This is a genomic window from Reyranella sp., assembly GCF_044224635.1.
Lineage (GTDB): Bacteria > Pseudomonadota > Alphaproteobacteria > Reyranellales > Reyranellaceae > Reyranella.
In genome coordinates this window covers 1-56370 of record NZ_JBGAKA010000056.1, presented here as the reverse complement: position 1 = coordinate 56370, position 56370 = coordinate 1, and the positions used below count along the sequence as shown (strand labels likewise).

Genomic DNA, 56370 nt, shown 5'->3' with positions numbered 1-56370 from the left:
CGAGACTGCAAGAGCTCACGGCAGATCTGCTTGAACCAACTCTGCAGATTGCGCGCATACTATATGCGCGCCGGGACTCGGGCGCCGTGGAAGCCCTGCTCAATGTTCTGAAGGTCGATCTTCAGAATCAGGAGGCGCTGAGGCGCCTCACCCGACTGTTGGAGCGGCGAGAGGCTTCTGGGACACGGGCGCTCGCGCTTTGGGACAAGCTTGCGGGACTGCAACGAGGCTCGGTTCCGGCGATCCTGATCCGGGCTCGGTTGCTGGAGCTGACTGGTCGGTTTGCCGATGCTGAAATCGAGTATCGACGGGCGCTGGCCCTGGATGGGCGGCATCCGGGCGCGCTGAGCCACTTCGCGACATTGCTGAGTGGACAACAGCGCTGGGAGCAAGCGATCGAGGTACATCGTGAGCGTCTTCTGATCGAACCAGGCCGCGCTGACATACTGCTCGACATAGGCCAAGGGTACAGCCAGCTCGATCGCCTTCAAGATGCCCAGGCGTGCTACGATCGGGCGCTGGCCCTGGAGCCTTCCAATATCAGCGCTCTCAGCCATCGCGGGCGATTGTTGCGAAGTCTCGGGCAGGTCGACGCATCGATCGCAGATATGCGCAAGCTGTGTGCACTCGATCCCGGCAACACACAGGCCTGGCGAGAATTAATATTCTTTCTTGCCAGTGCGGAGCGCGAAGCTGAGGCGCTTGCAGCGCTCAATGATGCCGAGGCAGCCCTTGGCAGGACAGCGCAGACATGGATGGCGCTCGGCAGCGCAGCTGCCGCCGCTTTGTTCGAGGAACGCGCGATCACGTACTACGAGCGTGCAATCGCTGCCGAGCCGGGAAATCCGGCGTGTCATGCGCAGCTCGGTCTGCACTATCTGCGCCAGGGCGTACCGGATGGCGCTTTTCATCACCTGCTCGACAGTCGCGACCTCGATCCCGACAACGTCGAGGTGGCAAAGGGCCTGTTCGACACGACCCGGCTTCTGTGCGAGTTGGGCGTCGATCACATGGCATTGCGGCGGCGAACGCGGACGATTGGAGAAATCCTCGTCCCCGAGCGGCTTTTCGCGCATGTCCGGCGCGTCGCAGAGACCAAGGTCGCGCCCTACGAACCGGTGGCGAACCGCATCGTCGCCATCAGCGCTTCCCTGGCACCGGGTGGTGCCGAGCGCCAGCTGGTGAACATGTTGCGCGGGTTGAGCAATCCCGCCCTCGGCCTCGATCTTGCGCTCTTCTGCATATCGCTCTCGTCACGGTGGAGGCGAGATTTCTTCCTGCCTCTGCTCGACAATACCGGCGTCGAGATCGTGGTGCCCGATCCGCGCGCCACCGAAGACTACCTGTGGAATCCCGAGGTCGCTCCCTTTGCCGGCGTGATTCGGCATTTCCCGACTGACATGGTGGGGCCGATCGCCTTCTGGTTGCTGGAGTTCCGCCGGCGCCGGCCGCAGGTGGTCCATGCCTGGCAGGATTCGACCAACCTGACTGCCGTGGTCGCGGCCTTGCTGGCCGGCGTGCCGAGGATCGTCCTGTGTTGCCGTAGCGTTCGCCCCGATAATCGGTGGCGCCGGCTCCGGCGCTTCATGGGGGAAGCATACCGGGCGGTGCTCGATCATCCTGCGGTCGTGCTGAGCAACAACAGCCGTGCTGGCGCCAATGACTATGCGCAGTGGCTCGAGCTCGAACCTGAGCGCGTCGAGGTCGTCTACAACGGCATCGACTTCGATCGGCTCGACAGCGCAGTCGATCCCGAGGAGACGGCCCGGGCGCGGCAGGAGCTGGGCATCGCGCCTGGCGCACCCGTGCTCGGCGGCGTCTATCGCATGAGCGAGGAGAAGCGGCCGCTCCTGTGGCTCGATGTCGCCGCGGCGGTGGCGCGGCAGAACGACACCGTGCATTTCGTCGTCTGCGGCGACGGCCCGATGCGCGACGAGATGCGCAGCCATGCGACGACACTCGGCATCGCCGACCGCGTGCACCTGCCGGGCGCCCGATCGAATATTGGCTCGTGGTACAAGATGATGGACGTCGTGCTGCTGACGTCACGACACGAGGGATTGCCAAACGTGCTCCTGGAGGCGCAATCTCTGGGTGTACCCGTGGTGGCTCCCAATGTCGGCGGCATGAGCGAAGTGATCGAGCAAGGGATCACGGGTTGGACTATCCGCAATGCCGATGCGGCAAGCTTGGCGGAACGCGTCTTGCATTGCCTGACAGATCTCGATTGGCGACAGAATGCGGCCGAGCGCGCGCCGCGATTCGTACGGGACCGTTTTGGCGTTGCGACCATGTTGCGGCGCAATCTTGAAGTCTATGGGATGGCACACGAAGCTCGGTAGACCTATCGGGAGCGGATGCTGAAAATGAGTCTGTCGACGGCTGACCTCGCCGAAATCCTCAAGAAGCGGCAAATCAAGGCGGTGTACTATTTCCACACCGACCACTTCGAGCCGTGGTCGCTTGGCATCAATGAGAGAACCGCCCGAGGCGTGGAGCGAATGCGCGAGATGTCGGCCGCATCGCCCTTCGCGCGCAAGATGAGTCTCTTCTATTGCCCGTTCGTTCCCTACAACATCGATCTCAGCGAGACCAAACGCGCAGCCGGGTATCGGGTCGATGGAGACGCGGTCGTTTTTGGACCGCGCACGGCCGACCAGGAAAGGTTGGCCCGCGATGTCATCCGGCCGCTGGTCACCGAGGACCGGCACGAGATGCACCTTCACGTCCATCACGAGTTCTGGACGCGCAACGACTCGAATTTCGACGCTGCCGTGTCGCGCTGGGTGAACGCGAACAGCACCGCCGAGCTGGACGAGAAGCGGCTGGACCTCGGCTTCCGCGTGTTCAAGGAAGTGGTCAGCAAGGAGACCGGTGAGCCTTTCGATCGTTGGGCCTTCATTCATGGTAACTGGGCGCTCGCCGGCTCGGACCCGATGATCTGCAAGATCGAGAGCGAGTTCCGCATAATCATGCGGCACGGCGGGTTTGGCGATTTTTCGTTTCCAGCGGGCCGCGGCCACTGCGATCCCAGGTTGATGGCCCCGTTCACATGTCTGCCGATCGACGTGAAGCGGGCCTATGACGACCCGGCCGCGGAGCCACGTCCGATCGGGCACGGCGCACTTGAACCCGGCCGATTCTTCATCTGGAACTCACCGATCAAGGCTAACTACTCGTCGCTCGACTATTATTCGGCGTCGAACTGCGAGTTGTTCAAGGATCCTTCGCGGATGGTGTCGGAATGGCTCTCCGGCTCGGTCAGTCTCGGTGGCGATCTCTTCATCAAGACCCATGCCCATTCCATGAAGTGGGAGTACGAGATTTTTCAGCCCCATTCCCTGATCCCACATTGCCATCCCGACGTCGCCGCAATCTTCGAGGAGCTTTCGAGGGTATGCGACAGAGCCGGCGTTGAGTTTCGTCCGGTCACCGTCAACGAGATCATGCAATCGATGCTGTCGCACGATGTAGCAGACGCGCCGAACGATTCGGTAGTGGCGGCCTCCGAAGATTCGTTTCGCGTCGGCCCTTCAGCTCAAGTCCACTCCACACTCGAGGCGAAGGATCAACTCCCAAAGGGCACTAATGGAAATGCAATGACGGCTTTCGACAGGATCGCTCCCCTAGAGAGGGAGTTAGCATCTACGTTGAGCAAATGGGTGCATAACGACCCCCATGGGACTGAGAGTGCGGGTAGCTTCTATCTCGACCTGATCGATCGTGATCACATCCTGCAGGACTACGAGCGTGCTGTTTTCGATTACATCACCCTCAACTTCGCGCTCGATAGGACCCGAATCGTCGAGGTGGGCGTTGGATATGGCATCCTCAGCACCCTGCTCGCGGCGGCAGGCTACGAAGTCGTTGCATTCGAGGGCAACCCTCTGCGAATGGCAGGGTTCGAATTTCTTGCCAACTCGATCGCTGATCGCGTCCCTGGGCTTCGCGACAGGCTGCGGCCGATATCCGGCTGGTTCCCTGATGCACTTGGCCGCGCCGCCTTGGGGTCCGATCGGCGAAACGTGCTTCTGACGACGAACGTTGTCTCCTCTGCCACCGACGAGAGGAAGGAGCTCATTCTTTCCATTGCCGGTCGTTTCGACGATCTGCTAATTGATACAACTCGTTTCGGTGTACAGCGCTACGGCTCCGACGAGCAGAAATTCCGGACGTCGATTGCCAACCTTTGGAAGCCTGTATCGTCGGTATTGCGCAAGCCGCCGAACGAGATCTGGCATTTCCAACCGACTGATGCTGCCCGAAAGAACGCCAACGGCGTGGCGAGCGCGCCCAGTGGAAGAGGGTCCTTTCTGAATGACACGGCGGTGAAGGACTTTGACTCCTTCAGCACTGAGCTGTTGGCGCTTCAGCACCAATGGATGTCGGGGGAGGGGGCCGCGTACCTGCCCGATGATCTGTATGCCTCCAAGGTGAAGCGCAGCGTCACGCTCGAATCATACGAGCTGGCCATCGCGGAAGCGATTGCCCAACGGTTTGAACGCGATACGACGATCATCGAGATCGGCAGTGGGTATGGCGCTTTTGTACTTCTGCTGGCTCAGGCAGGCTTTGTGGTGCATGGCTTCGACGGCGACCGTAGGCGCTCCGTCGCCTGCACCTGGCATCTCCGACAGTATCTGGAGCGCTATCCTCACTTGGCGAGCAAGGTCAGCTTCACCGCTCGCTTCTTCCCCGATGCGCTACCCTCAGGGTTCGGTCAGAAGGTCGGAAAGCGGATCGGTGTCGCCACGAACGTTACCAACACATATACGGCGATCCATCAGGAAGCGCTGCTTTATGCAGCAAGAGACTTCGACGAGTTCATTCTGGACCTGAGCCGCTTCGGCAAGGTGCGTGATGCGCAGCCTGAGCGCGATTCTTTGCGTGATGTTATGGCGAAGTCGCACTTCGAGCCGATCGAGCGCCTATATTTCGCTCAGCCGTACGAGTACTGGCGGTTCCGTATTAGGCCAGCGTCCAGGATCTCGATTGTTGCCACAGCCCCTTCAGCGACCCAACTGATCGCTCGGGCGACGGCACCGCTCTCTCCAAGCTCGCCGTCTCCCGTGGTCGTTCTCGAAAGATAGGTGCAGCGATGTGCGGCTTGGCAGGTGCCCTTCTAAAGAACTCGCAAAGCGCCAACATCGAGGAGTTGCGCCGACGGGCCAAAGCCATGGCAGTGATTCTGCACCATCGCGGCCCGGACGGTCATGGCGCATGGGCCGACTCCAACGTCGCGTTGGCGCATACCCGCCTCGCGATCATTGACACGAGTACTGCGGCCGCACAGCCGATGCACGACGCGACGGATACGGTGCACATAGTGTTTAATGGCGAGATCTACAACTTTCTGGACTTGCGCGCGGAGCTGCTAGCTGAAGGCTATCAGTTCCAGAACCGCAGCGACACTGAGGTTCTCGTCAACGGCTATCGCAGGTGGGGTACCGAGCTATTCTCGAAGCTTGTTGGGATGTTCGCGCTCGCTATCTGGGACTCACGACAGAAGCGCTTGGTCCTGGCGCGCGATCGGTTCGGCGAGAAGCCTCTCTATTACGCCGACCGACCCGATGCTTTTGTCTTCGGTTCGGAGATCAAGGCCTTGTTGACTTGGCCGAACATGCCACGCCGTCCAAATATGGCGGCCCTGCATGACTACCTGACCTTTGGCTTCACGCTCGGCCCGGGAACCGCATTCGCGGGTATCGACAGGCTGCAGCCCGCTCATTTCATGGTCTGCGATGCCGGCAAGTGTCCGGAGATCCGTCGCTATTGGCAGCTGCCAATGCCGGGGAGTGGCCCAGCACCGGGTACGACCGCTTCACTTCAACATGAGCTGATTGAGCGGTTGCGTAATGCTGTCAGCAGCTGCCTCGTCTCTGATGTACCGCTTGGCGCATTCTTATCGGGTGGCGTTGACTCCAGTGCCGTCGTGGCGATGATGTCGTCATCGCACGGTGCGGGTATCAAGACCTTCTCGTCTGGCTTTGGCTTCGGTGACTACGATGAGACCCGTTATGCGACACGGGTCGCGGAACGCTACAATACCGACCACAATGTCTTCATTTTCGACAGTGGGCTGCTAAGCACCCTGGGGGACCTTGCCTGGCATTATGGCGAGCCGTTTTCGGATTCCTCGGCGCTCGTCACCTATGCGCTGTCACGCGAGACGCGTCGCTCCGTGACAGTGGCACTGACCGGTGACGGCGCGGATGAGACTCTGCTGGGCTATGCGCGGTATTTTGCCTATGGCGACATGCGCCGCAGCATTCCGCCCCGTGGGGCGCGCCGTATCGAGGGCTTGTACGTGTCGCCTCCGGGTAGCAACGAGGCCGGCCGAACCGCCGCTGATGGCTACGGCTACCTGCTCGAGCGCTTCCGAGAGGGACACAAGCTGGCCGGCAGCGGCCTAGCCATGCTGCCGTATCTGGGCAACTGTTCCTACGAGCGGCTGATCCCTTACTACTCTGGCGACATGATGCCCGAGGAGATGGCAGCGCGCTTTGATCAAGCTACGTACCTTCCCGATGATTTGCTAGTTAAGGTCGACGTTGCCGCGATGGCGCATGGCCTCGAGACCCGCGCGCCATTCCTCAATCACCAGCTGGCCGAGTGGGTGGCCTCTCTCCCGCCGGACCGCAAGATCTGGGGTCGCGAGGGAAAGGCTCTCCTCAAGAAGGCGCTTGAGCCCTATGTACCGCATGAATGCATGTACCGTACGAAGGTCGGGTTCCGCGTTCCGGTCGCCAAGTTCATGAGGGAGGAGATCCGAATCCAGACGGACGCGATGCTGCTCGGCGAACGCTTCCTCGATCGCGGCATCATGCGCAAGGAGTTCATTAGGCAGATGCTTGTCGAGCATCGGGCGGGACAGGTGGAACACGGCACTCGTCTTTGGTCGCTCGTCTGCCTTGAGATGTGGTACCGGACATGGATCGACAGCGACAGTAACCACCGCCTCGCCGAAGTCGACGATCCATTTGTCGGTCTTTCCAGGACCGAGCAAGACCGCCGGATATCCAACGACGGTCCGAGGGCAGTGGCCGAGCTGGAGGCCAAGTGATGCAGGCACCGGCCGAACTGTCCCTAGCTATGTCTTTAGGCAGGTCGCAGCACTACTGGACGTCTAACAACGGCAAGAGAATGCAGGGTCGCTTACCATGATAGTCTATGTTGTCGGGACGCATGGCGTCGGGAAGACCACTTTCAGTTGCAAGCTGGGGCCGGAGGCGGAAGTATGCTTTCGGGCTCCAGCCGCGGTGGAGCGGGTTTACGAAGAAGTACCGGATCTACCTTGGGTGACTGTTCGCGTACGCGAAGGTCAAACAGTTCAGCCTGAAATACGGTTCGGCACGGCGCACGGCCTATTGCGGCATGACTTCGGTGAGCGCGATTTGTATAGACGTTTGGCTGACATTCCGCACAATGCGAGCGTGGTAAGAGTCTCCGCCGACGCCTTGCATGGCGCTCTGTTGAACGGGCTGTCGAAGAACGAGAGCGCCGAAGCGATGCAGGCGTTCAACGATCGCCTCGAGAGCCGATTTGATGTGGTCGTTCACGAAACATATCCAAAGTTTCCACCGAGAGAGCAAGATCGGGTCGTCGCATTGGCAGTGCCGCTGAGCGAGGTTCGCCGCAGGCAGATCACACAACAATGGAACGGGCGAATCGACCTTGGCCGCGCACATTACATCGAAGCTGCCCGGATGTCGGCGCAACCGCAGCATCCCTATTGCTATGGTACCAAATCGTTTTCGCGGCTTTGGTGGTCGAGTGAGAAGTGGCGCCCGGTGGAGGAAGTGGTTGCCGACCAGATGAAGTTGCTTGGCAACTGGTATCATCCACACGTGTTAGCGGGTGTCTATTCCCCGGATGCTGCAGTCAACTCTTATGACGGTCGATGGCGCGCCTTAGGTGCGCTCTTCGACGACGACCTTAGCGGCACGAGGTTACTGGATATCGGCGCAAATAGTGGCTTCAACGCGTTGCGCTTTGCTCAACGCGGTGCAACCGTTGTTGCAGTTGAACCTGCCGCGCGCGTCATTGAACAGTTTCGCCTTGTTGCCGAGATGGGTTCATTCCCAATAAGCGTGTCGGATCGGGTCCAATACAAGAATTGTGCTGTAGAGACCTTCGACGTAGGTGAACTTGGCCGCTTTGACACCGTCGTTATGTCGGCGTGCCACTATTATATCAATAGAAGCTTGAATGAGCCGTTCAAGTACCCCGACAAGCCGATCGCTGTTCGTGGATTGCGAACTACGCTCTGGTCAGTACTGGATTCTATCCGCCGCTGCAGCAACCGATTGCTGATCCCTACCAATCGTGCCCATGCTGATCGGGAGAAAGACCCCTATCCCGACGCAGAACCGGAATGGATCAAGCTGGCACTGGAGTCCGTTGGATATCACAGTGTCACAATTCGCGCTGGCTATGCGCATACGCCGATCGTTGAAGCGTTCACCACTAAGCCCGCCTTTGAGACACCCGCTGAGCAATGTGCGATCCAGCCAGAAACGGTCTGAGACTAACGACGATGGTCACACGAAAACAAAGCGGGCAAGATGCGAACCAAGCGAGACATGCGGCAGGCGCTCAGCCCAGCGTGCCGTTGCTGCTATGCGGTCGAATAGAGCAACTCGATCGCTTTCTTGCTCGCGTATTGAGCCAAACAATCGCAGATCAAGGAAAACCTCGCCGAACCGCGCCATCGACTCGATTATCGACAGCAATGCCGTTTCATCCCAGCCTGCTCCGACGTTTGTGAAAACGAGAATAACGTCTTGCCCGAAGCAGTCACGCCCAGCCAAAGCGTCTGGATAAAATCCTTCGACGATCTCGTACCGGCTGTCTACTTCGGGCCAGATTCCACTCAACGCCGCTCGGATCCGCAACGCGGATTGGACCCGAGATTTGAGCGATTCAACTCCCGTGACTTTCATCCCGTTACAGGCAAGGACGCTGGCGAACGTTCCGATACCAATTCCTGCATGAACGATGCGTCGGTCTTTGAACCCACTCAACAGGTATCTGGCAAGGCTTCCCTCGTATTCGACAAGACCCCCTACCCGTCGGTCGAGTCGAGACTGGTAATAGTTGAAAAAGCCAGAGGCTTCTGGGCCTTGGTCCGCGGAAATCTCCTGCAAAAGGCGAAACAAGTAGCCGTCGAGAAAGTCCAAATTCACTAACGGTGTGAGATTCGCCCTCATGGTGGCCGTTCACATGGTGACTGCGGATGAAGAAATGTAGCACTCAATCCGTTGGTCGCAAAGCTTGTCCGAGCAACCTTTGTAAGTACGACATTTGGCCGATTGCCTGCGATCGTGGGGTCTCACCGTAGTGCGACCTGGTGGCTACCACCACTCCTGGCGCTTTGGAAAAGGGTGGACCCGATGTAGGATGAATGGAAGCAGGTGACAGCAACAGCTGATTTCCGCCTCTTGCTCTCCAGTCGGCCGCAATGTCACATACGGAGGCTTGAAAATGAGGAAGAGGTCTTGCGCGCTCTCTTCGTTGGTCGGGTTACTTGTCGCGTGGAGTGGCATTGCTCATGCGGGAAACCCGCTCCCGCCCGATGTCTCCATGCGCGTTGGCCTCGCACAAACTTGGGTCTACCGTTGGACCGCAGAGCAGTACAAGATGGATCTTGGGACCAGGGACTTCATTTGGAGCAACGATCCGGGTTCACTCCAAGGCGGCGCCTCTAAGCTCTGGTTCCCATCGCAGAGCTTTAGTGGCTTCTATATCTCGGTAACACGCGTACCTGCGAAGCCACGTCGTTACGGGCCGGTCACAGTCCTCTCCGCTTGTGGGGGACGCGATCAAGGATGTCCGCTAAGCTGGTTTCAGGCCAATCATCCAGATTGGATTGTCTTAAAGCGTGACCGGGCGACACCGGCTTACCAGTACAACGACCCGACATGGGTTCCGCTCGACATCAGCAATCCGGAAGTGCAGGCATGGATCGAGGTGAACTTTGTTCTGCCTGTGCTGACTGCAGGCTATCAAGGCATAAGCATCGACAACGTCAGCGTACAGAACCCGTTCAACGAAGAGGGAGTTTGTTCAGTCGCGATTGTCAGCGGCAACTGCGCTTCGAATGGAGGAACGTGGAAGCAACTTTATTCTGGCGAACGCTACAATGACCGGACGTTTGTAGACAACCGTGTAGCCTGGCTTGAGAGACTGACGCGCTTAGCACATTCTCATAACGCCTCGACAACGGCCAACGTCACATACGATCCCCGCGACAAGGGCGGGACTGCTCGCCTCATCGGAGCGGTCGACATCTGGTACAATGAAGAGGGATTCAACGGCTCCAATCCAGCTACCTGCCAGATTGGCGGCGGCGGCAAGTACAAGATTTTTGACGACGGCTGGACAGGCAAGGTTAACTTTATTCGCAGCCTGCACGGTAAGCCCATGGTGCAAGAAGCGGCGATTTGCCCGCTTGTGTCTCCAGATCGCCGCGTCGTCGAATACGCCATGGCGAGCTACTATATGACGAAGTCGAAGCGAACGTATGTCGCACCATATTTCGACAGTCAATCAGCGTTCGAAGATCACTCTTCTGGCGGAACTTGGCCAGACTTTTCCTATCAGCACGGCAGAGCGGTCGATCCGGAGCCAGTTGTAGTCAATGGCGTATACAAACGCGCCTTTGCGCAACTCGTCGCTCTCATAAATCCCTCTTCGACCACAAGTGTAACTTATGATCTAGGTGAGCCGTATCGTGACTTTGCGGGCGTTCGATACACGGGTCGGATCACGCTCCCACCACGTACAGGCCGCACCTTGCTCCCGGTCGGCACTCGTTAAGTGACAGGTCCAACCGCGATCTTATCTCCGTCAACAGTGTAGGCTCGCAATTCCATTCTCTGACAATACCTCAAGAGCATGTTCCGGTAAGCCTCAGGGTCCGCAGTGTGACGTGCCGTAGTCTTGTCCGCTGACCAGGAGAATCCACCTTCGAACTCCAGCCCGAAATTGTATCTAGGCGGCAGCCAGGACTTTCGACACAAGTCAACGACTTGCACATCGCGAAATCCCTCACCTCGCATTCCCAACAGGTTCGTCGCACTGATTGGCTCGCCGTCTCGGGACATCAGGGCAACCCCGAAGTCAGCATCGACAACCATCCCTCCCATTCCATTGCCAAGATTGACCTCGAGCAAGATATGCCCGTCACCCGATTCGGCGTTGGCCATGTGCAGTCGTCTGGCATCGAATCCCGCTCGAAGAAGAATCAGCGAAAGAAGTGCCGTCGAGTGCCCACAATGCAAGCCGATAGGCTGATCCGAGCGAAACAGCTTCTGTAAAGCAAAAGAGAAGTCGTACCGTGAGTAGGTCGAAGAATCTGGCGTGCACCTAGCAATGTCGCTTCGAGAGTGAAAAATGCACCCTGACACAAATGCACTAATCTGTAGGCACTTTTCCAAGGGTAAAGCCAAATCTGGAAGTATTAGTAGCTTTCTGGTCGCTCCATAGAAGTACACGAAGAAGCATCCGGTGCAGCCAAAAGCCACATAGTCCGCCTCAATCCTGACGAGTTCGACCGGGTGCCCAAGCTTTTGTCCAGGAACAGAAAAGCAAGAAACGGTTTCCCGCCAAGTGCGAAGCTCCATATCCGTCAGTCGAGCCTGAAGGCCGAGTCTTGCCAGCGACAACTTCCTGGCGCTGAATATACCAATCCTTTCGAGGCTGTTCGGAACCGCGTCTCCCTGCCCTTCGATATCATTGTTCATCTCGGACGAGCCTTCAGTTGTGGCGATCCAAACCATCGTTTGCTTGGGGAATGAACGGGCTGCTCTTGCCTCGAGTGCGAGATCGACTTCGCTTTCGCTTCGAAAGCTGAAAATCCACTATCGAAAGACTGCGCTCAACCATTGCACCCATTCCTTCGAATCGATTTACCAAATCTGTTTGCGTGACGAAAATCTTCTCCTCTTCAGACCAAGCTTGATTCAACTGAAACACGATCCTTGATTCTTCCTTCAACAGATTCAATCGGAGATCTTCAATCAGAAAATCCCAATCTTCGTTGGACCAATAAGCGCGCTTACCTTGAACATTGGGAAGCGAATCAAAGCTGATTGCAAAGGCTACCACGAGGTCATAAGGTCCTCCGGCTCGTGGAAGAGGCACACGTGGGCGGATGCGGAAACTGATCCGCTTAAGCCCAAAGATATCGGCGATATCGTCATAGAACGTATTTTCTATGTCAAGATTGGTTGAGGTATGGCCGAGATATCTCGCAAGCGCTCCAAAGTGACAAGCGCCGCAACCCAGATCGAGGATGTGCAGCGGTGGCGAATCCTGGAGCTTGATGGGATAGTGCTTTATCTTTTGCGCAACCCAGTACCCGACGTCTAGATACTTGAATTGACCCCGGATTCCTTCAGTGGCGATTTGAGAACGGTACTTGGATTGAAGTTCTGTGATACGCTCCTTGTCAAAGGAATCAAAGAACCCATCCATAATTTTGCTTTCGGCAGGGTCGAGCGAAAAATGCGTCTTAGCAAACGCAATCTGCTCCGAGACAGGTCTGTCCGGTCTAAAAGACACGCTAGTCACCCCTTCAGTTGTATGCAGCGTGAACTCGCCTCTGATGTTGATAGTGCAGTCTCGGTCCCTATCTTTTCTCGAGGGTGGCCCGATACTTGATGTCTGCTTTCAACTCGACCAAGTTCGCGTCCAGCTGTGCAATCACCCAGTCCAAGCCGTGACGATCGATATAAATCGGCTCACCTACCCTGATTTGCAGCTCGTTCTCGGGTCCATAATATTGGGCCGTAAAATGAATGCGCCCACCCGATCGGAGCATGCGAAACATTTTCTTCAATACATGCAACGGTGAACGCACATGTTCGAAAGCCTCGTTGAAGACGATGAAGTCAACGGTACCGGGCGTAATGTACGCGTCCAGGTCGTCCAAATCGAGATCGGCAACGGCCGCGTCAATACCCAACTGTTTCATCCATTCTACCGACGGAGCGGACAACTCGAGGCCGAAGAGCCGTAACTCCGGTCGCTTTTCTTTGTATATCGCTAGCACCTGTCCCGATCCGCAGGCCGCATCGACTACGAAACGCGTTTCGGCCGGGAAGAGGGCTTCGCAGACGCCAGCCGTGCCGCGAAATGGATCCAGACCATGCTGCTTGAAGGAACGCACCTTTGAAGTATCTTGCTTGTAAGCTCCTTGATCGTCATCTTTTGGATTACGAAAAATCGAGTGACAATCGGCACAAATATCGAACCCAAAAATCTCTTGGGGTACCTTGAGCAAGGGCAGGTAGTCCAGATAAGTGTTGTGATGTGCTTGGCCCGGTGCCTGAAGGTATGTGCTTCCGCCGAGGCGGGACTGCGGCAGACTCCATAGTCGAGTGATGTGACGGCTGTCGCAAACCGGGCATCCACTCAGCTTTACAGATCCAGCAAGAACGAAGTAGGAATTGAAGCGTCTGAAGGGACTAAAAACCGCTTGGGTCGGAGTTGTCGCTTCATTTTTGATGTCACCCGCTCTGTTGAGATCAGTCGTCGGCAACTGTTCAGCCTCACGTGTAGCTGGTTCCTGCTGTTTGAAGTGCCAAATATCGGAATCACCCACCGTATGCACGCGCCCAACTTCGGTAAATCCGGCCCGGAGCAGCTCGCCGGCAAGTTCACGCTGCGACGCGTGATCGCGGACAATCCCGAATCGAGACAGATCGAGGATGAGATGATCGAATCGCCTGAGGGCCGTCAGAATTGCCGCAAAATTGTCCATTATGTGGGTGCTCGTCACATTCGTCGAAACCAGAACCGTAGGACCACTGGTCTCAAGTGCGCTCAACGCGAGTGCATCAGGGAATACGCCCCGCACCAATGAAACGCCTCCGGTCGCGAGGCCCCGTCGTGTAAGCCCCTCCAGGAGCGACGAGGCTCCGGCGTGTCGACCTATGTCCGACTCGTAGCCGGTCACTGTAAAGCCGCTGAGCCCAAGCACCAGGCTGAATTCACCGAACCCGAATCCAAGCTCAAAGAATTTTGTTCTCGCCTCGAAGCGGTCACGGGCATAGCGAGCGATCGCGACCTCGGCGTCGACAAATAGCCGCCCGCCAGCAAGCCGTTCCATGTAGTAGCTTCCCGCCGAACGCTCGCGATTGGGGTCGGCTTTCAGCCACTCCTGCAATATAGATACTGCGATAGCATCGGCGGAGGCTAAGCCATGTGGCGTATCGAGTCCTGCGCCGACTAGTGACAAGTTGAGGGTGCTCGTTCCCATTTCTTCAGGAACCGCATTGGTTTGATCATTTTGGTTGCGCAGCACAGCAAACACCTCATCGATAATGCAAGCTTCGGTTCCACATCCGCCTCGTTACGTGACAGCACAACAAGGTCACGTGCAATTCGGCGTCGAGGGATGTCTCGCTATCAGTAGGCGTCGTCTGTCGCTAAGCCTATTCGGCCTTGGCGTACAGTTCAAGGTTTCGGCTGAAGGCGTGTTCGGATGATGCAGCCACGAGGCTCCACATGGAATAGAGAAGCGTCGTACTTTCGTCGGCGCGGCATCGGCGGGCGCTGTCGGCAAGGGTTGGCACAAGGTTCAGAGACCAGGGGATTCAGGCTGAGTCAATCTGCAACGGCGCATACCAAGTTGCCGAGCGCGCACTCAGGACGCCATCAGTGCACGACGTCCACAGGGCACAGATCGTGATCCTGACCTCTATGGGCGCATCAGATGTTAGGTGTAGCCTCTTCCTTCTTCAATTCGCGCGGCACATGAGGGGAGCGGAGTTCGCACGCTTGTGTGAATCCAATCACACTTGTCGTGATCTCCTTAGCGCAAGGACACGCCCATTCGGGAACGAGGTACGCTTCCGCGCCTCCGGTGCCACGTCGGAGGGGTCCCCTCCCGAAGGAAAGTGACTCTGAGGCATAGTCAGTAACGACGTCCGGGATGCCCGGGTTGCAGAATACCTTTCACGGTCGGCCGCATATGTCTTTCCCGAGATCATCGGAGACATGGGTCCATGTGCTGGACCGAGATGGGAACTCACGTTGCGTGTCTGGAAGTAGCGGCACATGAGAGCCTCTAAGGTCGGTAAGCTACGCTCGGACCTTGAAGGACCTCCGTGACTTCTTGATTACGGCGTGGAGTGTCAAACTAGCCATCGGGATGCCCACCTTGAGAAGGCGCCAAGGGGACCCGGGCCGCTTGGTAGGGAGGTGGAGTGGTGACTGCTCTGGCCAGGGGTGTAGCCATGCCGACTATGGTCGACGTTCGCATCGCGCGGCAAACCCAGCGAAGATTCGTGCTAAGATTTTCTGAAGCGGGGCACGCCTGACACTTCTCAGTTCCATTAGAGGCCGAGCATAGAGAGGAATATCCACTCGCAATGATCGCACAAAACCAGCAATCTTTCGTGCCATCGGTGCCAGTGGCTGAACTGCCGGACACGATCGAGCTCATTCGCGAGATCGACAGGGCATTGATTGAATTGCATGGTTCGCGGCTCGCCAAACTCGGCATCGACGGAAGCGGCCTGTTTGGTCACTACGCAGCCCTTGTGGCCACGGGCGCCATCCTTCGCCACAACCAGATCGAGGCGTTCAAGCTGGTGCGAGAGGTGTTGCCGGCCTACGACGAATACGTCGTTCTCCGGGCAGGACTAGGGGAACTGGCCTTCCTGCTCGAGCGGGCCGGGCTGCGCGTCATCGCTTGCGAACCGAATGTCGCCCGCAATGGCGCTCTCAAGGCGGGCCTCGACGCATTCGCGACGTCGACCAGCGAAAGGCACGGGACCGTTCGCATCGACAATGGGTTCCTGCCGAATCGTATCGATGGGCAGCGCTCGTTGGCGATTGCGACCGATTTCGTGTTCGATCTGCCGCCCGAGGCTGATGACGTATTCTGCCGTGGGCTGCTGGGCCTCGACAGCCTCCTGATCAACCCAAGGTTGTTCATTCGCCTGCGCGAATCGCCATCGGAGCAGCGCGCCGCAATCGACTTCCTCTGCGCGCTTGGTTTCGCCGAATCCGCCGAGTTCCCGCAAGCCGGGCTTGTGCGGGTCAGGAACTTCGATCTTCGCTCGGCCTATGGCGGCGACGCGTGAACGTCCTGGGACTCTCCTGCTACTATCATGATGCCGCTGCGGCACTGGTTCGCGACGGCGTCGTCATCGCGGCGGGCGAGGAGGAGCGGTTCACCCGGCGCAAGCATGATCAATCGTTCCCGGCCAATGCGATCCGATTCTGCCTGGAGTTCGCCGGAGTCCGGGGAAGCGACCTCGATCTCGTCGTTTTCTACGAGAAGCCGCTGCGCAAGCTGCAGCGCGGCCTGCAGATGGCGGCGCCGTTCGGCGCGAAGTCGCGGGAGACCGTAGGTCGCCATATCCGGCACTATGTGCACCAGGTGACGACTCTTCCCCGGTTGCTGGAAGACACGATCGGCTATCGCGGCGAGCTGCAGTATTGCGAGCATCACCTCTCGCATGCCGCGTCGTGCTTCTATGCCTCGCCGTTTGCCGAAGCCGCCATCCTGACGGTCGACGGGGTCGGCGAATGGGTAACCACGGGGCAGTTCCTCGGCAACGGAAGTCGCATCGAATCCGTGCGCGAGATCCACTATCCGCAGTCACTCGGCATGGTCTATGCGGCCCTGACCGCGTATCTCGGCTTCGAGGTGAACGAGGGCGAATACAAGGTCATGGGCCTCGCTTCCTACGGCGAGCCGGCGTACGCGGCGGAGATGGCAAAGCTGATCGCGCTCAATCCCGACGGCAGCTTCCGGGTCGACCTTTCCTATTTCGACTATGTCCATTCGCTGGAGCGGATGTTCTCGCCCAAGCTGGTCGAGCTGCTGGGGCCTCCGCGCCTTCCGTCGGCGCCGATCGAACGCCGCCACAGGGATATCGCCGCATCGGCGCAGGCACTCATCGAGGAAGCCCTGATCAACCTGGTTCGATCGCTGCGCGATGTCTGCGATACGCGCAATCTCTGCCTGGCGGGCGGAGTCTCGCACAACGTCGTTGCCAATTCGGCGATCCAGCGCTCGGGTTTGTTCGACAGGATGTTCATCCAGCCGGCGGCGGGCGATAGCGGCGGTGCGATCGGCGCTGCGCTGGAGGGCTATTGGCGGGCGGGCGAATGGCCACGAATTCCGCAACCCGACTACGATACCTGCCTCGGGCCGGCCTTCGACGAGCCGACCATCGTCAAGGCGCTCGAAGCGCACGGTCTCGCCTACCGCAAGCACGCGCCCGACGAGCTATGCCGCGCGGTGGCCCGGCTGGTGCATGACGACCTGATCGTCGGTTGGTTCCAGGGACGGATGGAATTCGGACCACGGGCCTTGGGGCACCGCAGCATACTCGGCAATGCCTGCCATGCGGAGACAAAGGAAATCCTGAACCTTCGGGTCAAGCTGCGCGAGGAGTTTCGCCCCTTCGCGCCGGTCGTGACCGAAGACGCGCTCCAGGCCTACTACGACCAGCCGACTCCGAGCCCGTACATGCTCTACGCGCCGCGCGTGAAGCCCGGCCTGGAAGCCCGCGTACCGGCCTCGACCCATGTCGACGGAACGTCGCGGGTGCAGACCGTTTCGAAGGCGCAGGACCCGCTGTTCTATGGACTGTTGAAGGAGTTCGAGTCGCTGAGTGGCGTGCCAGTCCTCATCAATACCTCGTTCAACATCAAGGGCGAGCCGATCGTCTGCACCCCGGAGGACGCCGTCAGATGCTTCGTCGGGACTGACATCGATTACCTGGCCATCGGCGATTTTCTCGCCGAGAAATCGTTCTGAGGAGCCCCTGCGTGAGCGAAGAACGGACTTATCCGATCGAAATCATCCGCGAGCAGCTCGCCCGTCACCAACGGGATGCCCGGGCGGTCGCGGCCATCGAATGGCTGGCCGAGATCATCGATCTTCTTGGCAAAGAGGCGGCGGCAGTGCCTCCGCCGGAGCAACGCGTGGAATCGATCCCGAGATACACCTATCCACACTGACCTGTCGTCCCAAGGTGCGTGCGGCGGCATCGCCGCCAGGAGGAAGGCCCTCGTAATGGCTGCTCTCGCAGAAACGCGCGATCTCGGCTCCCACCTCCCGCTCCCCGGCTCAGTCCAGCGCCTGTGTTGCATCGGCGATTCGATCACTTACGGGCAAGGCGTGGCGCCGGACGAGACTCTGGCGATGCACGTCGCTCGACTTGCCAACATGGCCTATCCGGATCATCTCGTGTGGGTTGACAACCTCGGCCAAAGCTCGGGGAACCTCTGGCATTCCTGGGTGCCCTTCGCCCGCCTGCAGGAAACTGTTCGCTACGACGCGGCAATCTTCAGCCTCTGCCAGAACGACGCCCAGATCTTCGAAGGCAACACCGTTCGCTACGATGGCAAGGCTCTCGAGACGTGGTTCAAGGACGGTGCGCTCGCTCCGGTCGTGCGCCGGACGCTCGGCGCCATAGCGCAATCGGCGGCACAACGCGGCCATTGCGTCATCCTTGATTTCTATACGCTCTGGGACGGCGATGCGCCGATCGTCGAGGCGCTTGCGCAGGAGTGCGAGACGATCGGCCTGCCCTTCGTCGACCTGCTGCGCTTCCTCAAGAGGGACAGCGGAAGATCGGTGTCCGAGTTGGTCGCTTCGCCGTTCGACGGTCATCCCTCCGGCAACTGCCATGAAGCGGCGGCGCGCCGCCTGGTCGACGAGCTGCGCGCTCGCTGGGTCCCAGCGCCAGCCCACGGCGCGCTGAGCGAGCGTCTGGTCGAGGTCTGCGATCAGGCAGTGCGAGACGGCTGGTCGCCGGACGACGTCTTTCATTGGGCGCTGCTGGTCCTGGACGCCAAGGAGGTCGTTGCCCGACGCAAATGGTGGCGGCCTTATCACGACCTTCGCCAATGGTGGAAGCCGGGGATGCCTTCGCCAGGCAATCTGGCGGCCGCGCGAGGAGCCATCGAGGACCGCTACGGCAAATGGCGCGCCGATCGGGCGACCAAGGCGCAGGCGTACCTGTTCGACCGGCGGCGCGACGAGCTGCAGGTCATCCTGGAGCGGGCGTTCGCCTCGATGCGCAACCTCGACGAGCTGGCATTCACCCTCGAGCACTTCCAGGACAGCGGCACGATCGCCGAACTCTGGAGCCTGATTGACTCGGCAGGCTACTACAACGAGGACGGACGGCTTCAGGCGCTCCCGGCGGACCTGAAGGCGCGCCTAATCGCCATGGCAGGTGCTTCTTCCCCGCCCGATGAGCCGGAAGCGTCGATGCCGGTCATGCGCCAATGCCGGCAACTGCGTCGCGACCTTGCCCACGATGCAGGGCGGCTGGCGGCGCTGCTTCCCGACAGGGTCAGAACCGGCATCTTCGATCCCCAGCTATCGAGGCTTTGGCAGGTGGTGCACTACACGGCCAATGCGGCGCGGGCGTACCTCGCGCAGTTCGACCAGGTGATGTCCGAGCTTCGACCGGCGGTGGCAAGGCAACCCGTGTTCTTCACGAATGTCGATGTCTGGATAGAGCGCGACACTCGTCGACCCAAACGAGGGGGCCTGTTCAACCTGACGGTCGAGGCCGACTACATCGAACCGCGTCGCACCAGGCAAGCCTGCAAGCTGTGGGGTGGCAGCGATGTCGATTCCTTTCACTACCATTTCGAGTTGCCGCTTCTGCTGCTGGGCGACATCGCTGTCGGAGTGCCGGATTGGGATGACCTGCACCGTCGCTTTCTGGAGGGAGACCTGCGGATTGCGCGCGTCGAGATCTCGAACAGTCCGGGTAACGATGCGCCAAGGAGCGGCCGCTTCGTCTGGGAGCCGCGACCCGACGCCAGATCGATGCATTGGTTGAAGTTCGACCGTCTTCTGGTTCCCGGCTGATTTCGGTCGAACGGCCCTACTTCTCCAGCACGACGAAGTAGCGCGTGTCGCTGGTCGTCATGTCGACGATCCGGCAACCGAGCCGCGGCAGCTCGTCGATGACCTTCTGGCCGATGTAGATCGGCTCGCCGGGGCGCACCGCGGCCTTGACGTCGCGGCCGTAGCGCTGGGCGGTGAAGAAGAGCCGGCCGCCGGGCCTCAACGCGGCCAGCAGCTTTCGCAATCCGTCGATCGGCCGTTCGACATGCTCGAACGCCTCGCAAAAGCTGACGAAATCGACGCTGCCAGCGGCGACGATGCCGCCGAGTTCATCGGCGTCGATGTCGAAGACATGGGCCTCGAGGCCCTCCTTGTTCATGTGCTCGACGTATTTTTCGGACAGTTCGAGCCCGATCAGCCTCTGCCATCTATTCTTGCCGCGCTCGCGTGCAACGTGCAGGTACTGGCCGATGCCGCAGGCGGCATCGATCATGACCGTCCCGTCCTCGGGGATCCAGCGCGCGAACTTGCGGTAGACCTCTCCGTAACCCTTCCATTCCGCCGCGCTTCGCATCTTGCGGATGTAGTGATCGGTCGTGCGATAGCCGTCCTTCTGCCGGCTCGGCACCGGGTTGAGAAAGATGCTTTCGCAGGATTCGCAGAAATCGAAGCAGAACAGGATCCCCGGCACCTGCAAGGTCGGGATTTGGGTGAAATAGCCCCCGAATACCGTCAGCGGCTCCTCGAGGTCCGTCATCGGCATGCGCCACAACGGTACGATGTCGACGGAGCGGCAGACCGGGCAGTCGGGCAGACGCCTGTCGCCGAACACGGAGAACAGCGAGCCCGTCGGCAGGATCGAAGTCTCGGTCGTCGCGCGACGCGCCGTCAGCTTCGTCATGCGGCTGCGCAGGCGCCAGTATTCGTAGGGTGGCTGGAAATACAGCCGCTCGACCGGCCGGAAGGCGTCCGTCGCCAGTGTTGCCCGCAGCTGAGCGCGCTCGGCCTGGCTGTCCCGCGTCCGTCCAAAGCGGCCGAGGTCGAGGATCATCTCGTCGAACTGGGTCGCGGCTTCGACGATCGCATCCTGGTTGTCGCTGCTGTAGGTGCTCGTGATATTGGTGGCGACACCGAGATTGATCTTGTCCTTGGCGAGCGCGGTCCGGAAAAAGACTTGCGGGAACATGCCCTCCGGCGCCAGCAGCAGCCTGCCGCGCAAGGCCGGGTGGCGCCGGATCTGCTCATCGAAATGCCACTGTGCCGCGGCATGGCGCGCAGCGTTACCTTCGAAGGCATAGACCTCGAAACCCATGCGCGCCAGCAGGATGGAAAGTCCACCCCAGCCCGAGCCGATCTCGATCACACGCGTCGAAATGGCCGGAAAGCGTTCGCCAATCTCCGTCGCGATCGCAACTTCATAGCCTTCGAGGGGCGTGCGGGCCTCGAGCTTGGCCTCGTAGAGCTGGTCGACGCCGAATCGGGCGCCCTCGCCGGCCTTCCAGGTGCGATGCAACGTGGCAAGCTCATGGACCATGGCGTTGATTGCCACCGGTGGAAGAGGCGCTTCCAGCGGCGCAGCACCCGTCGCCGGCATGACGACGTCTCCCGCCGCCTCGACCGGTCTCGCGGTCCTTTCCAACACCGGCGCTTCGCGCCCGCCGTCGAGCGCACCAAGAATCTCCATCACGTCGTTCACCGTATGAAACTGAAGCTCGACGCCCGCCCGATCGCACACCCGTGCAAGGCAGTCGAAGATGGCGACGATGTCGGGATGGCAATGGGGAATGTATGAATCGGCTTCGGCCAGCCGGTAGTCCGCCTTCATCGAATGGGCGTGGGTCTTGATGTAGAGCCTTTCTCCAAGGCAGACCGACTTGGCGATCCACGTCGCGACCACGCGCTCGGGAGCCTTGAACAGGGCGCGGTTGGTCGCCGAATAATAGTCGAGCGACGAATCGACCGACCTGATCGGAGCGTTCCAGATGAAGAACCGCTCCGGGGCCAGGGCCGCCGTGTCCCTGTCGACAGGCCGTGGGTCGGCGCGCCGATCGTCGTAGGCGCGCGGCAGGTCGAGGGGCAGGCAGGTGAACGGCCTCTTCAATTCGGGATCGCAATAGCTGCGCCCGGCCGGGAAGGAGAAGTCGCCGAAGCCGCCATGGCGCATGATCATCGCCATCTCGCCGCCCACCTGGCAGATCTGCGGATCGGAGGCATTGAGCGCCCAGTTGCCGTGGATGAAAGCCCAGCGCTCGAACGGCGCGCCGATCTCGCGTGCGATCGCCTGCCCGGCCAAGTCGAAATGCAGGTCGAGCCGGCTGTCGTCGGCGTGAGGCGTGCTGCAGGCGTTGACCCAGCGCGATGTCGCGCTGTCGAAGCGCGAGCTGTTGCGCGTCCAGTATTCGTGATGGACGTGCAGATGCATCTCGTGACGGTCGGCCAGAAGAAGCGGGCGGATCACCTCGCGCGCCAGCTCCTCCTGTCGCGCCGACCTGCCGCAGAACACGACGCCGTCGCCCGGCACCATCGAATCGTCCGGGCCGGGCGGGCCTTCGGAGGTGGGGCGGTACGGAATGAAGACGCTGTAGAACAGGCTGAGGCGCCGGGCATAGGGTGAGCGCCGCGCCATCGCGGCCATGCGTTCGACGGCGCGGGCGCTGGTTTCATCGATGCTGGTCGACCACGGCTCGAAATGGTCGGTGTGAAAGTAGCTGACCGCCGTGGCCCCGCGGCTCTTCAGCAGATCGGCCAGCGTGTCGATAGTCATGGCACGGCGTGCGCCGGCTTGAGGTGATGGTAGAACGCATCCGGCGGACTTTCGGCGATCGGAGTCGCGGTAAATCCCTGCGCTTCGAGCTGGCCGACGAAGGCCTGGCGCTCTTCCGGCGTATCCCTCATCTCGCCGAACAGCCTGGTGTCGAGGATGACGTCGCCGCAGGTCTTCAGCGACGCCATGATCCGGGCACGCTGCGCGTCCGGCCAGGTCGTGACGCAGTTCGTGAAGATCAGCACCGTCGCCGGCGCCAACCAGGGCGTGCCGTCGAGCGCCGTCGGAAACGCGTCGCCGATCAGCTGGTAGCGTTCGGCGGCGGCCGGCCAGGCTTCGGCCAAGGCAGCGTGGACCTGCCCAGCTGCTCGAATCCGTCCGGCATCCTGCTCGAGGGCGGCTACCGTGTAACCCGTGACCGCCAGGGCGGACGGCAAGGTGCCGAGGCCGGTTCCGGCATGCACGATACGCCGGCTCTCCCGATCGAAGTGTGCCTGCACATAGTCCACCAGCATCCGGTCGTAGTGGCTGAGCGCGAAGCCCACCTCCTCCACTCTCGCGCGATAGTAGTTGTACAGGCCCGACTCATCCACGCCTTCCGACTTCAGGATCTGGACCATGACCCGGAACAGGTAGCCATCGAGGAAAGTCAAATCACCAGAACCGGCCTGACGCTGCATCGATCAGCTCCAGAGTGCAGGATGAACCGACAGTCCTAGAACCTGCAACGAAACAGATGCTCCAGTCGTGACGACACCCCTGTCATCCCGAGCGGCAGCGAGGGATCTTCGAGGCGAGCAGCAAAGGTCCCTCGCCACGCTCGGGATGACAGCTATTCCGGGGCACCTGTCTCGTGACGGGCCGATGGCCGAATCATGGGGCATCGCCGGAATGGCGTCCGGCATCCAGTGTGCTACCGCGCGCTGCATGGACTTGCCAGCCCGTAGACCTCGAGCGTCCGCTGCAACATCGTCGTCATGCCGAAGCGGCGCTGCACGAAGCCCGGCCCTTCGGCCTGCGCCCGCGCCGCCCACGCCTTGTCGCTCAGGCAGTGGAGGACACGGTCGGCCAGGGCCGGCGCGTCGGCGTCACGAACGGCCCATCCGGTGACGCCAGGCACCACCGTCTCGCCGATCCCGCCGACATCGGGCGCCACCACCGGCACGCCGAGCGACTGCGCCTCGAGCAGCACGTTCGGCAGGCCCTCGTGCCGCGACGTCAGCATCACGACGTCCATCGCCTTGTAGCAGGAGCTCATGTTGCCCTCCTGTCCGGGCAGATGCAGCCGGTCGCCGATGCCGAGCCGCTGCGCGCGCTCGGCCATGTCGGCGCGCATCGGTCCGTCACCGAAGACGATGAAATGCGCCCCCGGGGCTCGCCGCGCGACCGCGGCGGCGGCATCGACCCACAGGAGAGGCCGCTTCTCCTCGCTCATGCGGAAGGCACTGCCGACCACGGGTGCGTCCCGCGCGATGCCCAGCGATTGGCGCAGGGCGCGCGCGCGAGTCGGGTCGACGCCCTGCGTCAGCCGCTCGAGATCGATGCCGTTGTAGATCACCTCGATGGTCGCGGGATCGATGCCCAGCCAGGCGGCATAATCGTCGGCGCCGGCCCGGCTGTTGTTGGTCAGCACGACCGACGGATGACCGAGCACCGCCTGGTAGGCCTCGCGCATGAAACGCTTGAGGCGGCGGCGCGGGTTGTCGGGACGCACGCTGCGCGCCGAGAGCACGATGCGCGGCACGCCGGCCAGCAGGGCGGCGACCGCGGCGCTCAGGCTGGTGCCATCCTGCCAAGCATGCACGATTTGCGGCCGGCGGCGCCAGAACTCCGCCAGCCAGAAAGCGATCGGCCCGGCCATCTCCGGCGGAAAGGCACGAATCAGGCGGCCATGACGAGCCACCTCCGGCCGGCCGAGGCAGACGTCGATTGCATCGTCGACCGGCCTCACGATCTCGACCGGCGTGCCGGCCAGCATCGGCAGGAAGAAGTCGCGCTGACTGCGCCGCGCCAGCGAGATGCAGAAAAGCGACAGGTCGAGCTCGAAGGCGGGATCGCTCAGCCCGTGCAGCAGGGTGACGAGCTGGCGTTCGGCACCGCCGGCGGCGAGCGATGCGGTGACGGCAATGATCCGGCGCGACACGGGCTCGCAGGGCGTGATCTCCGTGTCGGCGATCTCGCGAACGCGGCGGAACAACCGCTCCGGCGCGAGAATCTCGCCGCAGCGCGGCGGCGCCGCATGCAGGCCGATATGATCGATGCCGATGGCGTCGAGCAGGTGCACCGTGTCGACGAGCTGCCGGGTCACCGCGACGTCGTCCGGCTTCAGCTCCCGGCTGGCCAGCAGATGGTGGAACGCGCCATCGACGATGCCCTGCCGGTAGTAGTACTGCCCCAGCCGCGCGTGGTGTCCCGCCTCGTGCGGCTCGGCCGCGACGGCGCGCTCGAAATGACCGATCGCCCGGTCGTGGAACTGCCCGGCCTGCGCGGCGAGCCCGAGCCGCGCCCACGATGCCGGCGACGCCGGCAATGCCGCTTCGGCGGCATCGAGGGCGGCCAGCGCTTCGCCATCGCGCTCGGCGCCGGCCAGCATGAAGACCAGCTCGTACCAGGCATCGGCATTCTGCGGCGAGCGCTCCGAGACCGCGCGCCACGCCTCGATCGCCTCCGCGGTCCGGCCGAGCTGGCGCAGCAGGCGCCCGCGATAGAGCAGCGCATTGGCGTCGGCCGGGTCGATCGCCAGGACTTTTTCGTAGGCTGCCAGGGCGTCCGGCGTGCGATCGAGCCGCTCCAGGCAGCGGCCGAGGCCGAGCAGGACATCGGTACGGCCCGCATTGACCCGGCTCGCCGCCTCGAACAGGGGGACGGCATCGTGCCAGCGTTCCTGCTTGGCCAGCAGCCGCGCCAGCCCGATCAGCGCCGCCTCGTCGCCGGGCGCGCGCGCGAGCGCGACACAGTACTCGGCCTCCGCCTCGCCGGATCGATGGGCGCGCTCGAGCAGCTGGGCACGCTGGACGAACGGCATGGGAGCGTTGGGATCGCGCTCGGCGACCCGGTGCCAGAGATCGAGCGCCAACGGCAGCCGGGCGGGATCACGCGAGAGGATCTGCGCCAGCCGCAGCAGCGCCCTGCGATCGTCCGGGAGCCGGTCGAGGATTTCCCGCCAGGTCGCCTCGGCGCGCGCCCAGTCCCGCGCCTTCTGATAGCGCGACGCAAGCTCCAGGCGCGGGGCCACATCGCGCGGCCGGCGCTCGGCCCACCGTTGGAAGTGGCGCATCGCAGCGGTCGGATCGGATTCGGCCAGAGCCTGTCCGTAGCCCGCCAGCGCCTCGGCATGGTCCGGCTCACGATCGAGCACCGCCTGAAAAGAGCGGCATGCCTCGTCGTTCCGCTGCTGGCGCTTGCGGATGCGGGCGATCTGGAGGTGCGGGTCGATGGCACGCGGATCCTCGGCCGCCAGCCGCTCCCAGTCCTGCACCGCAGCGTCCGGGTCGGTCCGCGCGTGCGCGCTTGCCAGCAGGACGAGCGCATTGCCGCGGATGCGCTTCGAGCCGGGTTCCTGGGCGAGCATCTGCTGGGCGAGCGCGACGGCGGCATCGATTGCGGCCATGCCGGCGCCGCCTGTCCGCGCCAGCCTGCTGCTGAGCTGCTCGAGCGCCTCGAACGCCTTCTGATGCATCGGGTCGAGGGCGAGCACGTGAAGATATTGACTCGCAGCGGCCTCGAGCCTGCCGCTGCGATGCAGGGCGCGGGCGAGCTGGAACTGAGGTCCGCTCAACTGCGGGTCGACCGCGGCAGCGCGTTGCCAGACGTCGACGGCTTCCTCGAAGCGGCGCTCACGCAGCAGCAGCCGGCCAAGCCCTGCGAGCGCCGCCGGACGCTGCGGTTGCCGGGTCAGGATCTTTCGGTAGGTGCTCTCGGCGGCATCGGTTCGACCCGCCCGTGCATGGCGCTCGGCGACCACGACTCGCCACGCCAGGACATCGAGGACCTCGCGGAAGAGCATCATCGCGGGCATTCTCACCATGCGGGGCGGCCAACGCAAGAATGTCCCCGCTCCCCTTTCTGCATATTAGGAAGCGCTTTCCGGCGTTTGAAACAAAGGAGAGCCGGGTCCGTCCAGAGACAGCTTGATGGTACCGAGCCGGCGGTTGACGATCGCCCCGCTGCGATTGGCCATCGCCAGCACCTGGCGATTGTAACCGAGGCGATCGACGCCCATCACGCGGCCCTGTCGTTCCTTGGTGAGCGCGATGAAAAGCGTGCCGGGACGCTGGAGATGGCGGGAAACGACGTCGTCGAGGAAGAATTGCCACTCCGCCACCGACCAGTAGAGGCGCGGGCCGCGTGGCGTGCGCTTGTCATTGAACGTGACGTTGCAGGCGGTGACGAGGTCGAACCTGCCGTCCAGATCCTGAAGCGGGATGCACGGCTCGACGCGGATGATCGTGCGCTCGACTCCGAGGCAGCTTGCAATGCCGTCATACAGGGCGTTGTCGATATCGATGCCGACGGTATCGTGGCCGAAGAAGCGGCAGACGAAAGGAAAGTGGCCGGCACCGGTGCCGATATCCAGCACACGCCGCGGCGGCCCCTCGTGCAGGCCGAGATCGTAGGCAAGCAGCAGCTTCTGCAAGGTGTAGAACCCGACGTCGAGATACTTGTAGCGCGAATCGGCGCTGGCTCTTCGCATGCGGTCGGCATACTGGCCGCGCAAGGCGTCGAGCCGGGCGCCGTCGACGGTGCTCATCAGCGCTTCCAGGTTCTGCCGGATCTCCTTGCGTCGCCGGTACCATCTCGGCAACCGCCAGAGAGCCGCCATGCGCTCGCCAATCGTCCCGGTGGGATCGCTCGTCGCCATCACGTTCGCAACACGCTTACCTGATCATGTCCTTCCTCTGGCGAGCCTTCACGCCAGCCCACGCGTATCGTGGCCGTTTTTCGACCTATCTGGATATCGGGCTCGACATCCTGGTGATCGGCGCGCTCATCGGGATGCGCGCCGAGGTTCCGCAGGCGCTGTTCTTGACGGGACTCTCGCCGCGCCATCACCCTCGCACGTCATGCAGCAGGCGGCCGACATTGTAGCCGCCGATGTCCTCGGCCTCGATCTCCATGACCAGGCGGGTGCGCTGCGGCGCCGTCCAGAGCGTGACGTAGTGGACCGGCGCGCCGTCGCGATGATGGACCAGGCGGGTGATGCGCAGCACGGCCGAGTTCACCTCGACCTGCAGGCCCTGCGCCACGATGGGATCGGCCAGGGCCGCATTGACCTCCTGGGCGACCCGACCGAGCTGATCGAAACTGCCGGCGATCAGCTCGTGCAGCGACTTCTTCTGCAGCGCCTTCGCCGTCACCACCGCCGCGAAGCGCGGCGGAATCCACCCGTCGATCAGCGCGACCGGCTTGCCATCCTTCGATCGCGTGCGCACGAGATGCAGCGCCTCGTCGCCGGCCGCCAGCCGCAGCGGCCGGGCGATCGCCGCCGGGCAGCGCTGGACCTGCAGCTGGAGGATCTGCATCGTCGTCTCCTTCAGCGTGCGGCGCATGTCGCCGATGAAGCTGAAGTCAGGACCGCGCTTGATCTTGTCGATGTCGGCGGTGACGAAGGCGCCGACGCCCTGCGCGTTGCGGATCAGCCCTTCCTCCTGCAGGTCGGTCAGCGCCCGCCGCACGGTGATGCGCGAGATCGAGAACTGGCGGCAGAGCTCGTCCTGCGTCGGCAGTCGGTCGCCGGAATGGTAGCGACCCGACACGATCTGCTCCTTAAGGACAACGAACAGCTGGCGGTGCAGCAGCGTGCCGTTGGGCCTGAGCTTCACCGAGCCTTGCATTCTGCGCATAGGAACGAGCTCCCTGCTGCCTCTTGTGTCCGGTCGGGTTGGCATATTGTAATCACTATATACCAAGAAGGAGGGGAAACGTTGAAGCTGGTCATGGTTCTCGTCGGGCTGCTCGTCGCTTGCCTCGGTGGCCAGGGAGCCCTGGCCCAAGGCCCGGGCGGAGCCAACGTCAAGCCCGAATTCCAGCCGGCCGGACCGGTGACGATCATCGTGCCCTACAGTCCGGGCGGCGGCACCGACGCCGTCGGCCGCCTGATCGCCAAGGCGCTGCAAGGAATGTGGGGCCAGAGCGTGATCGTCGACAACAAGACCGGCGGCAACGGCTCGGTCGGCGCGACGCTGGTCGCGCGCGCCGCACCCGACGGACGTACCATGGTGCTCGCGGTATCCGGCATCGCCATCAACGCCCATCTCATGAACCTGCCCTACGATACGGCGACCGCCTTCGCGCCGGTCACCGCCGTCGCCTATCCGGTGTCGACGCTGATCGCCACGCCGTCGCTGCCAGCCAACGACCTCCGGGAATTCCAGACGCTGGTGCGCAAGGAAGGGCCCGACAAGCGCAGCTTCGCCAGCCCCGACCCCGGCAGCCGGCTCACCGCCGAGCGCATCTTCGATGTCGCCGGCATCAAGCTGCTCAACGTGCCCTACAAGGGTGCGGCGTCCTTCGTGCTCGACGTCTCCGAGGGCCGCGTCGATCTCGGCATCTCGAGCGTCACCTCAGGCCTGTCGCTGCTGCAGAGCGGCCGGCTCAAGGCGCTCGGCATCATGGGCACCCAGCGCGTCGCCATCATGCCCGAGCTCAAGACTTTCAAGGAGCAGGGCTTCGACGGCCTCGAGGAGAATTCCTGGTATGGTCTGTTCGCGCCCGCCGGCACGCCGCCCGCCGTGGTCAAGGCCATCCAGTCCGATATCGCCCGCGCGCTCGCCACGCCCGAGATCAAGGCAAAGCTCGCGGAAATGGGCGCCTTGCCGGGCGGCGACACGCCGGAGGCATTCTCGGAGCGCTTCCAGCGCGACCTCCGGGAATCCGGCGAGACCATCCGCCGCCTCGGCATGAAAGCCGAATAGGGACGCCGCCGGCAATCCAGCGATCGAGCACTACCGAAGAGCTTGGGCATTCACACGCGAGATGGAGAGAGCCATGAAGTACGATGTCATCTCGGCCGACGGCCATGTCGACCTGATCTGGCTGCCGCCGGATCTGTTCACCGCCAACGCCTCGGCCAAGTTCAAGGACCGCATGCCCTATGTCGAGCAGGGACCGGACGGTCCGCGCTGGGTCAGCCGCAACGGCGCGCAGTTCGGCCTGGTGAACGGCATGGGCTCGGCCGGCCGCAAGTACGTTCCCGGCGAGATCCACCGCTCCGACCGCATGGCCTCGACCGGCCTGTACGAGGACGGCAAGAAGGGCGTGCGGCGCCTGACCGAGCCCGATCTGCGCCTCAAGGACCAGGATCTCGACGGCGTTCAGGCCGAGGTCCTGTACGGCATCCTGGGCTCGAGCGGGCGCCTGAACGACGGCGAGGCGGCCTGCGAGATGCTGGGCATCTACAATGACTGGCTGCACGATTTCTGCAGCAAGCATCCCGACCGCCTGATCGGCCTCGCCAACGTGCCGAGCCACGACATGACGGCGGCCGTGAAGGAGGTCAAGCGGGCGGCATCGCGTGGCGTGCGCGGCGTCGACGTCGCCAACCGTCCGGACATGATCCCGCTGTACGACGATTTCTACGAGCCGCTGTGGCAGGTCGCGCACGAGACCGGCATCCCCGTGCACTTCCACACGATCGGCGGACGCTCGCCCGACTACAGCAAGATGAGCAAGCTGATGGCGCGCCGCGCCTTCGCCACCCACATCACCGGCTTCCAGATGCACATGAGCTACATGCTGATCCAGCTCATGTTCTCGGGCGCGCTCGAACGCTATCCCAACCTCAAGGTGGTGATCGGCGAGGCCGGCCTGGGATGGATCCCCTACGTGCTCGACCATATGGACCTCGAATGGGAGGACCAGTTCAAGGACATCCTGAAGATGAAGCCCAGCGAGTACTGGTATCGCCAGTGCTACGCGACCTACCAGACCGATGTCGTCGGCATCAAGCTCCTGAAGGAGCTGGGCGAGGACAACGTCATGTGGGGCTCCGACTACCCGCATCCCGACGGCATCTGGCCCGATTCGCGCGACTACCTGAAGCGCGAGCTCGGCCACCTGCCCGACGCGGTGCGCCGCAAGGTGGTGTGCGACAACGCCGCCAGGCTCTATCGCCTGCAATAGGCGTCCGCGGCGTGCCCGCCCGGGCCGCCGCGGCAACGAGAAAGGCATCTGTCATGCGTCTTGGTCAGGCCATCCCGGAGCGTCCCGGCACCACGCTGCGCCGTCTCATGCGCGAGCAGGCGCCGCTGATCGTTCCCGGCTGCTACAACGCGCTGTCGGCGCGCGTGCTCGAGGAGGCCGGGTTCCCGGCGGTCTACATGTCGGGCTACGGCTCGTCGCTGGCCCTGCTCGGCCTGCCCGACGCCGGCCTGTCGACCCTGACCGAGACGGCGATGAATGCCCGCCTCATCGCCGCCGCCGTCAAGGTACCGGTGATCGCCGACGCCGACACCGGCTTCGGCAACGCCATCAATGTCGTGCGCACCGTCGAGGAGTACATCCGCAGCGGTTTGGGCGGCATGCACCTCGAGGACCAGGTGGCGCCCAAGCGCTGCGGCCATGTCGCCGGCCGCGAGGTCGTCGACCGCGCCGAGGCGGTGGGCAAGATGCGCGCCGCCCATGCGACCCGCCAGGCGCTCGATCCGGAGTTCGTGCTGATCGCCCGCACCGACAGCCGCGGCGCCCATGGCGGCTCGCTCGACGAGGCGATCTGGCGGGCCAACGCCTTGCTCGAGGCCGGCGCCGACCTGGCCTTCGTCGAGGGGCCCAAGGACATGGCCGAGATCGAGCGCGTCTGCAGGGAGGTCAAGGGCCCGGTGTTCTACAACATGACCGGGATCTCGCCGCGCATGACGCGCGAGCAGATGGCGAGCCTCGGCATCGCCGTCACCATCCTGCCCGGCGTCACCATGCGCGCCTCGATCATCGCCATGTACGACCTGGCGGTCGCGATCCGCGACAAGGGACCGATCGCCGAGGCGGAGTTCAACAAGAAGCTAGCCGACCACCCGCTCGGCAACACCCACGAGTTCGCCGGTTTCGACCGCATCCGCGCGCTCGAGGAGGCGTTCCTGCCGCCCGAGACGGCGCGCAAGTACGAAGGTACGCTCGGCCACATGCCGCGCCGCGCGGCCGAGTGATAACGAGGAGAATCTCATGACCAGCAACGCCACGCGCCTGCGCGCGCAATTCGCCGGCGGCGACATGGTGATCGCCCCGGGCGCCTACGACGGCATCACCGCCCGCCTGATCGAGCAGGCCGGCTTCCCGGCGATCTACATGACCGGCGCCGGCACCGCCGCGACCATAGGCTTCCCCGACTATGGCCTCGTCACCATGAGCGAGATGGCGGAGAACGCCGAGCGCATCGCCCGGGCGGTCAAGCTTCCGGTGATCGCCGACGCCGACACCGGATACGGCAACGAGCTCAACGTCGTGCGCACCGTGCGCGAGTACGAGCGGCGCGGCGTGGCCGCCCTGCACCTCGAGGACCAGGGCTTCCCCAAGCGCTGCGGCCATCTCGACGACAAGGAGATCGTGCCGCGCGAGGACTGGCTGGCCAAGATCCGCGCGGCCGCCTCGGCCCGCACCAATCCCGACTTCACCATCATCGCGCGCACCGACGCGCGGGCCCGGCTGGGCTTCGACGAAGCGATCGCGCGGGCCAACCTGGCGCTGGCAGCCGGCGCCGACATGGCGTTCGTCGAGGCGCCGCAGACGATGGAAGAGGTGGCCAACGTGCCGAAGCTGGTGCATGGGCCCTGCCTGCTCAACGTCGTCTACGGCGGCAAGACGCCGGAGGTCGACCTGCGCGACGTGCAGAAGATGGGCTATCGCCTCGCGATCGTCCCCGGCTTGCTGTTCAAGACCGTGATGTCGGCGTGCGACGACGCGCTGGCCGCCCTCAAGAAGGAGCACCGCCATCCCGTGCCCGGCCGTCCCATGACCGTGCAGCAGGCCTTCGCGCGGGTCGGCGCCAACGACTGGGATCCCCTGCGCACCGCCTTCCGCGAGCCGACGGCCAAGGCGGCGGAGTAGACGCACCACCCACGGCGTTCATGCCTGGACCGCTTGCGTCTGGCCCGCTCATGAGTCCGAGCGGACGAGACGCAAGCGGTCCAGGCGAAAAGCATGAACGGCATTGCGGCGGAGCCAGATTTGCTCCGCCACAGTCACGAACAGGAGAGGTCGACTGAAATGAAAACGCTCGATGTCGGGGGCGTCTCTGTCGACGTTCACATCGCAGGCTCCGGCCCGCCGCTCCTCTACCTGCATGCCGAGCAATATGTCGAGCAGGCGAGCCCGTATCGCGAGGCCCTGGTGAAGAAATGGACGGTGATCGCGCCGCGCCACCCAGGCTACGGGACGACGCCGGTCCCGGCCGACATCCGATCGGTCGACGACCTCGCCTATCTCTATCTCGATCTCCTCGACAAGCTGAAGCTCGACCGTGTCGTTGTCGTCGGCGCGTCGCTCGGCGGATGGATTGCGCTCGAGATGTGCGTGCGCAATCACGCGCGGATATCCAAGCTGGTTCTCGTCTCCTCGGTGGGCGTGAAGTTCTCCGGCCGGGAAGAGCGTGACTTCGCCGACCTCTTCTATCTGCCCGACATCCAGGCCTTTCCGCTCCTGTTCGCCGATCCGGTAAAGCACGCGCCGGCCTATGCCGGCATGTCCGCCGCGCAGCTGGAAACGCTGGCGCGCGAGCGTCAGATGCTGGCCCATTACGGCTGGCGGCCGTACCTCCACAATCCCGGCCTGCGGCGATGGCTGCATCGCGTCGATCTGCCGAGCCTGGTCGTGTGGGGTGAGGCGGACGGATTCGCCAAGCCCGACTACGGGCGATTGCTCGCCTCGGCGTTGCCCGCGGCGGTATTCACGCTCGTTGCGGGCGCCGGACACTACCCTGAGATCGAGCAGCCCGATGCTGTCGCAAGGGCAATCGACACCTTCGTCGCCAAGTGATCGCGAGCTCCCAGGCAGGGCAGGAACGATGACAATGAAAGTCTGGCATTTCAGCGAGCTCGCCTACCACCCGGCGTGGAAGGAACTCGGCCCCCAGTTGCGCAACGTCGTCCCCAACCGGCTGTGCGAGCCCGAGGTCGCCGCCGACCTGTACCATCGCTATCTCGACGAATGGGTCCTGTGCGACGAGCTCGGGCTCAACATCATGGTCAACGAGCACCACGCGACGGCGACCTGCATCGATTCGGTCTGCACCATTCCGATGGCGATCCTGGCGCGCGAGACCAGGAAGGCGCGCCTGCTGTGCCTCGGCATGCCGATCGGCAACCGCTTCGATGCGGTACGCGTCGCCGAGGAGTACTCGATGCTGGACGTGATCTCGCGCGGCCGCGTCGAGATGGGCTTCGTCAAAGGGGCGCCGTTCGAGGTGACCCCGGCCAACAGCAACCCGGCCGACCTGATGGCGCGCTTCTGGGAGGCGCACGACCTCATCCTGAAGGCGATGACCACGCATGACGGCCCGTTCAACTGGGAGGGGCGCTATTACCACTACCGCCAGGTCAATGTCTGGCCGCGGCCCTACCAGCAACCCCATCCCCCGGTCTGGCTCACCGTGAACAGCCCGGAGTCCGCGCAGGTCGGCGGCGAGCGCGGCTACGTCATCGGCTCGCTCAACACCGGCTATGTCCGCACGCCGGGAATCTATGCCGCCTATCGCAAGGGTGCGGCGAGCCGGGGCCGTGCGGCGACGCCGGATCGCTTCGCCTACATGGCGATGGTGGGCGTCGGACACACCAGGGAGGAAGGCTACAAGCGCGCCAATCAGATCCTCGACTACAGCCGCACGGCCCTGCGCGTGGGCGCCCAGTTCGCCTTCCCGCCCGGTTATCAGTCGCCTGCTGCAACGGCGCAGGCCCTGAAATGGCCCGGCTACGGCAGCGGCGTCACCATGCGCACCATCCCGCTGCGCAATGGCCGGCAGGTCGATGCAACGGCGGCAACCGTCGACGAGTTCATCGACGCCGGCATCTGCTTCGCCGGCACGCCCGACATGGTGTTCGAGCAGATCAAGGCGTTTCACGGCCATGTCGGCGGCTTCGGCCACCTGCTCATGATGGGCCAGGGCGGCCACATAACCCACGAGGACACGGTCGACAACCTGACCCTGTTCAGCAAGGAGGTCCTGCCGCGCCTCGCCGAGTTCGGCTGACGTTCCCGGGCCTGAGCAGGGCGATCGAATATGGGTACGCCTTTCATTCTCCTCCCCGGCTGCGCTGGGGAGACCCCCAGCACGCCGGCGCGCACCACGATGCTGAGAAAATCGGGGCGGTGCCCGCCCCGATTTTCATAGGAGGAGAATGAAAGGCGCGCGTCAGACGCCCTGTCCGGCGCCCCCTTTCCTACGCATGGTTCGCGACCAGGAACTCGGTAGTTGTTCCTGACCGACCAGCGAAGCGCACGCTATTTCGCCAAGCAGGCTGCCTGCTGCACGCAGGACGGTGCCGTGCGCGCGCGACACTTGACCTTGCCCATAATCCGGGCAGGTTGACGCAGGAAAGGAAACGCACCAGACATGATCGCCGCGACTCGCGCGAACACAATGCCGATCCTGATCGCGGCGTCGGTGATGATGAGCTTGGCGATGGGCATGCGTCAGTGCCTGGGGCTGTTCCTGCCGCAGATGACGCAGTCGCTTGCCATGACAGCGTCGGATTTCACCTTCGCGATCGCGATCCAGAATATCGTCTGGGGCCTGGTGCAGGCGCCCCTCGGGGCAGTCGCCGATCGTTGGGGGTTGCGTCCGGTCATGGTGCTGGGCGCCATGGCGTATATCGCCGCCATGGCAATAATGACCGCCACCGCCGGCCTGTGGATGCTGATCCTGGCGCAGGCAATGATCGGCATCGGCATCGCCTGCACCGGATCGTCGCTGGCGATGACCGCGACCGCGCGTGCCGCCTCGCCGGAGCGGCGCAGCGTGGTCCTGGGCATCGTCGGCGCCTTCTCGTCGGTCGGCACGCTCGTGATCGCGCCTGTCCTGCAGGCGCTGCTGGGTGGATGGGACTGGCGCTGGGGCGGCGTGCTGTTCATCGTGCTGGCCACAGCGATGGTGCCGGCGGCGATGATCACGGGGCGGGTCGACCGCCTGCCCCAGCCGGCCGCACTGCGCGCCCGGGTCGGCAGCGTGATCGGAGAAGCCCTGCGCAACCGCCGCTTTCTGGTATTGTGCGCCACGCATTTCGTCTGCGGGCTGCAGTTGATCTTCATCAACACGCACCTGCCAAACTACTTGGCGCTGTGCGGCCAGGACCCGATGCTGGGCGCCACGGCGCTGGCGATCATCGGCGGCATCAACATCGCCGGCTGCCTGCTGGCCGGCTGGCTCGGCCAGTATCACGCCAAGAACGTGCTGCTCGGCATCACCTATCTCGCCCGCGCGCTCGTGGTGGCGCTGTACTTCATGTTCCCGCCGACGCCGGCCACGACTATTCTCTTCGCTGCCGCGATGGGCATGCTGTGGCTGGGCGTCATCCCGCTGGTCTCGGGCTACGTTGCCGACCTGTTCGGCACGCGCAACATGGCCACCCTGCTGGGCGTGTCGTTCGTCATCCACCAGATGGGCTCGGTGATCGGCGCCTGGGGCGGCGGCATGATCTTCGACACGTTCGGCAACTACGACCTAGCCTGGCGGATCGGCGTGATGATCGGCGTCGTGGCGGGGATGGTGCAGATCCTGTTCGGCGGTGCCGGTCGCTGGTGGTCGGGCGCGCGGCCCGCGCCTGCAGCCGGCTGAGCCGGCGCGGAGCAGCATTGAATCGCGGACGCGCCCCGACACCCCCTTGACGAGCGCCACGAGCGAACGTCGCGCCGTGATCCGCTGTCCTTGACAAGGGCATGCCCTTGATCTTGAAAGTGCCGAACAGTTGTGTGCAACCGTGCTATAATCTGGCGCTTTGGAGGCCAGGGTTCATGCAGTGCAGTGAATTCGGCACCAGCGACCTTCTCGCGCGCGACCAACTCCACGCTTGGCAGGCTTGGTATGGCCGAGTGTTCGACACGTCGCCGCTCCATGCTGGCGATGAAGGCTTCTTCGCCCGTGCCCGCGCGTGGACCCTGAGCGGATTCACGATCAATACTGTCACGGCGCCAGCCCTGTCGGTTGTCCGCACGAACACGCTCATCCGCCGCGAGCCCGTCGACCATTGGGCGATCACGCTCAGCAAGCGCAGCGCCACTTGGCTCGACTCCGGCAGCGCAACCCTGGCGGCAGAGCCAGGGCTCCCCTTTGTCGTGTCGCTGGGCCAGCCGATGAAGAACAAACGTGAGGCCGACGACCGCATCCAACTCTACCTGTCGCGCGATTCCTTTCACGGCATCGGCACCCTGCTCGACGCCAGTTGCATGCGGCCGTTGCAGCGGGCCGGCGCCACGCTCCTGGCCGATTACATGCGCCTGCTGCTGCGCAACCTGCCGAGCCTGGACGAGGAGGATGCCCTGCGGCTGACCGATGCGACACGCGCCATGATCGCGGCCTGCCTCGCGCCTTCGGCCAGCCGGATTGGCGAGGTCCAGCCGCTCGTCAACGTCACCTTGATGGAAAGGGTCCGTCGGGCGATCCGCCGGCATCTGCACTCGTCGACGCTCGGGCCCGAGCTGATCTGTCGGGAAGCTGCCACGTCGCGCTCGCAGCTCTATCGCCTGCTCGAGGGCGAGGGCGGCGTCGGGCACTATATTCAGAAGCAACGGCTGTCCGAGGCGTTCGCGCTGCTTTGCGACCCGCCGGCGACAACGACCATCTCGGCGATCGCAGAGATGCTGTGTTTTGCAGATTCTTCCAGCTTCGCGCGTGCCTTTCGTCGCGAATTTGGAGTCAGCCCAAGCGATGTGCGCGACGCAGCGCGCGGCGGCCTGCCGCCGCTCTCGGCCAGCGCCGGCGTAAACGAGGCCGGAACAGGCAGTTTTGCGGCTTGCCTGCGCGGAGTGCCGCCCCCGGCAAGCGCCATTCTCGATCTGCGCCCCTGAAAGTCTGCGGCTCGCGGGTCGCTTCACCGAGCCTTAGAGCGAGCGGAGGCAGTCGCGAAACTGCCCGGCGCCGAAGTCATCCCGGCTCGGCGGCGACGGCGGCAGCCCACCCAGTGCCGCCAAGCGCACTTCCTTCGGCGTGATGCCGAACTCACGGCGGAAGGCCCGGCTGAAGCCCGAGGCGTCGGCGAAGCAGAGCATCTCGGCGATACGGCCGATGGAGAAGTCACGCGACGTATCGCAGAGAATGGCGAAACTTTCGCTCAAGCGGCGGCGCTGGATGTATTGCGCGACCCCGCCCTGGTCCTCGAGCAGGCGGTAAAGCTGCGAGCGCGACGTGGCAGCCTCGCGGCACAACTTGGCCGTACCGAGCGATGGCGAGTACAGATGGCGAGCCACCGCCTTGCGTACCCGCTGCATCAAGGTGGCCGCCATGGGCTTCTCTGCCATGCCCAGGGGATGGTCCGAGGGTGCCAGGCAAGCCTCGAGCATGGCCTGCACCGCATCCTTCAGGCGGGATGCCTCCTCGACGGAGAGAGCAGGAAGGCTGGCCTTCACCATGCGCAGGAAGTCGGCGAGGAGAGCGCCGCGCGGTCCGTGCAGCGGGATGCCGACGGAAGCATCGAGAAGCGGCTCCGAGCCGGCAAACGCATCCCGCGAGAGCAGGATCTGCATGCGCGATTCGCCGACCTCTCGCCGGATGGACATTTCCTCGCCAAGCGACAGGAAAAACGGCACGCCGGCGGGTACACGGAATCGGCGATCGCGCACCGCGACCTCGCTCGCGCTCTGACTGCTGAGGGTCATCACCCAGTGATCGACCGGGTTGCGCCGCACAAAGGGCCGGCTGCGAGCGACAGCGACCGGCGGCGAGGCCACCTCACTGACGGTCAGGCCACCGATGATCCAGTTGGAGTTGGCGGCCTCGAACCCGCCCGACACCGTAGCGTCCGCCGCCATCTCGAACACCGTACGGTACCAGTCGCGCCAGGAGTCGAATTGGTCGCAGCTCGAAAGGTCACGTGTCGCGAAGCTCGTCGTCAACATGGGGCGCCTCAGTCATCCAATTTTCAGCTCGGATGAGCAGGCGCGGCTTTAGTCCGGCACGCGGGCGTTGAAAAGACTACGTCGCGCGTCGGAAGGCAGATTGAGACGACGGGTATGGAATTGGGATTCCCGATCCAGGCCTGCATGCTCGACAGAAGCGAACAACCCAGTCAGCGGCGCAACGCCATCGCGGCCGTCAGCACGACGACGACCGCGAGCAACGACATGCCGGCCACCGGCCAGGCACGCCAGCCCAGTTCGAGCCTCATCGTCAGGTTGCCAAGCCGGCGCAGTGAGGCAAAGGTCGACTCCCGTGTCGCAAGCCAGTCTCCTATGGGGATACGCGACAGGCGGTCGAGCCAAGGGCGGAGCACGAACCACAGCCCGACTCCTGCCGCGACCGGCCACGCAGCGGCCCAAAGGGCCGCCGGCGCGAGTGGCGCCACCGGATCATCCGCGATGCTGCGGAACAGCAGCCAGGGCAGCCCCACTCCCGCCAGGGCCGTGGCGCGCCATGCCCACAAGCCGGCGGCACCGGGTGCGGATTCCGCATCCTGGCCCGCTCTGCGGGCCAAGGTCGCGAGAAAGTGCATCATCAGCAGGCTCGTGCCGACCGTCGAGGCCAGCGACAGTCCGCCCACCACCCCATCGCCGAGCGTCGACTTGGCGACCTGCTTGGCCAACGCCCCGCCGGTCAGCGGCAACCCGCCGAGACCAAGTGCCAGAACGGCGGCCACCGCAGAAGTCGCGCGTCCGCGAATGCCGGCCGGTCCTGCCATCACGCCGATGGCCAGGAAAAGGCCGCCCTTGGCCAGCGCATGGTTGGCCCCGTAGAAGGCCGCGTCGAGGCGCACCGTGGCATCCGCGGCTGCCCATCCCATACCCAGGAGGGTCGCAATGACACCCATCTGGCTGATGCTGGAATAGGCAAGCACGGTCCGGGGATTGACTTGCGTGAGCCCGACCGCCACGCCGTAGAAGGCAGAGACCAGGCCCAGCAGCACCAGCGCCGGTGCCAGTCCGACGTCGTCGAACGGCAGGAAGCGCAGCAGCCCGATCACGCCAGCCTTGACGGCCGCCCCACTCAACGCCGCGGCCACCGGTATGGGCGCCGCCGTATAGGTCGGCGGCATCCAAACATGCACCGGCACCGCTCCGGTCTTGAACAGCAGGCCAATGGCAGTGAAGACAACTGCGGGAGTACGCCAGGGCGACGCCGGCAGAGCCGCCATGATGTCGCGGATCTCGAGGCTTCCGGCTGGCGCCGCAGCTGCCAGCAGCACGAAGCCCAGCAGCAGAAAAGCCTCGCCCAGCACGGCGAAGGCGATGTAGCCGCCGCCGGCGCGCCGAGCGGCCGCCGTATCGTCGTGCACGATCAGACCGTAGGCCGGCAGGCTGACGAGGGCGAAAAAGAAGTAGAAGCCGGGAAGGTCGGCGACGGCGAAGACGCCAATGCTGCCTGTCATCGTCAACAGCCAGCAGACGATGAAACGCAGGCGCCCGGCGCCTTGGCCCAGCCATCCGGCGACCCATACTCCGGCGAAGCTCCACAGCAACGCCGACGGGCACAGCAGCAGCGCCCCCGGCGTGTCCAGCCGCAGGCTGAGCCGCAGGAAGGGCACGTCGACAGCAAGCGCCGGGCCGGACAGCGCCAGCATCGCGGCGGCCAGGGCGGGCAGCGGCGCCAGCGCCAGGAGCGCCGAAAGGATCGGCCGGGCCGGGCGCACCAGGCACAGGGCGAGCAGCACCAGCGGCGCCGCAACCGCCCCCACCAGCAGCCCCTCGGCCAGCGCGCCGCTCATGGCGCCGCTCGCCCGATCAGCAGCAGGGTCGACAGGCCCGACGGCGCGAAGCCCAACAGGACGGCGGCTGCGGCCAGGGCCAGGGCAATCGCCTCACGCGGGCGGGCGATGCTGGCCCGGACGGCCAGGTTCTCGCCCGCGAGCGCCGGCGCGACGATGCGGAAGACATAACCACCGGCGAGAAGACCTCCCGCCAGCACGACCGCGGCATAGATCCATTGTCCGCTCTGCACCGAAGCCTGCAACAGCAGCCATTTGGCAACGAAGCCGCCGCTTGGCGGCAGGCCCATCAGCGACAGGCCGCCGAGACCAAGGGCGAGCGCCGTCATGGGCATGACCCGCCCCAGGCCGCGCAGCTCTCCCAGGCGGTCGTGGCCGATGGCTTCGGCCACCAGGCCGGCTGCCAGGAACATGCCGGCCTTGGCGAGCGCGTGCGACAGGGCCTGCACGACCCCGGCGGTCCAGGCGTCGTCGCTCCAGGAATGGGCGCCGGCCGCCAGCGGAAACATCAGGAAGAGGTAGCCGAGCTGCGCCAGGGTCGAATAGGCAATGAGCAGCTTCAGTCGGACCTGGCACAATGCCACCACGCCGGCGATCAGAACCGCACTGCTGCCCAGCGCTCCGACCACCGCCATCGCCGTCTCGCCGGGCAGTCCCGGCAGGACGCCGAACCACAGGCGCACGACCAGGAAGAACGACGCCTTGACCACCAGGGCGGACAGCACCGCACTGGCCGGCGCCGGCGCGTTGGCATGGGCCGGCGGAAGCCAGAGATGCAGCGGGAACAGCGCCGTCTTGGCCAGCAACCCGGCCGTCATCAGGGCAGCTGCCACGGCGACGACCGGTCCCGCCTCCGGCGTGGCAGGCAGCCGTTCGGCGAGCAGCACGATATCGAGCGTGCCGCTGACGCCGTACAGCAGGGCCGCTCCCAGCAGGTAGAGAACCGAGCCGAGCAGCGCGAACATCAGATAGCGCAGGGCGGCCTGCAGGGTGCGGGCGCTGCCTTCGAGGCAGACCAATGGCACCGCGGCGAAGGTCAGCATCTCGAGCGCGACATAGAGGTTGAACAGGTCACCGCCGAGAAACACCACGGCCAGACCGGCCCACAGCCCCTGCAGCAGGGTCCAGAAGGCAAGCGGCGCGCGCGCCTCGACGACCACCGGCGGCGTTGCGAATGGGTTTCGCCCCGCGGTGCCGGCCGCGGCGATGACCAGGGCCGTGGTGACCAGCATGACCGCCGAGAAGCCGTCGGCGCGCAGGGCGATGCCGAGCGGGGGCGTCCAGGCGCCCACGACGTAGACCAGCGGCCCGGCCTGCCGCCAGACCTCGAGGGCGATGGCGAGCGCCAGTCCCAGGCCGACCGGCATCACTGCGAGCGCGATGCGCTCGGCGTGGCGACCGCCGGCGACAAACGACAGGATCATGCCGATGACCGGCACGACGATAGCGAGCACCAGCAGGTAACCTGCCGGGGTGGTCGAGAGCCCCGGGATCATTTGCCGTCGCCCTCGTTCGGCGCCTGATCGCCGGGGTCAAGGGTCGGTTGGCCGCCGGTTGCGACCAGGCGAAGGATCAGACCGATCGCCAGGGCGGTGGCGGCGAACGCCACGACGATGCCCGTGATCACCATCGCCTGAGGCACCGGGTCGGCCTCAAAGCCGGCGGCCGCCCCTTTGCGCGCGATGATGCCGAAGACAAGGAAGACGCCGCTGCCCAGCAGGTTGAAGGCCAGGACCTTGCGCAGGGGATGAGGATGGATGAGCAGGCCATACAGCCCGAAGCCGATCAGCATTGCGCCGGTCAGGCCGGCCAGCGTCCCCGCCGTCATGGTGTATCGTGGCCGGCGGGCGGCCGTTGCGGCGGGCCTATGACCAGCAGAGGCAGCGTGGCGGCAATCGACAGCACCATGAAGGCCTCGACGGCGAGGATCAGCGCCTTCGCCCAGCCGACCGGCCAGGCAAGGAAGCCCGCGGCGATCGCAAACCCCAGACCGCCGGCAAGGAGGAACGTCGCGGGTCCGGCAACGATGACGATGCGCAGCCAGCGGCTGGCGACGGCGGGCGCCTCGACCAGGCCGGCCATGACGACGAGCAGCGCCATGGCGGCGAGCAGCGCGCCTCCCTGGAAGGCCCCTCCAGGGTCGTTCGCGCCCACCCAGGCGATGTGAATTCCCACGACAATGCCGATCGGCGGCAGCAGCCGGGCGAGCAAGGCGAGCGCGCCGTCGGACGGAGCTTGCGAGAGCGGCCCGGCGCGGCCGCCCCAGGCGCGATCGTCGGCCAGCGACCACACGGCGATCACGGCCATGATCAGAACGCCCTTCTCGAGCATCGTGTCGAAGGCGCGATAGGCCATCAGGACGGCGGTGACGGGATTGCCGAGGCCGGTCGACTCCAGATGGAGGGCTGCCGCCGGCGCCAGGCTCGCGCCGATGTCGACCGGCGCCAGGATCACCGCGGCGAGCGCGCCGGTGACGATCAGGCAAAGGAGCGCGGCGGCGACACGCGTGCCCGCGCCGGGAAAGGCACCCGCACCTGCCTGACTGGTGTGGCGCAGCCGCACGGCGGCGGTCATCAACAGGACCCCGGTCACGCCGCTGCCGATCGCCGCTTCCGTCAGCGCCACATCCGGCGCGAACAGTCGCAACCAGACGAGCGACAGCAGCAGGCCGTAGGCCACGTAACCGACCGCCGCCGCGAAGGAATCGCGGGCGGCAATCGTCCAGCCGGCGACGGCGAGAACCACGATCGCCAGCCCGATATCGAGAATGTCGATCAGGGTCATGGCGGAGGCCCGTCTCGACGCCTCAGTGCCGTCGCCACGACCTGAGCCACAGTCGCGCCGGACAGCTGCACCAGCCCCCAGACGGCGATCAGCTTGAGGGCAGCCAGCAGGCTGCCAGCCTGCGGCAGGAGCCCGAGCACGATCAGGCCAAGGCCGAGGTTGTCGGCCTTGGTGAGGGCATGCAGTCGGCTCAGTGAATCGGGAAAGCGCAGGAGCCCGACGGTGCCTGCCAGGAAAAAGAAGACGCCGGCGCACACCGCGACGACCGTGACGATATCGGCGAGGAGGCTCACGGGACGCGCGGCCCCTCGCCGGGCTCCTCGCCGTCGCTCGCGGCAAGGCTGGTCACGAAGGCTACCGAGGCGAAGGCAGCGAGCAACGCCAGACCGAGGGCCACGTCCTCGGCGCCATCTGCCCCCGTGCCGGCGGCGACCAGCAGAAGCACGGCGATGCCGCCGGTGCCGAGCAATTGCGTCGCCAGGGTCCGGTCGACATCGTCCGGTCCACGCAGGATGCGCCACAGACCGACCGCTACGGTCAGCAGGACGAACCCGGCAGTGGCCAGCAGAAACTCACTCATTGGCGAGCATCCGGCTGAACAGGGCTTCCTCGGCAGCGAGCTCGGCAGCGATTGGACGCTCGACGTCGAGGCCGTGGAGCAGCATCAGCCCGCTCTCGTCGAAGCCGGTCGGCAGCGTACCGGGCAGCAGGCTGGCGAACGCGCTGAAGGCGTACCGCCGGCCGTCCGCCGGCAAGTCCGTCCGGTAACGTGCGAGACCGGGGCGCAGGGCGAGCGATGGGCGAAGGGCCAGGAGCGCAACCTGTATCCCCGAGCGCACCGCCTGCGCGACGAAATTCGCTGCGAAACGCAGCGTCGCAGCCGGCCGCAGGCGCAGGCCGGTCGGCGGCATCAGGCGCAGGCTGGCGGCCGCCGCCATGCCGGCGGTAACGATCCCGACTGGCAGATCCATGGTGTTGTAGCCCGCGATCATCAGCCAGAGAACGAAGAACAGCAGGGCGCGAAAAAGCGCGGCACGGCGCCACGCCGAAGCCCGGCGCGAACTCACCGCTTTCCTCCGCCCGCCGGCTCGCCGGCACCGCCGGACCGGACAGGCGCACCACCGCCCGTCCCCGGCGCCTGCTGCTCGAGGCGCGGCGCCGTCGAGAAGCGGTTCGATTGAGGAACCGGCGTCGCGCGATTCGCCGTGCCCAGCAGGGCATCGGTGCGCACCTCGGAAGCGTCGGATGCCGCGCGGCCGCCTTGCGCCAGCGGCTGGCGCGACGCGCCGGTCGCCAGCCCGGCAGCAACGAGGATCGCCAACGCCGGTGCGAGGGCGCGCCGTCTCATGCCGCCGCCATTGCCGGCGCACCGGCCGGCTCGCGGATGCGGAAGAAGGTGACGTAGAGCGCCGGCAGGACGATCAGGGTGAGCACCGTGGCCACGAACAGGCCGCCCATGATAGCCAGCGCCATCGGTCCCCAGAACACGTCCGCGGCAATGGGGATGAAGCCGAGGACGGTCGAGATGCCGGTCAGCATGATCGGCCGGAAGCGCGAAATCGTCGCCTCGACAACGGCGTCCCAGATCTCGGCGCGTTCGGCCCGCTCGGTCTCGATCTGCTCGATCAGGATGACGGCATTGCGGGCGATCATCCCGAACAGGGCGAGGATGCCGAGGATGGCGACGAAGCCCAGCGGCTTGTCGGCCACGAGCAGCGTGAAGACGATGCCGATGAGGCCCATCGGGATGACGCTGATGACCAGGAACAGCCGGCTGAAGCTGTGCAGCTGCGCCATCAGGAAGAACAGCATCAGCAACAGCATCAGCGGAACCTTGGCGAACACCGACTCCTGCGACTTGGCGCTCTCCTCCTCGGTGCCGCCGACCGCGACGTGGTAGCCCTTGGGCAAGTCCTGGGCGAGCTTGTCGATGGCGGGAGAGAGCGCGGCCACCGCGGTCGCCGGCGCGACGTCCGGCGGCACGTCGGCCAGCACGGTGAGGGTCGGTACGCGCTGACGCCGCCATACCAGCGGATACTCCTGCTTGAAGTCGAAGGTCGCGATCTGGCTGAGGGGCACGGTGCGACCGTCAGCCAGCGGCAGCTGCAGGCCGCGCAGCGTGGTCAGCGAGCTGCGCTGCTCGTCGACGGCGCGCGCGATGACCGGGATCAGGTAGATGTCGTCGCGCACCTGGGTGAACGGCGTGCCCGCCATCATGGTATTGACGACCTCTGCGATCGCCCGCGAGCTCAACCCCAGCAGCCGCGCCTTGTCCTGGTCGATCGTGACACGCACCTGGCGGGCAGGCTCCATCCAGTCGTAGGCGACCTCCGCGATGTGCCGATCGCTGCCGAGCACCTCGGCTACCTGCAGGGCGATCGAGCGCACCTTGGCAAGGTCGGGGCCGCTGACGCGGTACTGCACCGGCCAGCCCACCGGCGGGCCGAGCTCGAGGGGAAATACCCGGCCGACGACGTTCGGCATCCGCTCGGCCATCATCTTCTCCAGCCTGGCCTGCAGACGGTCGCGCGCGGCGACGTCCTTCGCCACCACGACGGCCTGGGAGAAGAAGTCGTTCGGCAGCTGGACGTTGAGCGGCAGGTAGAAGCGGATGGCGCCGCGCCCGACGTAGGTGCTCCAGCGCGCCACGTCAGGATCGCTGGCGAGGAACGCGTCGAGCTCGCCGGCGATCGCTTCGCTGGCGTAGATCGAGGCGTTCTGCGGCAGGTTCAGGTCGACCACGAGCTCGGGCCGGTCGGAGGCAGGAAAGAACTGCCGCTGCACGAAGGGCGACACGAGAATGGCGGCGACCAGGCACGCCACGGCTGTCCCGATGGTGATCCAGCGCCGGCGCATCGCCGCCAGCAGGACGACGCGGAAGGTGCGCAGGACGAGGTTCGGCTTGCCGGGCGCGGCAGCTCGGGGCCGCTTGAGCAGCAGCACGCCGAGCAGGGGAGCGAACAGCACGGCCACGAACCACGACACGAACAGCGTGATGGTGACCACGGCGAAGATCGAGAACGTGTACTCGCCTGCCGCGCTCTGCGCGAAGCCGATCGGAACGAAGCCCGCCGCGGTGACGAAGGACCCGGTCAGCATCGGGAAGGCGACGGACTTGTAGGCAAACGAGGCCGCGGCCTCCTTGTCGTCCCCCTGGGCGATACGCGTCGTCATCACATCGACGGTGGTCATCGCGTCGTCGACCAGCAGGCCCAGCGCGATGATCAGCGCGCCGAGCGAGATGCGCTGCAGATCGATGCCGAAGGCCTGCATGATCGGGAAAGTGATGGCGAGGGTCAGCGGGATCGAGGCGGCGACGATGGCGCCGGGCCTGAAGCCCAGGCTGACGATGCTGACGGCCATGATGATGACGATGGCCTGCCAGAGCGAGGTGGTGAAATCGCCGATCGCATGATCGACCACGGCCGGCTGATCGGACACCAGGGTCGGCTCGATGCCGAGCGGCAGGTCGTCGACGGCCTCGCGAATATCGGCCGTGACGTTGCGGCCGAGCGCCAGGATGTCGCCGCCGGGGCGCATGGCGATGGCGAGACCGATGGCCGGCTTGCCGTTGACGCGGAACAGCGGTTGCGGCGGGTCGGCGTAGCTGCGGCGGACCTCGGCTATGTCGCGCAGCCGGATCATCCGCCCGTTCGAGAGGAAGTTGACGTCGAGGATATCGTCCTCGGAGCGGAAGGCCCCGGACACCTGCAGCAGCAGGTTCTCCTGGCTGGTCTGCAGGGAGCCTGAGGGAACCACGCTGTTCTGCGCCTGGATGGCGGCGATCAGGGCATTCCGGTCGATGCCCAGCCCGGCCAGCTTCTGAGCGGAGAACTCGACGAAGATCTGCTCGTCCTGGGCGCCGATGATCTCGATCTTGGAGACGTCCGGCACGTTCAGGAGGCGCGAGCGGATCTGCTCGACGTAGTCGCGCAGCTCGCGATGGGTGAAGCCGTCGGCGGTGAACCCGTAGATCAGGCCGAAAGTGTCGCCGAAATCGTCGTTGAAGCCCGGTCCGACCACGCCGGCGGGCAGGGTATGACGGATGTCGCCGATGTTCTTGCGGACTTGATACCAGACGTCGGGAACCTCGGCCGCGCCGACCGATCCCTTGAGATTGACGAAGATCGTCGTGCGCCCGGGCGTGGTATAGCTGCGCAGGAAGTCGAGGCCTCTGGTTTCCTGCAGCTTGCGCTCGAGACGCTCGGTGACCTGCTGCAAGGTGTCGTCGAGCGTCGCCCCGGGCCACGCCGCCTGCACCACCATGGTCCTGAACGTGAACGCCGGATCCTCGTTCCGACCGAGGCTGAAGTAGGACGACAGCCCGCCGATCGACACGACGATCATGAGAAAGACCGTGAAGGATCGATGCTTTAGAACCCATTCCGAGAGATTGGGCCCGGTCATGGTGTGGCTCCCAGCAGGCGGACCTTCTGACCGGGATGAAGCGCCTGCACGCCGGCGGTGACGACGATCTCGCCGCCTTCCAGACCGTGGGAAACCAGCACCGTCCCCGGGTCGAAGCGCCCGATCTGCACGCGGTGCAAGGAGACCGTCATCTTGGCCGGATCGACGAGCCAGACGGCCGGCTGGCCGTCGATGCGCGTCAGCGCGCTCGCCGGCAGGGAGATTCCGGCGGTCGCCTCCAGCTCCATCCGCCCCCTGACGCTGGCACCGAGGAGCATTGCCGGCGGCGGCTTGATCAGCCCGACGCGCACGCGAAAGGTCCGGGTGATCGGATCGGCCTGGGGATCGACCTGGCGAACACGGCCCTCGGCCGTGATCGAGGGGTCGTCGAGCAGCGACACCAGCACCTTGGGATTGGAAGGAGCGGCCCGGATCACCTGCCCCGGAACGTCGAACACCGCGTCGCGCCCGTCCTCGCGGGCGACCTGGAAGACCGTCTGCCCGGGTTGAACCACCTCGCCGGCCTCCGCGGTGCGCGCCGTGACGGAGCCCGCGACGCCCGCCTTCAGCTCGGTGTAGCTCACCCGGTCCTTGGCGATCTGCAGCTCGGCCTCGGCCTTGTCGAGCTGCGACTGCGCGGTGCGCAGCGCCTGTTGCGCCTGATCGAACAGCGCCTGGGTCGTGAAACCCTGGGGCAACAGCGTGCGCTGCCGCTCGAAGGCATTGGTCGTCTCGACAACGCGGCCTTCGGCGGCCGACAGCGCCGCCTGGGCGGTGCGCAGCGCATTCAGCTCGTTCTGCGGGTCGAGCCGGGCCAGCACCTGGTCGGGCTCGACGCGATCACCGACATTGACCAGCCGGTCGAGGATCCTGCCGCCGATACGGAACGAAAGCGCCGCCTCGTTCTCGGCGCTGATCTGGCCGGTGAGCGTCACGGTCTCGGCCGCGCCGCCGAGCTTGGCCGTGACCGTGCGGACGGGTCTCGGGACTGCCGCCTTCTCCTTGCTCTTGGGCGTGCAGCCGCCGAGCGTGAGCGACGCTGCCAACACCAAGCCGGCCAGCGCGAACGCGCCCACGGCGCGCGCAGGAGTAAATTTCGCCACCAGAATGCCCTCGTCGTCGCGCGGTCGTACTACTGTACGACGCGCGCCCGCAAGCGTGCATATTCCTGATCGGAGATCGCCTTCTCGGACTTCAGGCGCTCGAGCTTCGCGATCTCGTCGGCAACGCTGAAACCCACAATCTGGCGCAGCTCGTCACGCGCCTGCCTCGCCTGCATACGATTGCGCTCCGCCATGCCGCTCCCCTGGGTGAGGATGTAGGCGAAGATGCCGATGTAGGGAAGCACGATCAACAGGAGCACCCACACGACCTTGCCGAGGCCCGAGATGTCGCTGCGTCGGAAGAGGTCGCTGGCCGTCGTTATGAACAGCCAGAACCAGAGGATGAACACGAACACCGCGAAGGCGTCGGCAAGGAAGGTGACGAACGTCGATTCGGCGGAGAATAGCATGGCATCGCTCCCGTGCGCCGCGCCCCGCGCCGATCGAGGCGCGGCGGCGGGCGGCCCTCAGTTCAGGGGGACTTGCGCAGCGACAACGCCGCTACGCCGGCTGCGGCGTTCAGCCCGATGCTGCCTTCGATGCTGACCGGCTGCAGCGTGACTTGGTTGGTGTTGCCGCTCAGCAGCACGTTGGCGCCGGCACCGACGCCGACCGTGCCTTGCGCGCTCGGGCCTGCGTAGTCGCCGGCCAGCGCGCCCGGCGCCAGCGTGCCCGGAGCGAACACCGCCCAGACGATCGTGCTTTCCCGCGTGAAGCCGATGTCGACTCCGTAGCGGTTGATCGTGCCCTGGTAGCGCTCCGCCGTGCCGTCGGTGCGCGTGAACAGGCAGGTGAGGGCGCGCGACGAGCCGAAGACGAAACCGACCCCCCCGGCAACGTTGCAGCTCATGGTGCCGACGTTGAAGCCGCCGCGGCTGGGCTGCTGTGCCGTGCCGGGCGCGGCGGCTTGCTGCTGCGCGCAGCCGGTGGCCAGGACCGCCAGCGTCGCGGCGAGGGCGATTGTCATGTGAGTCATCTCATTGCCTCCTGAACTTCCTCAACGGGCGATAGCGCTCCAGCGGCAGCCGATGCGCGGCTCTGAGACCTCGAGAGTGCCTGGCGTCTTCGAAGCGTCGGCGACGACATCGAAGTTGGTGCCGCCCAGGGCGAGCGTCGTCGTGAAGACGTTCGGCGCGCTCTGCGTCATGGTGCGAGTAATGCCACCGGCCGTGCGCAACGTCGCGCTATCGCCGGTCCGGGTAAATGAGTTCACGCGCGACAGCTCGGCGTCCCACCGCTGGCACGCGGAGGGATTGCGGTCGGTTGGCGTGACGCGGAACTCGGTCTCGACATTCTGCGCGCACGCCGACTGCGCGACGCTGGCCAGAGCCAGCAGGCCAACGGCCCAGAGACGGGTGGACATGGACTTCTCTCCTCTCATTGATCCGACCTCTACGGTGACACCACGTTGCATGACGAGCTGTCGACGAAGAGCGTCGTCCGCGGCCCGTAGATCAATAACCCCTGGCGAACGCCCGGGCCGGTGCGGGCGACAAGGGCCCGTGTCGTCATCACGGTGTTGCCGCCGTTCAGGAAGCGACACTCGATCACCGGATCGACCGCATTGCCGCTGTTGTTGTCGAGGTACATCACGATCTGCCAGCGCTGGCCCGGCACCGCACGCAAGGTGGCGCCGTCCATCGCCAGGATCGGCGTGCTCGGGCCGGCGGTGATGGGCACGGTGCCGAGCGGGCGGCCCTGCACGCGTTGCTCCGCGACCTTCCCGGGCGCGTCCTGGGCGCTCGGGTCGAAGGCCTTGTCCTGCGGCCCGGTGGGCGCCGCCGTGCTTTGGCCGACCGTTTCAGGTGTCCAGACCTGCCCCGTCTTGGGGTCGCGGAACTCCGGCACCCCGGCCGTGGCCGGTACGTTGGTGGTAGCACGATTGGCCTGGGCCATGGCGCCCGACGCCAACGCCGTGCCGATCGCGGCTGCCAGGATTCGTGCTGACAGGATTCTGATGTTGCGCATGATCGCCTCCATCGATTGCAGTGTCGGTTGGGCATTCTATCGGTTGACGCTGGCGACACATCGGCGCGGCGTCCCCTGACTGTTCGCTGCGTCCCAATTCTCGCGCGAAGGTCGCGCTCGCCCGGCGACGCCGAGAGGCATTTGGGACGCGCGGCATAGTTCCGGGACGTGCTGCTCGCGCGGCGAGGCGCGGCGATCTCTAGGATGCACGCGTAACGTGCGACTTGAGTCACATCGAGGGACGCCAAATGAAGTCGGGGGAAACAACGGGATTGAGGAACGCCGGGCGCAAGCCTCGTCTCCGCGGGCGGGTGGCTGGCCTTGCCAGCGCCTGGATGCCGCTGGCCGTCATTCTGCTCGCCGCGCCAGCGGCCGCTCAGCTCAAGGACATGCATGAGGACGCCAACGCGGCTCGCTATGACGCCATGTTCGGCACGCCCAACGGCTTGACGCCGGGGCCCCAGAGCAACCTGTTCGCCACGTCGCCCGGTCTCGAGCAGCAGGCGCGCCGCTCGACATTCACCATCAATGGCCTCGTGCCGCTGTTCTTCAACTCGAACGCCGACGCTCTGCCGACGGGCGGCACCAACTCCGCCGAGTTCAGCCCGGTGGTCAACGCCTCGTGGTCGACGCCCGTCTTCGACCTGCCGCTACGGTTCACCGCCAGTGCGCGCGCCGAGGTCGACCGCTTCACACAGGTGCCGGCATCCGACTTCGACAAGATCGGCCTGTCGGCGCGCCTCCAGCATGTCGATCCGAGCAACGACCAGGCGTACTCGCCCTATATATCCTACGCGCCGCGCTGGGACTTCGATCCCTTCTACCGCTCCCGGTTCGCGACCCGCCAGGACATCAACATCGGCGTCAACAAGACCTTCAACTACGACGCCGATTTCCGCCGCGTCGCCTTCTCCGGCAACACCATCGCCGAGACGCGATTGTCGCTCGGCGTGACGGCGGCGATCCAGCGCCGCTTTCGCGACCCCGAGCCGGGCTCGTGGGCGGCATTCTTCGTGCCCTCGGCCACCTATGTGATCTCGCCGCATTGGAACATCAGCGCCGGCGTCGACCTGGAGCGACGCGCCTTCGACGCCGTTTACGGCTTCAACCGGGAGGACTGGCTGGTCGAGCCGATCGTCACGCTGGAGTTCGTCATGCCGGCCGAATGGTTCGGCTCCGCCGCGACGGCCGCGATGGTCGGCCGGCCAGCGCTCAACTTTCAGGCCGCCTACGAGAGCAACTGGTCCAACGCGCCGGGCGGCAACTTCCAGATCTGGCATCTCGGCGCCGCCCTCAAGCTCGGTTGGAGATTCTGATGACGACGCAAGCCCCAGGCGACGCCACCTCAGCGGCTTCCGCGACCCGCAAGCTTTCGCTGTTCGCGCTGACGATGATGGTCGTCGGCGGGATGGTCGGGGCCGGCATCTTCTCGCTGCCGCGCACCTTCGCCAACGCTACCGGGCCGATCGGGGCTATCATTGCCTGGCTGATCGCCGGCACCGGCATGTACATGCTGGCGCGCGTGTTCCAATCCCTGGCCGAACGCAAGCCCAACCTCGATGCCGGCGTGTTCGCCTACGCCAAGGCGGGCTTCGGCGACTACCCCGGCTTCCTGTCGGCGTTCGGGTACTGGTTGGGCTCGTGCATCGGCAACGTCTCGTACTGGGTGCTGATCAAGTCGACGCTGGGGGCTTTCTTCCCGGTGTTCGGCGACGGCAATACCGTGGTCGCGATCGCCGTCGCATCGCTGGGAATCTGGCTGTTCCATTTCATGATCCTGCGCGGCACCCAGCAGGCGGCTATCATCAACAGCGTCGTCACGGTCGCCAAGATCGTGCCGATCCTGACCTTCATCGTGCTCTTGATCGCCGCCTTTCGTCTCGACATGTTCAGCTACAACCTGTTCGGCGGCGACCTCACCAACGGAATCTTCGACCAGGTGCGCGCCACCATGCTGGTCACCGTGTTCGTCTTCCTCGGCATCGAGGGCGCAAGCGTCTATTCCCGCTTTGCGCGGACGCGCGCCGATGTCGGCCGCGCGACGATCCTGGGCTTCGTCATCGTGACCTCACTGATGGTGCTGGTGACCCTGCTGCCCTACGCGGCCATGCAGCGCCCCGAGATCGCCGGCCTGCGCCAGCCGTCGATGGCGCAAGTGCTGGAGGCCGTGGTCGGGCCGTGGGGTGCGGTGTTCGTCAGCGTCGGCCTGCTCGTGTCGGTGCTCGGCGCCTATCTCGCCTGGTCGCTGATCTGCGCCGAGGTGCTGTTCGCGGCGGCGCGGACACGCGACATGCCGGCGCTGTTCGCCCGCGAGAACGCCAACAAGGTGCCGGCGGCAGCCCTGTGGGCCACCAACATCGTGGTCCAGCTCATCGTCGTGACGACCTACTGGTCGCGCGACGCCTTCTCGCTGATGCTCAATCTCACCAGCTCGATCTCGCTGATCCCGTTCGTGCTGGTGGCGGCCTACAGCCTGCAGCTCTGCCGTCGCGGCGAGACATACGACGTGCGGCCCGAGGAACGTCGACGCGACCTGATCATCGCCGCCGTCGCGACCCTTTACACCATCTTCATGCTCTACGCCGGCGGCCTGAAATACATCCTGCTGGCGGCAGTTCTCTATGCACCGGGAAGCATCCTCTACGTGTGGGCGCGTCGCGAGCAGGGCAAGCCGATCTTCGTCCGGACCTGGGACTGGCTGATCTTTGGCCTGACGATCGCCGGCGCTGCCGTCGGCATCCATTGGCTGGTCACCGGCTACATCACCATCTAGCTCACGGAGCGTCACATGACAAAGGCATCGGACAAGCAATTCGGCGTCCATTCGGAGGTCGGCAAGCTCCACAAGGTCATGGTGTGCGCCCCCGGGCGAGCCCACCAGCGGCTGACACCGTCGAACTGCGACCAGCTGCTGTTCGACGACGTGCTGTGGGTCGACAATGCGAGGCGCGACCATTTCGACTTCATGCAGAAGATGCGCGACCGCGGCATCGAGGTCGTCGAGATGCACAACCTGCTGGCCGAGACGGTGGCCATCCCCGAGGCGCGCAAGTGGATCATCGACAACCAGGTGGTGCCTGACCAGGTCGGGTTGGGCCTGGTCGACGAGATCCGGAGCTATCTCGACGGCCTGCAGCCGCGCGAGCTCGCCGAGACCCTGATCGGCGGCCTGTCGACCGAGGAGTTCCCGGAAACCCACGGCGGCGAGATGCTCAAGCTGGTCAAGGATGCCGCGGGCGTCACCGAGTACCTGCTGCCGCCATTGCCCAACACCTTGTACACGCGCGACACGACCTGCTGGATCTACGGCGGCGTCAGCATCAACTCGCTGTTCTGGCCGGCCCGCCACGAGGAGCCGATCCTGGCGGGAGCGATCTACAAGTTCCATCCCGACTTTGCCGGCAAGGTCAAGGTGTGGTGGGGCGATCCGACGATCGACCATGGCCTGGCGACGATCGAAGGCGGCGACGTCATGCCGATCGGCAAGGGAGTCGTGCTGATCGGCATGAGCGAGCGTACCTCGCGTCAGGGGATCAGCCAGCTCGCCCAGGCCCTGTTCCGCCAGGGTGCAGCCGAGCGCGTGATCGTCGCGGCCATGCCCAAGCTCCGTGCGGCCATGCACCTCGACACCGTGTTCACCTTCGCCGACCGCGACTGCGTGCTGCTCTATCCCGACATCGTCTACAACATCCACGCCTACTCCTACCGGCCGGCCGACACGCCGAGCGGCATCGAGCTGCGCAAGGACGAGAAGCCGTTCGTCGAGACGGTGGCCGACGCGCTGGGCGTCAAGAAGATGCGTGTCGTCGAGACCGGCGGCACCGCGTACATGCGCGAGCGCACCCAGTGGGACAGCGGCGCCAACCTGGTCTGCGCGTCACCCGGCGTCGTCTTCGCTTACGACCGCAACACCTACACCAACACGCTGCTCCGCAAGGCAGGCATCGAGGTGATCACCATCGTCGGCGCCGAGCTCGGCCGTGGCCGCGGCGGCGGGCACTGCATGACCTGCCCGATCATCCGCGACCCGGTGGACTTCTAGGCGCCGCCGGCAACGAGGTTTCCCGGCTGTGAAAAGGCCCGACCAACCCCGTCCTCCCTCGCCGGCGGAGGCCGTCGTGCCGGTGGCCAGCCTGATCCTGCTGGTCGGACTGTCGTATTTCCTGTTCGGCGATGCCGGGGCGATGGGGCCGAACCAGGTCGCCCTCGTCGTCTCGACCGTGATCGCCGGCTTCATCGGCTGGCGGTGCGGCCATTCGATCGACGGCCTGGGCAAGGCGGCGACCGATAGCGTCTCGACCGGCATCGGCGCCATCTTCATCCTGTTCGCCGTCGGCGGCCTGATCGGCACCTGGGCGCTCAGCGGCACGCTGGTGGCCATGGTCTACTATGGCCTGCAGCTGCTCAGCCCGAACTACTTCTTCGTCACCGCGTGCGCGATCTCGGCCATCGTCGCCGTCAGCATCGGCAGCTCGTGGACGGTCGTCGGCACGATCGGCGTCGGCTTCATGGGCATCGCGCTGAGCATGGAGCTCAACCCGGCGATCGCGGCAGGCGCCATCATCTCGGGTGCCTACTTCGGTGACAAGACCTCGCCTTTGTCCGACTCGGCCAATCTCGCCGCCGCCGCGGCCGGGGTCGATCTCTATCAGCACGTCCGCGAGACCATGCTGTCGTCGGCCGTCGCCCTGGCGATTGCATTGGCGGTATTCTTCACCCTGGGACGGCCAGGCGACTTCGACGCCCTGGAGAAGATGGAAGCGATCCGCGGCGCCTTCGAGATCACGCCCGTGCTGTTCTTGCCGCTGGCCGTCGTCATCGCGCTGGCGCTGCTCAAGGTGCCCGCCTTCACCGCCATCTTCCTGGGCTCGGTTGCGGGTGGCGTGCTGGCCGTGGTCGTGGCGCCGGGACGCGTCGTCACCTTCGCCGACGCCGCGGACCTTCCCGGCTGGCTCGCCTTGCTCAAGGGCACATGGCTCGCCTTGGCCAGCGGCTACAAGTCGACCACCGGCTTCGCGCCGATCGACCTGCTGGCCAGCCGCGGCGGCATGGACAGCATGCTGAACACGATCTGGCTGATCGTCACCGCCCTCGCCTTCGGCGGCGTGGTCGAGAAGGCCGGCGTGCTCGACCGGCTGATCACGCCGATCACCGAAAGGGCGAAGTCCATTGGCGCGCTCGTCAGCTCGCTGGTGGCGTCGATCGTCGCCACCAACGTCATCACTGCCGACCAGTACATAGCCATCGTCCTGCCGGGCCGGATGTTCAAGTCCGCCTTCGAACGGCGCGGGCTGGCCCCCGTCGTGCTGTCACGCACGGTCGGCGACACGGCGACACCGACGTCGGCACTGATCCCGTGGAACAGTTGCGGCGCCTACATGGCGGCGACGCTGGGCGTCGCCACCTGGAGCTATGCGCCCTATGCGGTGTTCAGCATCGTCAGCCCGCTGCTGGCCATCGCCGGCGCCTATCTTGGATTCAGGATCCTGCGTCGCTCCTGATCCGTCAGCGATTGTGCGTGCCGACGATGCTGTCGCCTTCGAGCTTGGTGAACGGCACGAACGGCACGATCTTGCCGCCGTAGATGTCCTCGCGGGTGGTCGTGATCGAGCCGTCGGCGCCCTGGGTCTTGGTGACCTTGAGCACGCGCTGGGCGCCCGGCGGGCCGACCGG

At 64.7% G+C, this 56370-nt stretch carries 46 protein-coding genes; 21 read left to right on the top strand and 25 right to left on the bottom strand.

The features are described 5' to 3' along the window. The 4 genes from ACILR9_RS32495 to ACILR9_RS32480 all read left to right on the top strand — a co-directional run. The coding region (locus ACILR9_RS32495) for a glycosyltransferase (RefSeq protein WP_395714137.1) at positions 1-2342 on the top strand (2342 nt) is incomplete at its 5' end. A gap of 24 nt (positions 2343-2366) precedes the next feature. After that, positions 2367-5090: a hypothetical protein gene (locus tag ACILR9_RS32490; protein WP_395714136.1), complete on the top strand. Its 2724-nt coding sequence runs from the start codon at positions 2367-2369 to the stop codon at positions 5088-5090. 17 nt (positions 5091-5107) lie between these two features. After that, complete coding sequence (gene asnB, locus ACILR9_RS32485) at positions 5108-7063, top strand: asparagine synthase (glutamine-hydrolyzing) (RefSeq protein WP_395714135.1); 1956 nt, start codon at positions 5108-5110, stop codon at positions 7061-7063. Between the two features lie 97 nt (positions 7064-7160). Then, a complete protein-coding gene (locus tag ACILR9_RS32480; RefSeq protein WP_395714134.1) occupies positions 7161-8525 on the top strand; it encodes a class I SAM-dependent methyltransferase in 1365 nt (454 codons plus the stop codon). 15 nt (positions 8526-8540) lie between these two features. Here the strand turns inward: ACILR9_RS32480 and ACILR9_RS32475 are convergent, their stop codons facing one another. Next, positions 8541-9209, bottom strand: coding sequence for a hypothetical protein (locus tag ACILR9_RS32475; RefSeq protein WP_395714133.1), 669 nt, complete (start codon positions 9207-9209; stop codon positions 8541-8543). Positions 9210-9582: 373 nt separating this feature from the next. Between ACILR9_RS32475 and ACILR9_RS32470 the strand changes: the two genes are divergently transcribed. Next, positions 9583-10818, top strand: coding sequence for a hypothetical protein (locus tag ACILR9_RS32470; RefSeq protein WP_395714132.1), 1236 nt, complete (start codon positions 9583-9585; stop codon positions 10816-10818). Here the strand turns inward: ACILR9_RS32470 and ACILR9_RS32465 are convergent. The 3 genes from ACILR9_RS32465 to ACILR9_RS32455 all read right to left on the bottom strand — a co-directional run bounded on the left by ACILR9_RS32465 (position 10815) and on the right by ACILR9_RS32455 (position 14308). After that, positions 10815-11744 (bottom strand): hypothetical protein, encoded by a 930-nt coding sequence (locus ACILR9_RS32465; RefSeq protein ID WP_395714131.1) that lies wholly within the window; start codon positions 11742-11744, stop codon positions 10815-10817. The two genes, ACILR9_RS32470 and ACILR9_RS32465, sit on opposite strands and share 4 nt — an antisense overlap. A 13-nt stretch (positions 11745-11757) precedes the next feature. Further along, positions 11758-12564 (bottom strand): hypothetical protein, encoded by an 807-nt coding sequence (locus tag ACILR9_RS32460; protein ID WP_395714130.1) that lies wholly within the window; start codon positions 12562-12564, stop codon positions 11758-11760. A gap of 67 nt (positions 12565-12631) precedes the next feature. Further along, entirely contained in the window at positions 12632-14308 is a 1677-nt protein-coding gene (locus ACILR9_RS32455) for a class I SAM-dependent methyltransferase (protein ID WP_395714129.1), read from the bottom strand. A 1069-nt stretch (positions 14309-15377) separates the two neighbouring features. On the opposite strand from ACILR9_RS32455, the gene ACILR9_RS32450 reads away from it, so the two are divergent. Genes ACILR9_RS32450 through ACILR9_RS32435 form a run of 4 tightly spaced genes read left to right on the top strand, consistent with a single transcriptional unit; the run spans position 15378 to position 19855 of the window. Next, positions 15378-16094, top strand: coding sequence for a hypothetical protein (locus ACILR9_RS32450; RefSeq protein WP_395714128.1), 717 nt, complete (start codon positions 15378-15380; stop codon positions 16092-16094). Continuing rightward, a complete protein-coding gene (locus ACILR9_RS32445; protein WP_395714127.1) occupies positions 16091-17782 on the top strand; it encodes a carbamoyltransferase in 1692 nt (563 codons plus the stop codon). The genes ACILR9_RS32450 and ACILR9_RS32445 overlap by 4 nt, the downstream gene beginning before the upstream one ends. A gap of 11 nt (positions 17783-17793) precedes the next feature. Continuing rightward, positions 17794-17985 (top strand): hypothetical protein, encoded by a 192-nt coding sequence (locus ACILR9_RS32440; RefSeq protein WP_395714126.1) that lies wholly within the window; start codon positions 17794-17796, stop codon positions 17983-17985. Then, positions 17909-19855 (top strand): hypothetical protein, encoded by a 1947-nt coding sequence (locus ACILR9_RS32435; protein ID WP_395714125.1) that lies wholly within the window; start codon positions 17909-17911, stop codon positions 19853-19855. The genes ACILR9_RS32440 and ACILR9_RS32435 overlap by 77 nt, the downstream gene beginning before the upstream one ends. Positions 19856-19871: 16 nt before the next feature. On the opposite strand, the gene ACILR9_RS32430 is transcribed toward ACILR9_RS32435, so the two are convergent. From ACILR9_RS32430 to ACILR9_RS32410, 5 genes are all read right to left on the bottom strand, one after another. Beyond that, positions 19872-22598 (bottom strand): methyltransferase domain-containing protein, encoded by a 2727-nt coding sequence (locus tag ACILR9_RS32430; RefSeq protein ID WP_395714124.1) that lies wholly within the window; start codon positions 22596-22598, stop codon positions 19872-19874. After that, positions 22595-23278 carry a hypothetical protein gene (locus ACILR9_RS32425; protein ID WP_395714123.1) on the bottom strand — a complete coding sequence of 228 codons (684 nt, stop codon included), beginning with the start codon at positions 23276-23278 and terminating at the stop codon, positions 22595-22597. The genes ACILR9_RS32430 and ACILR9_RS32425 overlap by 4 nt, the downstream gene beginning before the upstream one ends. A gap of 233 nt (positions 23279-23511) precedes the next feature. Next, complete coding sequence (locus tag ACILR9_RS32420) at positions 23512-26607, bottom strand: tetratricopeptide repeat protein (RefSeq protein ID WP_395714122.1); 3096 nt, start codon at positions 26605-26607, stop codon at positions 23512-23514. A gap of 63 nt (positions 26608-26670) precedes the next feature. Next, positions 26671-27459, bottom strand: a complete 789-nt coding sequence (locus ACILR9_RS32415; protein WP_395714121.1) for a hypothetical protein — start codon at positions 27457-27459, stop codon at positions 26671-26673. Between the two features lie 187 nt (positions 27460-27646). Continuing rightward, a complete protein-coding gene (locus tag ACILR9_RS32410; RefSeq protein WP_395714120.1) occupies positions 27647-28441 on the bottom strand; it encodes a GntR family transcriptional regulator in 795 nt (264 codons plus the stop codon). Positions 28442-28522: 81 nt separating this feature from the next. Between ACILR9_RS32410 and ACILR9_RS32405 the strand changes: the two genes are divergently transcribed. The 6 genes from ACILR9_RS32405 to ACILR9_RS32380 all read left to right on the top strand — a co-directional run bounded on the left by ACILR9_RS32405 (position 28523) and on the right by ACILR9_RS32380 (position 34773). Continuing rightward, positions 28523-29512, top strand: coding sequence for a Bug family tripartite tricarboxylate transporter substrate binding protein (locus tag ACILR9_RS32405; RefSeq protein WP_395714119.1), 990 nt, complete (start codon positions 28523-28525; stop codon positions 29510-29512). A gap of 73 nt (positions 29513-29585) precedes the next feature. Further along, on the top strand, positions 29586-30719 hold the full coding sequence (locus ACILR9_RS32400) for an amidohydrolase family protein (RefSeq protein WP_395714118.1): 1134 nt from the start codon (positions 29586-29588) through the stop codon (positions 30717-30719). Positions 30720-30772: 53 nt separating this feature from the next. Beyond that, positions 30773-31738, top strand: a complete 966-nt coding sequence (locus ACILR9_RS32395) for an oxaloacetate decarboxylase (RefSeq protein ID WP_395714117.1) — start codon at positions 30773-30775, stop codon at positions 31736-31738. Between the two features lie 16 nt (positions 31739-31754). Continuing rightward, the gene (locus ACILR9_RS32390) at positions 31755-32636 is read left to right on the top strand and encodes an oxaloacetate decarboxylase (protein WP_395714116.1); all 882 of its coding nucleotides are present in this window, start codon (positions 31755-31757) and stop codon (positions 32634-32636) included. Between the two features lie 159 nt (positions 32637-32795). After that, positions 32796-33563, top strand: coding sequence for an alpha/beta fold hydrolase (locus tag ACILR9_RS32385; protein ID WP_395714115.1), 768 nt, complete (start codon positions 32796-32798; stop codon positions 33561-33563). 34 nt (positions 33564-33597) lie between these two features. Next, positions 33598-34773: an LLM class flavin-dependent oxidoreductase gene (locus ACILR9_RS32380; RefSeq protein ID WP_395714114.1), complete on the top strand. Its 1176-nt coding sequence runs from the start codon at positions 33598-33600 to the stop codon at positions 34771-34773. Between the two features lie 251 nt (positions 34774-35024). On the opposite strand, the gene ACILR9_RS32375 is transcribed toward ACILR9_RS32380, so the two are convergent. Next, positions 35025-35213 (bottom strand): hypothetical protein, encoded by a 189-nt coding sequence (locus ACILR9_RS32375; protein WP_395714113.1) that lies wholly within the window; start codon positions 35211-35213, stop codon positions 35025-35027. Here ACILR9_RS32375 and ACILR9_RS32370 point away from each other — a divergent pair. Both ACILR9_RS32370 and ACILR9_RS32365 read left to right on the top strand, forming a co-directional pair. After that, a complete protein-coding gene (locus tag ACILR9_RS32370) occupies positions 35212-36357 on the top strand; it encodes an MFS transporter (RefSeq protein ID WP_395714112.1) in 1146 nt (381 codons plus the stop codon). The genes ACILR9_RS32375 and ACILR9_RS32370 overlap by 2 nt on opposite strands. A 254-nt stretch (positions 36358-36611) precedes the next feature. Beyond that, positions 36612-37586 (top strand): helix-turn-helix domain-containing protein, encoded by a 975-nt coding sequence (locus tag ACILR9_RS32365; RefSeq protein ID WP_395714111.1) that lies wholly within the window; start codon positions 36612-36614, stop codon positions 37584-37586. A gap of 33 nt (positions 37587-37619) precedes the next feature. On the opposite strand, the gene ACILR9_RS32360 is transcribed toward ACILR9_RS32365, so the two are convergent. The 15 genes from ACILR9_RS32360 to ACILR9_RS32290 form a co-directional block, all read right to left on the bottom strand. Further along, on the bottom strand, positions 37620-38633 hold the full coding sequence (locus ACILR9_RS32360) for a helix-turn-helix domain-containing protein (protein WP_395714110.1): 1014 nt from the start codon (positions 38631-38633) through the stop codon (positions 37620-37622). A 170-nt stretch (positions 38634-38803) separates the two neighbouring features. Beyond that, positions 38804-40435 (bottom strand): complex I subunit 5 family protein, encoded by a 1632-nt coding sequence (locus ACILR9_RS32355; RefSeq protein WP_395714109.1) that lies wholly within the window; start codon positions 40433-40435, stop codon positions 38804-38806. Continuing rightward, positions 40432-41931 carry a complex I subunit 5 family protein gene (locus ACILR9_RS32350; RefSeq protein WP_395714108.1) on the bottom strand — a complete coding sequence of 500 codons (1500 nt, stop codon included), beginning with the start codon at positions 41929-41931 and terminating at the stop codon, positions 40432-40434. The genes ACILR9_RS32355 and ACILR9_RS32350 overlap by 4 nt, the downstream gene beginning before the upstream one ends. Then, positions 41928-42263: an NADH-quinone oxidoreductase subunit K gene (locus ACILR9_RS32345; RefSeq protein WP_395714107.1), complete on the bottom strand. Its 336-nt coding sequence runs from the start codon at positions 42261-42263 to the stop codon at positions 41928-41930. Before ACILR9_RS32345 ends, ACILR9_RS32350 begins: the two co-directional genes overlap by 4 nt. Beyond that, positions 42260-43219: a hydrogenase subunit MbhD domain-containing protein gene (locus tag ACILR9_RS32340; protein WP_395714106.1), complete on the bottom strand. Its 960-nt coding sequence runs from the start codon at positions 43217-43219 to the stop codon at positions 42260-42262. The genes ACILR9_RS32345 and ACILR9_RS32340 overlap by 4 nt, the downstream gene beginning before the upstream one ends. Beyond that, positions 43216-43512 carry a cation:proton antiporter gene (locus tag ACILR9_RS32335; RefSeq protein WP_395714105.1) on the bottom strand — a complete coding sequence of 99 codons (297 nt, stop codon included), beginning with the start codon at positions 43510-43512 and terminating at the stop codon, positions 43216-43218. Before ACILR9_RS32335 ends, ACILR9_RS32340 begins: the two co-directional genes overlap by 4 nt. Beyond that, entirely contained in the window at positions 43509-43799 is a 291-nt protein-coding gene (locus ACILR9_RS32330; protein WP_395714104.1) for a monovalent cation/H+ antiporter complex subunit F, read from the bottom strand. Before ACILR9_RS32330 ends, ACILR9_RS32335 begins: the two co-directional genes overlap by 4 nt. After that, positions 43792-44286, bottom strand: a complete 495-nt coding sequence (locus ACILR9_RS32325; RefSeq protein WP_395714103.1) for a Na+/H+ antiporter subunit E — start codon at positions 44284-44286, stop codon at positions 43792-43794. The genes ACILR9_RS32330 and ACILR9_RS32325 overlap by 8 nt, the downstream gene beginning before the upstream one ends. Beyond that, positions 44283-44567 (bottom strand): hypothetical protein, encoded by a 285-nt coding sequence (locus tag ACILR9_RS32320; protein WP_395714102.1) that lies wholly within the window; start codon positions 44565-44567, stop codon positions 44283-44285. The genes ACILR9_RS32325 and ACILR9_RS32320 overlap by 4 nt, the downstream gene beginning before the upstream one ends. Next, positions 44564-47626, bottom strand: coding sequence for an efflux RND transporter permease subunit (locus ACILR9_RS32315; protein ID WP_395714101.1), 3063 nt, complete (start codon positions 47624-47626; stop codon positions 44564-44566). Before ACILR9_RS32315 ends, ACILR9_RS32320 begins: the two co-directional genes overlap by 4 nt. After that, a complete protein-coding gene (locus ACILR9_RS32310; protein WP_395714100.1) occupies positions 47623-48729 on the bottom strand; it encodes an efflux RND transporter periplasmic adaptor subunit in 1107 nt (368 codons plus the stop codon). Before ACILR9_RS32310 ends, ACILR9_RS32315 begins: the two co-directional genes overlap by 4 nt. A gap of 29 nt (positions 48730-48758) precedes the next feature. Then, the gene (locus ACILR9_RS32305) at positions 48759-49139 is read right to left on the bottom strand and encodes a PLDc N-terminal domain-containing protein (protein WP_395714099.1); all 381 of its coding nucleotides are present in this window, start codon (positions 49137-49139) and stop codon (positions 48759-48761) included. Between the two features lie 62 nt (positions 49140-49201). After that, positions 49202-49705, bottom strand: a complete 504-nt coding sequence (locus tag ACILR9_RS32300) for a DUF992 domain-containing protein (protein ID WP_395714098.1) — start codon at positions 49703-49705, stop codon at positions 49202-49204. 21 nt (positions 49706-49726) lie between these two features. Continuing rightward, positions 49727-50092, bottom strand: a complete 366-nt coding sequence (locus tag ACILR9_RS32295; protein WP_395714097.1) for a hypothetical protein — start codon at positions 50090-50092, stop codon at positions 49727-49729. Between the two features lie 29 nt (positions 50093-50121). After that, entirely contained in the window at positions 50122-50697 is a 576-nt protein-coding gene (locus tag ACILR9_RS32290; RefSeq protein WP_395714096.1) for a hypothetical protein, read from the bottom strand. A 311-nt stretch (positions 50698-51008) separates the two neighbouring features. Between ACILR9_RS32290 and ACILR9_RS32285 the strand changes: the two genes are divergently transcribed. From ACILR9_RS32285 to ACILR9_RS32270, 4 genes are all read left to right on the top strand, one after another. Then, entirely contained in the window at positions 51009-52013 is a 1005-nt protein-coding gene (locus ACILR9_RS32285) for a hypothetical protein (protein WP_395714095.1), read from the top strand. Next, on the top strand, positions 52013-53470 hold the full coding sequence (locus ACILR9_RS32280) for a basic amino acid/polyamine antiporter (RefSeq protein ID WP_395714094.1): 1458 nt from the start codon (positions 52013-52015) through the stop codon (positions 53468-53470). The genes ACILR9_RS32285 and ACILR9_RS32280 overlap by 1 nt, the downstream gene beginning before the upstream one ends. A 15-nt stretch (positions 53471-53485) precedes the next feature. Beyond that, positions 53486-54739, top strand: a complete 1254-nt coding sequence (gene arcA / locus ACILR9_RS32275) for an arginine deiminase (protein WP_395714093.1) — start codon at positions 53486-53488, stop codon at positions 54737-54739. Positions 54740-54815: 76 nt separating this feature from the next. After that, the gene (locus tag ACILR9_RS32270; protein WP_395714092.1) at positions 54816-56198 is read left to right on the top strand and encodes a Na+/H+ antiporter NhaC family protein; all 1383 of its coding nucleotides are present in this window, start codon (positions 54816-54818) and stop codon (positions 56196-56198) included. Positions 56199-56370 lie beyond the last annotated feature (172 nt).

Excerpts from the sequence above, each read along its gene's own strand:
- ACILR9_RS32395 (WP_395714117.1), top strand. The coding sequence starts at position 30,773 with ATGCGTCTTGGTCAGGCCATCCCGGAGCGTCCCGGCACCACGCTGCGC.
- ACILR9_RS32410 (WP_395714120.1), bottom strand. The coding sequence starts at position 28,441 with ATGCGCAGAATGCAAGGCTCGGTGAAGCTCAGGCCCAACGGCACGCTG.
- ACILR9_RS32345 (WP_395714107.1), bottom strand. The coding sequence starts at position 42,263 with ATGACGGCGGGGACGCTGGCCGGCCTGACCGGCGCAATGCTGATCGGC.
- ACILR9_RS32315 (WP_395714101.1), bottom strand. The coding sequence starts at position 47,626 with ATGACCGGGCCCAATCTCTCGGAATGGGTTCTAAAGCATCGATCCTTC.
- arcA (WP_395714093.1), top strand. The coding sequence starts at position 53,486 with ATGACAAAGGCATCGGACAAGCAATTCGGCGTCCATTCGGAGGTCGGC.
- ACILR9_RS32375 (WP_395714113.1), bottom strand. The coding sequence starts at position 35,213 with ATGCCCATCGCCAAGCTCATCATCACCGACGCCGCGATCAGGATCGGC.
- ACILR9_RS32295 (WP_395714097.1), bottom strand. The coding sequence starts at position 50,092 with ATGTCCACCCGTCTCTGGGCCGTTGGCCTGCTGGCTCTGGCCAGCGTC.
- ACILR9_RS32320 (WP_395714102.1), bottom strand. The coding sequence starts at position 44,567 with ATGAGACGGCGCGCCCTCGCACCGGCGTTGGCGATCCTCGTTGCTGCC.
- ACILR9_RS32380 (WP_395714114.1), top strand. The coding sequence starts at position 33,598 with ATGAAAGTCTGGCATTTCAGCGAGCTCGCCTACCACCCGGCGTGGAAG.
- ACILR9_RS32340 (WP_395714106.1), bottom strand. The coding sequence starts at position 43,219 with ATGACCCTGATCGACATTCTCGATATCGGGCTGGCGATCGTGGTTCTC.
- ACILR9_RS32425 (WP_395714123.1), bottom strand. The coding sequence starts at position 23,278 with ATGCAGCGTCAGGCCGGTTCTGGTGATTTGACTTTCCTCGATGGCTAC.
- ACILR9_RS32300 (WP_395714098.1), bottom strand. The coding sequence starts at position 49,705 with ATGACTCACATGACAATCGCCCTCGCCGCGACGCTGGCGGTCCTGGCC.
- ACILR9_RS32470 (WP_395714132.1), top strand. The coding sequence starts at position 9,583 with ATGCGCGTTGGCCTCGCACAAACTTGGGTCTACCGTTGGACCGCAGAG.
- ACILR9_RS32390 (WP_395714116.1), top strand. The coding sequence starts at position 31,755 with ATGACCAGCAACGCCACGCGCCTGCGCGCGCAATTCGCCGGCGGCGAC.
- ACILR9_RS32420 (WP_395714122.1), bottom strand. The coding sequence starts at position 26,607 with ATGATGCTCTTCCGCGAGGTCCTCGATGTCCTGGCGTGGCGAGTCGTG.
- ACILR9_RS32430 (WP_395714124.1), bottom strand. The coding sequence starts at position 22,598 with ATGACTATCGACACGCTGGCCGATCTGCTGAAGAGCCGCGGGGCCACG.
- ACILR9_RS32360 (WP_395714110.1), bottom strand. The coding sequence starts at position 38,633 with ATGTTGACGACGAGCTTCGCGACACGTGACCTTTCGAGCTGCGACCAA.
- ACILR9_RS32370 (WP_395714112.1), top strand. The coding sequence starts at position 35,212 with ATGCGTCAGTGCCTGGGGCTGTTCCTGCCGCAGATGACGCAGTCGCTT.
- ACILR9_RS32415 (WP_395714121.1), bottom strand. The coding sequence starts at position 27,459 with ATGGCGACGAGCGATCCCACCGGGACGATTGGCGAGCGCATGGCGGCT.
- ACILR9_RS32475 (WP_395714133.1), bottom strand. The coding sequence starts at position 9,209 with ATGAGGGCGAATCTCACACCGTTAGTGAATTTGGACTTTCTCGACGGC.
- ACILR9_RS32385 (WP_395714115.1), top strand. The coding sequence starts at position 32,796 with ATGAAAACGCTCGATGTCGGGGGCGTCTCTGTCGACGTTCACATCGCA.
- ACILR9_RS32450 (WP_395714128.1), top strand. The coding sequence starts at position 15,378 with ATGATCGCACAAAACCAGCAATCTTTCGTGCCATCGGTGCCAGTGGCT.
- ACILR9_RS32330 (WP_395714104.1), bottom strand. The coding sequence starts at position 43,799 with ATGAGTGAGTTTCTGCTGGCCACTGCCGGGTTCGTCCTGCTGACCGTA.
- ACILR9_RS32400 (WP_395714118.1), top strand. The coding sequence starts at position 29,586 with ATGAAGTACGATGTCATCTCGGCCGACGGCCATGTCGACCTGATCTGG.
- ACILR9_RS32490 (WP_395714136.1), top strand. The coding sequence starts at position 2,367 with ATGAGTCTGTCGACGGCTGACCTCGCCGAAATCCTCAAGAAGCGGCAA.
- ACILR9_RS32465 (WP_395714131.1), bottom strand. The coding sequence starts at position 11,744 with ATGAACAATGATATCGAAGGGCAGGGAGACGCGGTTCCGAACAGCCTC.
- ACILR9_RS32480 (WP_395714134.1), top strand. The coding sequence starts at position 7,161 with ATGATAGTCTATGTTGTCGGGACGCATGGCGTCGGGAAGACCACTTTC.
- ACILR9_RS32350 (WP_395714108.1), bottom strand. The coding sequence starts at position 41,931 with ATGATCCCGGGGCTCTCGACCACCCCGGCAGGTTACCTGCTGGTGCTC.
- ACILR9_RS32280 (WP_395714094.1), top strand. The coding sequence starts at position 52,013 with ATGACGACGCAAGCCCCAGGCGACGCCACCTCAGCGGCTTCCGCGACC.
- ACILR9_RS32305 (WP_395714099.1), bottom strand. The coding sequence starts at position 49,139 with ATGCTATTCTCCGCCGAATCGACGTTCGTCACCTTCCTTGCCGACGCC.
- ACILR9_RS32355 (WP_395714109.1), bottom strand. The coding sequence starts at position 40,435 with ATGAGCGGCGCGCTGGCCGAGGGGCTGCTGGTGGGGGCGGTTGCGGCG.
- ACILR9_RS32290 (WP_395714096.1), bottom strand. The coding sequence starts at position 50,697 with ATGCGCAACATCAGAATCCTGTCAGCACGAATCCTGGCAGCCGCGATC.